The following is a 54947-nucleotide window of genomic DNA, read 5'->3' as shown; positions in this document are numbered from 1 at the left end:
TTTCGAGGCAGGCAGCAAAATAACGGAACGTGTTCGCGGCGCTCGCCACCAGCACGCGCGTTTCGCCAATCGGCTTGCCGTTATCGCGACGCTGCAATTGCGCGAGCGCTTCGTGGCGCGCCATGATCAGATCGGCGATGCGGTACAGAATCAGCGCCCGTTGATGCGGCTTCAAACCCGACCAGTCCGCGCGGCGCCATGCGATATCCGCGGCTTCCACGGCATCGCGGGCATCGTCGGCACTAGCCGTCGAGATTTCCATGTTGACCGACTGATCCGCCGGATACAGGCTTGTGTACGGGTTGCCACGCCCTTGCCGCCAATCGCCGCCGATGAAAATATCGCCGGTGGGCACGAGGCTGGTATCGAAGTGAGTCATGTCGGTCATTCCAGTTTGCTTCAGCTATTCAACTGATGGCTTAAATCACGCAGCGTGCCGCGCGATTGCGTAGCGCACGGATCGCGCTATACGCTGTCAGTGCGGACGTCTTGGGGTTATCCGGCAGCGGCTTGCCGCACATTTCCAGCGACATCTCGCCGAATGCGCCGCGCGCCACGATGCGATGCACGTTGCGCGTCACGTTCGGATCGGCGATCAGCCGAACCGTGGTGTGGTCCAGTCCGAGGCCGGCCAGCGCGATCGTCGCGGCCACGTTGGCGTTCTTCGGATAGAGCCGCGCCGCTTCGCGTGCGCTGCCTTCGAAGATCACCTTCTCTTCATTCAGCGTGTGCAGATCGCAGAGCTGTTCCGCCGGCGTGCCGAGCCAACCCGTGGGCGGCTTGCGCCCGGTGTACAGCACTTCGTCGAGACCGCCGAGTTTGGCCGCGGCCAGCGCATCCACGCCGCCAATCGCGCCGGAGAGCAGCGTCAGCGTGGCGTCGCCTTCATCGGCGGCGGCGGACAGTGCGTCCAGGAGCATCATGTCGGACAGTGCGCCGATCGAGGCGACCGCGCAGTCCGTGCCCGCTTTCAGCAACGGCACCACGTGATCGACCAGCGCGCTATGTCCCGCGCATTCCAGCGCGAAATGCGGCTGGCTGCTCAATGCGGACACGGAGGCCACGACATCCACCGAGTCGCCCACTACTTCACGCACCGAAGCCATATGACGCTCCGGCACGATCACGTGCGACACGCGCACCGTCGGATCGGCGGCGACCGAGCGATACACTGCCTGGCCAATCGCGCCGAAGCCGATCATCGCGACGTCGACGGGTGCGTGATGCCCCGCGTAGCCCGCGTCACGCATGTTCCGGCTCCTGTTCCTTGACCGGCGGGCCGGCGAACGCGGTGGCGAACGAGCCGACCGACAACATGTCCACTTCGACCAGCACGGGACCAGTCTTCGCCATGCCTTCGCGAATGATCGCGTCGGCCTGGTCGAGCGATTTGATGCGATAGTGCGTGAGCTTCAGGCTCTCGCAGAACTGCGCGAAATCAGGCTGGTGCAGATCGACGTAGCAACGGCGGCCGCCGTATTGCGCGTCCTGAATGTTGCGGATCACGCCGTAGCACTGGTCGTTCATCAACACGATCATCACGTTGGCGTTTTCCTGCACGGCCGTCGCGAGTTCGCCGACGTTGACCATCAAACCGCCGTCGCCGACGAGGCACACAGTCTTCGCCGCGCTACCCGCGAGCGCCGCGCCGATGCCCATCTGCATACCTTGGCCGATGCCGCCGCCGAGCGCGTGAACGCCAGCGCGCGGCGAGAAAATCTTCAGCATGCGGTTGCCCCACGTGCTGTTCGAGATCGTGACGTCGCGCACCCAATTGTAGTCGCGGCCCACTGCTGCTTGCAGGGCGTCGACGAGACGCTTGTACGGGCCGAGGCCCTTGCCCACATCGGCGACGGCGCTTTCGCGTGCGGCGGCGAGATCCTGCGCGAATGTCGGATCGACCTTGATGCGGCCTTCGAGCAGCGTCGCCAGTTCTTCGAGTACGGCCGATGCATCGCCATGAATGAACATCTCGTTGCGATAGCCGCGGTTGTCGGCGAGCGCGTCGGCGTCGACGCGATACAGCGGTTGCGGCAACGCGAGCTTGTACTTCAGCGTTTCATTGCCACGCAGACGCGACCCGACCACCACCAGCGCGTCGCACGTCTTGTAGAAGCTCTCGACCGCCGTATGCACGTTGAACGCGCCGAGCGTCGCCGGATGATCTTCCGGCAGCACGCCACGGCCTTGCACGCTGGTGACGACGCCGAAGCCCAGTGCCACCAGACGCTCGACCGCCTGGGTCGCGTGACGCGTGCCCCCACCCAGCCACAGCAGCGGACGCTTCGCCGTGGCCAGCGAATCGGCGAGTTGCGCGACACGCTGCTTGCAATGCGTGAGCGTCGTGATGTGCGGCGCGGCCAGATCGACGGGCCATGCGACTTCGGCGGCCTGAATGTCGATGGGAATCTCGACGCTCACCGGGCCGCTCGGCGCGGTTTGCGCGACGCGCACGGCTTCGCGGATCGTCGGCAGCGCGGTTTCGACGGAACGCACGCGAAACGCGGCCTTCGAAATCGACGACAGCATCGACAGTTGGTCCGGTGCTTCGTGGATATACGCGAGGTCCTGATCGAGGTATTCGGTTTCGATCTGACCGGTGACATGCAGCAGTGCGGTGCCGGCGGTCAATGCTTCGACCATCGCGCCCGCTGCGTTGCCCGCCGCGGTGCCCGTGCTGGTGAACGCGACGCCGAGGCCGCCGGAGACACGCGCGAGGCCATCGGCCATGTTCACCGCGCCGGCTTCGCCGCGCGCGCCGACGTAGCGGATCTTGCCGCGGTTGTGGATCGCGTCGAGGATCGGCATGTTGTGGATCGAGATCACGCCGAATGCGGTTTGAACGCCGCATTGCTCGAGAAAGGCGGCGATCAGTTCGCCAACGGTGGTTTTGTTAGACATGTCGTGCAACGCCTCCAGAAACATCGATATGACTGCCCGTCGTATAGGACGACAGCGTCGTAGCCAGATAAAAGAGCGCTTGAGCGGCTTCTTCGGGGCGACCGAAGCGGCCTAGCGGAATGTTTTTATTGCGCGCCAGCTCGGCCGTCCAGTCTTCCCAGCTCTGGCCCGGCTGCGCTTCTTTCGCGTAACGGCGGCGCCATTGACCCGATTCGACGATGCCGATCAGAATCGAATTGACGCGGATGCGCTGCGGCGCGAGTTCCACCGCGAGCGACTTAAGCAGGTTCTGCACCCCGGCGCGCGCTGATGAGGTCGCCACCATGTGCGGCTCAGGTTGCAGTGCCAGCAGCGAGTTGACGCAGACCACCGACGGGTTCGCAGCGTCGCGCAGCATCGGCAGAAACGCGCGAGTCGGGCGGATCACGCTGAAGTACTTCAGGTCGAGTTCTTCGCGCCAGGCGTCGTCGGTGGTGTCGGCGAAAGTCGACACGCGGCCCTGGCCTGCGTTGTTAATCAGCATGTCGGTGCGGCCGAAGCGAGTCTGCACGGCTTCCGCGAAAGCTTTTACGTCCTCGGCGTCGAGCACGTCGCACCGGCGCGCGAGCAATTGCGCTTGGGGGAACTGCGCCTTCAGCGCGGTTTCCGCTTGCGCGAGACGTTCGCTGTCGCGGCCGCAGATCGCGACCGAGGCGCCCGCCCGCAGAAACAGTTCGGCGGTCGCGAGGCCGATGCCGGACGAACCGCCCGTCACCACCGCTACCTGTCCGGTCAAGTCGATTTGGATCATCAGAGCCCCAGTGCCTTCATGTATTTGCTGCCCGCATTCGGCCCACTCTTCGGCCGATAGTTGAGCCGCTGCGAAAGTTCGTCGGCCGCGCGGCGGACCTTGTCGATCAGGCCGCTGTCGAGCAGCGACGCGTCGATCTCGTGGCGCGGAATCGTCGTCGTGATCACGGCGACGATGCGGCCCGTGTCGTTGCGCACCGGTGCGCTCACCACCGAAATGCCGCGCTCGAACGACGACTCGCTGACCGCGAAACCGCGCCGCGCGTCATCGCGAATCCGTTCGTACAGGTCGTCAACGGTGATTGGCGTCTGCTTCGTGTAGCGCTCGAGTTCCGGCTCGGGGTAGAGCTTCTTCAGCTCGTCGAGCGTCATGTCGCCCATCAGCACCTGGCCGTGCGTCGTGGCATATGCCGGCAGACGCGTGCCCACGTTGACCTTCACCGAGCTGAAAATCGGCACGTGGCTTTGTGCCTTGGCGACGAACACGACATCGCGTCCATCGCGAATCACGATGTGACTCGTGAGACCCGTTTCGGTCCGCAACGCTTCGATGATCGGCAAACCGAGGTCGGTCAGTTCGAGCGAGCTCAGATATTCGAAACCGAGCCGCAGCACCGCGACACCGAGGCGATAGTTGCGGTCCTTGTCGGCACGCTCGAGAAAGCCGAGCGATTCAAGCGTTTGCAACAGACGGAACACCGTCGTGCGAGGAATCTTCAGGCGCTTGGATAATTCCGGTGCGCCGAGAACCGGCTCGCGTGGCGAGAACTCCGTGAGAATCTTCAGACCGCGTTCGAGACCCGGCACCCGATAGGCGGTGTCGCCGGTGGTGTCGTTGCCGGGGTCATTGCGGACTTCGTCCGCGTCGCGCTCGGCGTTAATCGTGTCGGGCGTCATTCATTGGCTCCGTTGTCCGTCGCATGTGCGACAGAACGTGTCGATGATCGCGGTGTACGCGGCGGGTGCTTCGATATAGCCGGCGTGACCCGCGCGAGGCACGACCTGCAGCTTGGTGCCCGCGGCCAGCGCGAGTCGCTCGCAGGCTTCGGGCGTGGTGATGGTGTCGTCAGCGCCGACGGCCACGTTGATGCGGCCTTTATGGCACGCGAGGGCGCCGGCGAGATCAGCGTTGGCGAGCAGATGCGTGGCTTGCGCATAGCCGTGCGGAATCACACGCGACATGTTCCAGCGCACCCATGCGCGCGCTTCCTCGCTCGCGTGAACGGACAACATATTGGTGCTGCGTTTTTCCGCGAGGCCTTGCGGGCCGAGTTCGTTCAGCGTCGCCAGACGCTGATCGCGCTTCGTGTTGCGCACTTCAGCCGACGCCGCGCCGTAGCCACCGGCCGGCGACAACAGCAGCAAACCGGCCACGCGCTGCGAATACTCAAAGGCAAACGCGCCGGCGATAATCGCACCGAGCGAATGGCCGAGCAGCACGCAGCGTTCGATGCTGAGTGCGTCGAGCCACTCTTTGAGCACGGCCGCGTAATCACTTGCCTCAGGCGATTCGGCCGCGACCGGACTGGATGCGCCATAACCCGGCGCATCCCACGCCAGCACGCGGCGCGTCGCACCGAGCCCTTCGAACTGCTGCACCCACGACGCCGCGCCCGAACCGATACCGTGCAGCAACACGAGCGGCAGCGCGCTGCTGTCGGCGCTATCCACTTCGCGATAGCTCACCGCGCGTTGCGAGGCCAGCCAGATCTGCTGCGCCGGAAAGCGCGCAAGGCGGGCTTCGAGCGTGGCGTGATGATCGGCGCTATCGGTGATAGGGGACGGGACTGCGGACATGATTTCCTTCGCGGGTGTTTTGAAACTGAAACGGAGGCTTAGCGCTTGAGCTTGGCCAGCGGCGAATCCGGCGGATACGTCGGCGTGATCGGCTTCGGCGAACCGAGCATCACGCACATCAACGCGTCTTCTTCGCCGACGTTGATTTCCGTGCGATATACGCCCGGCGGCACCGAAATCAGATCGCGTTCGCCAAGCACCGCTTCCCACGTTTCGCCGTCTTTCTCGCAGATCACTTTCATCTTGCCGCGCAGCACGAAGAAAATTTCTTCGACATCCATATGAATATGGCTCGGACCGATGTTGCCGGCCGGGATCACCATCGTCGAGAACGTGAAGCCACCTGCGGGCACCGTGTTCATGTCTTTCGCGACGCCCGTGCCGCCGGTGCCGACATAGCGCATTTGCGCGCGGCGATACTTCGGGTCGTAGTCGGCCTGGAACTTCAGCGCGTCCCAGTCATAGCGACGCGTTTCCAGGCGCGCGACGCGCGTGTCCAACCATTGGGCAAAGCTCGCGTCCGCGGGTTGATCCCACGATTTGCGTTCGATATCGGCGTCCGCCATCTCTTTCTCCTTTCGATTCGACAAGATCAATTCATCACGAAGCCGCCGTTGACCGGCAGCAATTGGCCGGTCACGAAGCGAGCGGCATCGGATAACAGGAACAGCACCGGCCCGGTGACGTCGTCGGGCACTTGTGCGCGCGTGAGCGCGCGGCCTTGCAGGTAATACTCGTGACGCTCGGCGGGCACGTAGGCGGTCGCCTCGACTTCGGTCAGTCCAGGCGCGATCGCGTTGACCGTCACCTGATGCGCGCCGAATTCACGCGCCAGCGAGCGGGTCATCGAAATCACGGCGCCCTTGCTGGCGACATAAGCGAGCAGCTTCGGCGCGCCCCACATCGCCGTGTCCGACGCGATGTTGACGATGCTGCCGCGGCCCGAGTCGCGCAGATACGGCAGGGCGGCGGTGCTCATCAGCCAGGTGCCACGCACGTTGACGTTCATCACGGCGTCCCACGTATCGACGGACAACTCGTCGGCGAACTTGCCGCCGGAGTTGGTGATCGCCGCGTTGTTGATCAGGGCGTCGAGACCGCCGAGTTGCGCTGCGCCCTGTTCCGCGAATTGCTTGATGCTCGCGGGGTCGGCGAGATCGAGCGGCAAGTAAGTGGCCGCGTGACCTTGCTCGACGAGCGATGCTGCGAGCGCCTTGCCTTCTTCGTGCAGCACGTCGCCGAACACCACGCGCGCGCCAGCCTGCACCAGCGAGCGCACGAATGCCGCGCCGAGACCACGCGCGCCGCCCGTCACGAGGACGCGCCGGCCGTTGAGCGCTAAGGACGCGTCGTTATGCATGGCTGTGGCCTGCTTCCGCCGTTTGCGCTGAGCCTGTCTTCTCCGCCTCAGCACGATGCGCTTCCAGTGCGGCGAAGTCCTGCTGCGCGCGCTGGCGCAACATGCGGCGCACACGCGTCATGCCAACGTCGTGCTGATACAGGAACTCGTGATTGCGCGCGTTCGGTGCCATGCTTTCCAGCACGTAGCGGTCTTGCTCCAGCACGGCCCAATGCAGGCCTTCCAGGCGGTTGCGATACAGGAAGCGCCATGCGTCGCGCTGCCAGCCCGACACCTTGCGAGTGCGCCAGAAGTAAACCTGACAGTTGTCGCCGTCGACCGGCGTTGCGAAGCCGATGATTCCGAAGTTGCCGCCCGGGCCGAACTTCTTCTTGTACGGAATCGCGAGGCGCATCCACAGCGTTCCGGTTTCGCCGAGTTCCACCCAGTCGAAATTCACGTCGCGCTGGCCGACCTTTTCGAACATCAAACCGGTTTCGGTCTTGCGCACGCGCATGTCGGCCTGCTTGTCGCCTTCGGCCATCGAGTGCGAGGTCGCGTGCAGATAGGCGCCGTGCATCGGGTCCATCACGTTGTCGATCGCGTACTGGTAATTGCACTTCCAGTTCGACATGCACAGGAAGCTCGCGTATTCCTCGCCAACCAACTCTTCCGGCAACACGAGCGGCGTGGGTTCCTTATGCGCTTCGTCGCCGAACCACAGGAAGATCGCGCCAGCATGCTCTTCGACCGGATACGACTTCACGCACTTCTGGCCTTCCAGCGGGCAGTTCGACACGGCCGGCACTTTGGTGACTTCGCCGCTGCCATCGATTTCAATGCCGTGATACCAGCACGCGACGCTGCCGCCGAGATTCCAGCCGAGCGACAGCCGCGCGCCGCGGTGCGGACAGCGGTCTTCGAGCGCGCGGACTTGGCCTTCCTTGTCGCGCCACAGCACGATCTGGTCGCCGAGGCGCGTGATGCCGACGGGCGCGTCGCCGACTTGCCAGCTCGGTGCAACGGGATACCAGTAGTTGCGCAGGCCTTTGTCCAGATAGGACTGGATCGGGTCGGCCGCGCCTTGCGTTGTATTGGGGGACGTCATGAAGAGACTCCGGATACGGATGCGATGAACGTGTTCGGGAAAGCGCGCTTATTCGGCGAGCAGGCGGAATTCGGCGGCGAGGCGGTCGGCGTTCCACGTACTGCCTTCCGGCGTGCGGAAGCCGACGCGGTTCAATCCGTCGACCACTTCCTGCAACTCCACCGCGCCCGCTTCGAAGACTTTTTCGAGCGCATCGCCGAAGTCGTTTTCGTACTGGGTCGGCTCGGCCTTACGCGTTTGCCAGATGAAGTTCTCGGTCTCGCCCGGCTTTTCGATCACGCCCTTGCCGGCGACGTTGTTCGGCTGCGGCGCGAGCCACGGCTTCAGGAAGGGATTGAAGTTCACGATTTGCTCTCGCATGTCATTCCACCTTGATCTGGATTTCTTCGCCGGCGAGACGCACCGAGTACATCTTCAGGTCGCGGCCACCGGGCTCTTTCAAGCATTTGCCGGTCGGGATATGGAACACGGCTTCGTGCAGCGGGCACTCGACGGTGTCGCCGTCGATAAAGCCCTGCGTCAGCAACGCGTACGCATGGGGGCAGACGTTTTCCAGCGCGTACAGCGCATCGCCCACCTTGTAGATGCCGATTTCGGTGCCGTCGAGCTTGAACTCGAGCGGCGCGTCATCGGACAGGTCGCCGGCATGGCCGGCGCAGCGCCATTGTTCAGTCATTTCTCGCCTTCTCCTGAAGCTCTATGTTCCATATAAGGAACATCAGTTCGTGTATGGATAATTATAGGAGCGGCTTCGACCAGAGAAAATAAAAATCTGGACTGGTAGGGGAAAACACCGAGTGTGGCGCTCGCAACACAACGTTGCGTGAACCGGCGCGAACGCGCGCGGTGCTTGTTGAGCCTTGTCAGGCTTGGGTTTGAGCAATATTTCCCGACACACCCGGCGACCCTTATGCGGGTTTGTACGGGGTCCGAAAATTTATTTTGACCACTTTCAGACTCACTATACTTTTCCATAGGCGATACAGACGCCCATAGGTGGAACATAAAGCGTAGCAGTTTTGGCGCATAAACCCCAGAGCTGCATTCAACCCAAAGCAAGGATCAGGGACGACGAATCTGGCGAGAGCTACCCGTCGCGTGATCAGGAGAACCAACGGTGAAGCACATCATTGCGGCCGGCTTGACGGCAATCTGCGCAACGACAGGCGCATGGGCGCAGAGCAGTGTGACGCTATACGGCAGCCTGGATGCCGGTGTCGCGTATATCAGCAATGTAGGCGGCCATTCGAAGTGGATGGAAGAACAGGGCAACATGCAGCCTGACCGCTGGGGCCTGAAGGGCGTGGAAGATCTGGGCGGCGGCCTGAAGACAGTCTTCCAGTTGGAAAACGGCTTCTATACGAACACCGGCGCGTTCGCTAAACCCGGCGTGCTGTTCAATCGCCAAGCTTTTGTCGGATTGAGTTCAGACGCGATAGGAACGGTGACACTCGGTCATCAGACGCCGTTCAGCTTCGACGTGTTGGGTCCGCTGAGCACGGCTTATCTGGCCGCCAGTTGGTACGCGTTTCACCCGGGCAATATCGACGAACTCGCCGACACCGGTGTGGTGCCGTTCGACAATTCGGTGAAATTCCGCTCGGCGAGTTTCAGCGGCTTCCAGGTCGGCGCAATGATGGGTCTCGGCAACACGACCAATTTCTCGACCGGCAAGACACTGAGCTTTGCGCTTAGCTATGCGAACGGTCCGTTCAAGGCTGGCGCGACGTATGCGAACGAGCACAATCGCACGCCGTCGATCGTCACAACGGGCATCACCAACTTCCAGGGCGTGGCTGCGGCCAATTACACCGCGGACAAGGTCGAGAACATGGGCGCGGGCGCGTCATACCAGTTCGGCAAGCTGCTGGTGCACGGTCTGTACACGCGCGTGAAGCTGGAGTCGGGCGGACACTCGGACACGTATCAGAGCTACGACGTCGGAGCGAATTATCAGTTCACGCCATTCAACAGCGTGGCCGGCGGCGCTGCCACGACGACGCTGGCGGGACATCGCTGGACGCAGTTCGAGATCGGCGATATCTACGCGCTGTCGAAGTCGACGCAGTTGTACGTCAACGCGCTGTATGAGCGCGCCGGTTCAAACACGGATGCGGCGTTCTTTACGGCGGGTGTATCGAGTGGACGGAACCAGACGATCATTCTGACCGGCATCCATCACTCGTTCTGAGGTTCTGCTGGGAATGCTGGGACTGTGATCTGAAGCGGATAGTCCGGCTGTGAACGCAGCCGGACCATCGCTGAAGTGAATGCTGAAATAGAAGGAAGCGGAATCAGCCCGCCGCTACCTGCTTGCGGCGAGCCTGAATCGCAGTCGGATCGTCCGGACGCGGCCGGTAGCTGAGTCGCTCGGACAGTTCGAGCGCCGCCTGGCAAACCGCGATGATGAGCGGCTCGCGCTCTTCGGCTTCGCCGATATCCGAACGTGGAATCGTGACAGTCAACGCCGCCGCGATCTTGCCGCTCTGGTCACGCACCGGCGCGCTCACCACCGAAATACCCCGCTCGAACGACGCTTCGCTCAACGCATAACCGAGCGCCGCGCTTTCGCGCACTCTTCCATACAGTTCTTCGACGGTGGCCGGTGTGCGTTCGGTGAAACGTTCGAGTTGCGGCTCCGGATACAACTGACGCAATTCCTCGAAGCTCAGATCGCCCATCAACACCTGACCGTGGACCGTCGCATGCGCCGGCAAACGCGTGCCGACATGCACCTTCACCGAGCTGAACATCGGCGCATGGGTTTGCGCCTTGGCGACGAACACCACGTCGCGCTGATCGCGGATCAGCAGATGCGTGCTCAGACCGGTCGCATCGCGCAGGCGTTCGAGAATCGGCGTGCCGACATCGGTCAATTCGAGCGAGCTCAGATATTCGAAGCCGAGCCTCAACACCGCGACGCTCAGGCGGAAATAGCGGTCGCCGTTGACGCGCTCGAGAAAGCCGAGCGCTTCCAGTGTCTGCAATAAACGGAACGTGGTGGTGCGCGGAATGCCAATGCGCTTGGACAATTCGGGCGCGCCGAGCACCGGCTCACGCGCGCTGAATTCCGCCAGAATGCGCAGGCCGCGCTCGAGGCCCGGCACGAGATAAGTCGATCCGCCGGCGCTCTCTTCGTCGGTGGAATCCGGGGACTCGGCGTCGTTCGCCTGGGCCGGCGGCAACGCGTCGTCCTGCGAAATCGAGATTGCCGCACCGCGTGGCTTGGCGTGCTTGCGTCCCGCTCCTGTCTGCTCTTCTTTTGCCATCTTGGCTGCCGTTTCTGCTGTTCATCAAGGTCAGATCAGCATGATAGCGCGTGGCGCGCGCCGCCTTCATCGCCTTCGCGATTTCTTGCGCGACGCCGTGGCCGCAAGCGTGCGATCGTCGACCATCGCGAAGCGTATGCGGTGCGCGGAATCGTGGTTAACCATGTCAATTGCTGCACCGCCACCGTTTAACGCGGTGCTATGCTTTCAAGCGGTCCATTGCGCGAGGCCTCGCCGCCGCGCATTCGCTCCGCCCAAGCGTCCGGAGGCCACGCCCATGTCCGATTCCATTCAGATTCAGGTTGCCGACTCGCACCTCTATCCGGGCTGCGCGGTGCGCATCACGCACTTGCCCGAGCCGGCCCGGGGGGCAGCCGCCGTCGTCGAATTCGCGGATGGTTCCGGCGCCAATGCCACCTGCCACCGCCGAGCGCTCGACGAGCTCGAATTGATGGTCGACCGCTATGCCACGCAAAAGCGTCACCCCGTCGACACGCGGCACTGGCTTCTGCTTGCCGTCGACGCCACGCATCACAGTTGGCGCGTGAAGCGCCGGCTGCCCTAGTCTGCATCTTTCGCCGCTTCGAATCCGCAACCGGTGCCGCGCGCACGCCGCTCCGAGCGGCGCTCTAGCGTCCGTCACAGCCACTTCGGAACCTACCGATGACCGATCACGACTCCACCCTGCCGCCGAACGCCAACAACGCCGATAACGCCCCCGACGACCCAGAACGCCGCCGAGTCCTTACCGGCCTGGCAGCGGTCGGTATCGGACTGGCGCTAACGGGCTGCAAAACCGACCAAAGCATGTCGAGCACTGGCGCACCGCGCAGCGCCGCCGACCTGCGCCTCGACGCCGCGCTCCACGATCAGGTGAAGCACATCGTGGTGATCTACGCGGAGAACCGCAGCTTCGCGAACCTGTACGGCAATTTCCCCGGCGTCCAGCATCCGCTCGATGCCGTGAGCGCCGAGCGCTATCTGCAACTCGATCGCGACGGCAAGACGCCGCTGCCGCGCTTGCCGGCCATCTGGGGCGGCCTCGTGCCGCAAGCGCAGGAAGTGGACGGCAAGCGCTACATGATCGGCCAGAAGGATATCGTCAACCTGCACAACCGACCTTTCCATATCACCGACGCGCAGGGCGCGCCGCTGCCGACCGGCGTGATCACGCGCGATCTCGTGCATCGCTTCTATCAGAATCAGATGCAGATCAACGCCGGCCGCAATAACCAGTTCGCCGCATGGGGCGATTCCGGCGGCCTGGTGATGGGGCACTACCGTAATTCCGCCGACACACTGCGTCTGTGGAATCTCGCGCAGCAGTACACACTGTGTGACAACTTTTTCATGGCGGCCTTCGGCGGCTCGTGGCTGAACCACATCTTTCTGATCTCGGCGCAGGCACCGTTCTATCCCGACATCCAGAACAGCCCGGCGAAGAAGATGGTGTCGGTGGTCGACGGTGACGATCCGACCGGCACGCGGTTGAAGCAGTCGGAGGAGTCGCCCGCGTCCGCACTCGACGGCCCGCCGAAATTCGTCAACGACGGCGCGTTCACCGCCGACGGCTACGCCGTCAACACCATGGCGCCGCCGTATCAGCCGAGCAACGTGCGGCCGGCCGAAGGCGGCAATCCAGCCTTCGCGGACCTGTCGAATCCGCGCGTGCTACCGCCGCAGAATTACGCGACGATCGGCGACCGTTTGACGGACAAGGGTGTCGACTGGGCGTGGTACAGCGGCGCCTGGCAGTACGCGTTGGAGCATCAGGATACGGGCGCGGTACCCGACTTCCAGTATCACCACCAGCCGTTCAACTACTTCGCCAATTACGCGCCGGGCACGGCGACACGGCGCAAGTATCTGCGCGATGGCGGCCTCGGCAACGACGCGTCGACCAACCATCTGATCGCGGATATCGATGCAGGGCGCTTACCGACAGTCGCGTTCTACAAGCCGCAAGGCGATCTGAACATGCACGCGGGTTACGCGGACGTCGAATCGGGCGACCGTCACATTGCGACGGTGATCGAGCATATTCAACGCGGGCCGCAGTGGGCGAATACGGTCGTGATCGTCACCGTCGACGAGAACGGCGGCTGGTGGGACCACGTATCGCCGCCGAAGGGCGATCGCTGGGGTCCGGGCTCGCGGATTCCCGCGCTGGTGATATCGCCGCTGGCGAAGAAGGGCTACGTCGATCACACGGTGTACGACACCAATTCGATTCTTCGACTGATCAGCCGTGTGCATGGCCTCGCGCCGCTCGACGGCGTGGTGGCACGCGATCGGGCATTTGCGAGCAACGGGCTCGCGCCGCTGGGGGATTTGACAGCGCCGTTGGATCTGGCTTGAACGTTTGAGAATTCGAGAGTTCGTGAGAGTTGAAACGCCGGCAGCCGCCCCGCCGGCGTTTCGACGCGAACTACTGCGCCGCGCCATGCAGCTTGGCGATCACCGCATCTGAAATCTGCTGAGCCGTCTTCTTGATCGTCTTCTTCTCGTCGCCGCTCGCCATCACGAACTTGGCGGCGATCACGTAAGGATTCAGTTTGATGGCCGCGCCCGGCATGCCCTTGCTGTCGGCTTCGTCGACGGCCTGATACAGCGGCGGCAGATCAGGCGCCCCGAGGCTGTCGCACGACACCGCCACCTGGATGTCGTTCTGGCCCGCGCCGAATCCCACCATGGCGCGCCTGAGGCGATTGCCGTCGTCGACGCTCAGAAACACGCCGCGCACTTGCCAACCGACAGTCGGCAACGGCTGACCCGGCGCACTGCGGCGCGCATCGACGCCAGCCTTTTTCAGATCGTCCGTCAGCGCGTCCGCCATTTCGTCCACGATGTGTTTGGCGTGGTCCTGCGGATTCTTGTCCTGTCCCATTGGTCCCGGTCCGCTCGGGAGCAAACCGCGCAGGCGGCGCACGCGTTGGCCGGGTCCGCTGTCCGGCGTCACGTTCGCGACGTCCAGATCGAAGTCGGTTACATAGACGATCGGCACCGGCGCGGTGAACGGTGCGCTGTCCGCCGCGGCGCTGACGGCGGCCACCGTGCTCAGGCATCCTGCCATCACCGCGCATTGCACAAATCGATGCAGCATGGCGTGCCTCCGCGAACGTCAACAGGACGCGGCTATCGTACAACCGTATGCATCGGGCGTCCGTTTTTTCGTGCCGATCGTCATACGTTTTGCCTTGCATAACACGCTTTGCGGCGTAGACTGGTAAAGCCAACTTCGCACTTTGTACGGAACCCGCCATGCGACTGACCATCCTCATCAACGGTTCCGATCCCACCGTCAGCCATGACTACGCTGTGCTATGGCTCGACACCGACGAACACCGGTGGTCGAGAGAAGCACATCAAGGGATCGATCTGCCCCCCTGGGGCGAGTTACACGACGATAACGGCGTGACGACGCTCTGTGCGCCCAGCACGGACGCGCCGCTGTGCACGCTGCGCGGATTGCACGTGGACCGCAAGCAGCGCGTGAGCGCCGCACAAGGCGCCGCGGCATGGACCGCCCTGCCGACGCGCGCGACGACCAGCGGTTTCTGGCGTCTGCAAGCAGTGGACCGCCAACAGGTCCGCGCCGAACACAGCGTGTTCGACAATTAGGTTTCAGCACTGATTTTTATCGGTCGAAATTTCCGTGCGCGAGCGGCGCTTCGCTCGCGCGTGGGTAAATTCGTACGTGCGTGCGTGCGCCCTTTCTTCGCTTGCCACTTTCGTCTCTTGCGCATTTAAGGCCGCCTTAAGTTTGCGTGCGTAAAGTTGGAAATCCACGCATTAGGGTCGCTGCAAGGCGGCCCGTTTTTTTGGTGCGGCGAGAGGTGGACGTCTCCGTGCGCGCCACGCGCCGGCATCGTTTTCATGACAGCGCTCAACGCGCGCATCCGTTTTCTCTCCGGTGTTTTCCCTGCATTTCACGTCGCGCGAGATGGGCTCGCAACGCTATACTTGCGCCCCCATCCCTCGACTGACTGACACATGAAGAAGTGGTTTGCCTGTCTGTTGTTCGCCGTTGCCGCTCACGCCAGCGCAGCGCCTTCCTGCACCCAATTCACACCGAACGCGCAATGGCCGGTTCTGAGCAATCAGAAGATGGCCCCGAAAACGCGCATGCTTTGCTATAGCGATTTCGCGGTTTTGCATTCGGGCATCACGCACGGCCCGCTGTGGTCCGCCGAGCATCTGACGCGCGACCATATCGAAGCCGCTAAAGACATGGTGCGCACCAACAAGTTCTTCGAAGACGCGCGCTTGCCGGACGGCGAAGGCGCCACACTCGCGGACTATAAGCGCAGCGGATTCGATCGCGGCCATATGAGTCCGGCGGGCAATCGCTGGAATCAGGAGGCGATGGCACAGTCGTTCTCGCTGGCCAACGTCGTGCCGCAGAACCGCGAGAACAACCAGCGTCTGTGGGCACGCATCGAGACGTCGGTGCGCAAGATCGCTGTGTCGTACGACGATACCTATGTGGTCACCGGCCCGATCTTCAACGGCCAGCAGTTGCAGACCATCGGACCGACGCGCGTGTTCGTGCCGACGCAGTTGTTCAAGGTGGTCTATGTGCCTTCGCGGAAGATGGCGTTCGCCGTTGTGGTGGACAATGTCTCGACCAACCGTTACGACATCAAGACGATTCACGAACTCGAAGCAGCATCGGGCATTCGTTTTCCGGGCATTCCGGAGAACCTCAAAGATCAGCGACCGGGAGGACTGAAAGGTGTTTAAACCCTATTCGAACGACGACGACGTGCTCAACATTCAGGGCGATGCGTTGACCGTGAGTAACGGCACCACGCGCATCGTGCTGAATGGCACGCTGGAACTGACGCAGGATCAGCGCGGATTGAAGGCGGCGCTGGCACTCAAGGAAGCGGTGGATGCGATCGTGGCCAGCTTGCAGGCGCAGAGCAATTTGCCCGCGAAGGTGAAGGATGAACCGGATGCGAAGCCGGGCGTCGTCCAGAACCCGTTTCAATGACGCGCTAACGTAGCGCAGTCATGCGGAGGCGCGAAAAACTTTTCGCCGCCTTCGCCTTTCGCACGCGGTCTCACGTTTCGCAATCACCGCTGCTCGCGCATTCGTCGTATCCGGCACCGTTCACGTGGCCGTGGGCCGCGTAGCTGAAACTGCTTCGGGATCCCCAATATGTTTCAGCGGTTACGTTTTGTCACCACAACGTCGTCAACTCCTGTCTTCCCGCCAACGTTAAACCGGCAGCGCTGAAACATTTCAGCCGCGACACAAGAATCAACCGGTTAAACCAGGAGTTAAACCATGAAGACGCTTTTCGCCGCTCTCGCTTCCGCTCTGCTCGTGTCGACCGCTTTCGCTCAAACGGCCGCACCGTCCACCACGCAATCCGCGCAGCCCACGCAAACGCAGCCCGCCGGCCAGGCGAACCTGAAGGCGAGCACCGCCGTGCAAACGGGCGCCACGGACGAAGGCACCGCGGCAACGAAAGCGCCGGCCAAAGCCGCGACCAAAGCGCAAGTGAAGAAGACTTCCGCTCATCACACGGCAAAAGCCCATAAGACCACCAAGAAGGCCGCGGCTGAAACGAGCGCCGCCAAGACCAAGACGGAGAGCGCGAAAGAGGCCAGCAATGCCCCGGTAAAAGCCGACGGCGCAAAGACCGACACGACGAAAACGCAATAACACGTGATCGGTTTCGGCACGCAGCGGCCAGGCATGTGTAGGTAATCGAAGCCGAACTGTGCCGTTCAGGGAGGGCGAGTCATATGACTCGCCTTTTTTCATGCGCGTTCCGGATCGCGTCGAGCACTTGCACGTTAAGGGAGCCGTATGATTTTTCCAACGAACACCCCAATTTTTGCACCGCGTTTACCCGCAGACGTCTAATCTGAAGCTGTCTTGATCAACCATGGCGTCGACGAACGCCGCATCACATGGCTCTCACACAATCAATCGACAGTTTCGCCACTCAGCCGCTCAACGAGCCGCACGTTCAACGCAACAACGTCATTCCCTTTCCCGCGACGCGCGTCCGCTTGCAGGTAACCCTGCCGCACCGATCGCACGAACTTCCCGGCACCCAGCTTCGCGTCCTGCTTCATTCTCCTCTCGGTGTTTATGTCGTCGCCACGGAAGCGGTCCGCCAGGAAATCCGCGTGCAACTCGACATTGCCCCCGACGACCTCGACTTCACGCTGCACACGCTGATCACGACACTTCCCGCCGCGATGATCGGGCCATTGAAGCGCCGCAGCGCGGCCGCAAAGGCGCGCTAATCATGTTCTCAGGCATCTGGTTGCCCATCGTTACGCCGCTGCGTAACGGCGAAGTCGATATCGACTCATTGCAGCGCCTCGCGGAATACTACTTGCGCACGGAGATCAGCGGCATTGTCGCGTTGAGCACGACGGGCGAAGCCGCCTTGTTACAGGAAGCCGAGCGCCTCACCGTATTGCAGGCGCTGACCGAAGTGACCGGCTCCCGTCTGCCGATGCTGATCGGCGTCGGCGGATCGAATACACGCGACGTGCTGCGCGATATTCAGCGCTATGAGCGTTGGGAGTGCGCGGGCTATCTGGTCTCCGCGCCGTCATACGTGTGTCCGGATCAGGCCGGCGTGCAGTGGCACTTCGAGCAGGCCGCGCTCGCGACCGAGCGTCCCATCGTCCTGTATGACGTGCCGCACCGAACCGGCGTGACGATCGCCCCGGATACGGTCGCGCGACTCATCGAGTGCGGCAACATCGTCGCGATCAAGGAGTGCGTGAAGGAGCACTTCGACAAGTTGAGCGCCCTGCCGATCAACGTCCTGTGCGGCACGGACGAAGCCCTGGACGATTGTCTGCATCACGGCGGAACAGGCGGCATTCTGGCCAGCGCGCACGTCTGCGCGGATCTGCTGGTCGCGTACCAGGACTTGCTCGGGGCTGAACGCGAAGTGGATGCGCGCAATCTGTTCGCCAGCTTGCTGCCAGTCTTGCGGCTCCTGTTCGCCGCGCCGAATCCGTCCGCTATCAAAGCGATGCTGGCCTTCGATCATTCGCTCAGCGACGAAACACGTATGCCGATCTCGCGTGCTTCGGCGCAACTCGTCGAGCGTCTGAGCACCGCGCGCGACAGGTTGCAGGATTTGCGTGCCGAGTTTGCCGGCGTGATGAACTAGCGAATCCTGTTCAATCTCTCCTCACTGCGCCGCGAATGAGTACTTCATTCGCGGCGCAAGCTTGCGTCGAAACGCTGCATATTCAGCGCGACACGGTGCGCATAGCCGTGCCCGCCGCCGCTGTAGCGAAGCAAAGCGGCATCGAGATCGCCGCCGCTCTCGTCGAGATAGCGGCGCAGAATGGTCGAGCCGATTCGCACATTGATTGCCGGATCGGACAGATCGGTTGCGCCCACGATCAATTGCGGATGCGCGGCGGGCAGGATTTGCATGAGCCCTCGCGCGCCCACGACGCTAACCGCGTGGCGATCGAAGCTCGATTCGACCGCCATCACCGCAAGCAGCAAGACCGGCGAGATGGCGTGGCGATCGGATTCGATCAGCACGGCGCGCGCGATCTTCAGCGATTCCATCGGCGCCACGCGAAATTGCGCGCGCAGCACGGCGGTGATATCGCTGAGAGCCGGCAAGCTGGTTTCTGAAGTCGTCTCGCTCGCGACGATGGGTGCTTGTGCGACCGGCTGAGCGTCATCGGCATGCGCGGCGGTGGCGCATGAGACGAAGATCGCTGCAAGCATGATCGTCAAGCCGGATGCCGGATAGCGGCCGGCTTTTCGTTGTACTGGAACACCATCCAGAACGCTATTTCCATGCATATTTTCGCTTCCTGACCGGGGTGTCTCGACCTTACCGGGCTGGATGTAGCGAATCGCAAAAGAAACAGGGGCGCGCCGTAAAATGCTTATAAAAATTTCAGCGCCGTGTAGTGGATTGGCGCGGCCGTATACATCTCTTTTGCGCCGGGCGATGCGTTATTGAGCTGTTCGATATGGCAGGAATGTCAGACTTCGATGATCGATCATCGGAAAGTCACCATGTCCAGTCTGAACACCCACCAGCACGCCGCCGTATCGCTAGATGACACCAGCGACACGCCCCAGCGCGCATCGCTTGCCGGGCGGAAAACGGCTCGTCAGCGCACGCTTGCGTTGACCGTCGCGAGCAGCGCCGTCGCGGCCATCGCCATTGCGTTGGGCTTGCCGTCGATGGGCATTGCGGTCTATCTGGCCGCCACGCTGCCGTTTGCATTCTTCTCGTGAGCAAGGCAAAGGGTAAAAAGCAAAAGCACAGCAATCAACCCGCAGCGGGAGTCAACTCCGCCAACGCGCCAAGTTTCCGCACATCGGTGATTTCGATTTCCGCATAGCCGAGCTTCAGCGCGCCTTGTGTTTCGAACTGCTTCAGCACCTGATTGATCGTTTGCCGGGATAGCGCCAGCATCATCGCGAGATCTTCTTGCGGGACTTTCAGCACGCGCCGCAATGCGCCGGGCTCGCCGTAGCCGCCTGCCATCAATAACAGGCGGCGCGCCACGCGCTGCGCGGCGGGCAGCAACGCGGCTTCTTCGATCGCGTCGAAAGCAAGACGCAGCTTTTGCGTCAACAGCAAACCGAACAGATGCCAATAAGCGGGCGTGCGTTCGAGCAGCGCGGCGAGTGCGGCGCGCGGCACATGAAACAGCTTGGAATCGCGTTCGGCATACGCGTCGTGGGTTCGCGGCCGGTTGTCGAACAGCGCGATCTCGCCGAACCAGTTCACCGGCTCGATGACGGCAAGCAACGCCTCCTTGCCTGCCGAACTGGCCGCGCCGATTCTCACCAGGCCGTCAAGCACGCAATAGAGGCCGTCGTCGGAATCGCCGCGCGTGAAGAGCCGCTGACCGGCGGCGAGACGTTCGACGCGCCCCGCTTCGGTCAACTGCGCCTGCATGGCAGCAGGCGCCGAGCGAAACCACGCACTGCGCCCAAGCAACGCGGCAAGCTCATTCGATGGAAAACTCGCAGTCATAGAACCGCACTCCCGCCCGATTGTCGGCTACCCGATGGTTTCAAATTCCGCTGCCCGCGATTATGCTGACTTTGAAGGAGGAGCGGCATCCATGAGAACGCTGACGCAACAGCTTACGCAATACGCGGCCTACCATCGGGACCGGCGCAATATCGCCACGCACTTCATCGGCATTCCGATGATCGTGCTGGCGTTGGCGGTGTTGTTGAGCCGGCCGGCTTTCGCTGTCGGCGCGTGGCCGCTGACGCTATCGCCGGCGTGGGTGTTATTCGTCGCGGCAACGCTGTATTACCTCGTGCTCGACGTGCCGCTTGGCGTGATGATGGCGTTCGTGTCCGCACTCTGCGTCGCGTTCGGCCACTGGACAGCCACGCAATCCACGTTGATGTGGCTCGTGATCGGCGTCGGGCTCTTTCTGGTCGGCTGGGTGTTTCAGTTCATCGGACACGTTGCCTACGAACATCGCAAGCCCGCTTTTGTCGACGATGTGATCGGCCTGCTGATCGGACCGCTATTCGTGCTAGCCGAAGCGTTGTTCGGCTTCGGCTGGCGTCCCGCGCTGCGCGAAGCCATCGAAGCGCAAGTCGGTCCCACGCGGATCAATGCGGACAGTACAGCGGCACATCGCTGAAGCGCGCCGCCGGATTCATCGGCTGCATGCTCGATGCGGATCAACCCAAGTCAGTTCGGCGCGAAACGAACGAGGCGCACGCTATGCAATGTCGTCAATGCGACCGCGATCCAGATGGGGACGTAGGTCGCCAACTGCGCGGCGCTCAGCGTTTCGCCGAGCAGCGTGATCGAGATCAGCACCAGCAGCACCGGCTCGACATAGCCGAGAATGCCGAACAACGCGACCGGCAACAACCGGCTCGCCTTGAGATAGGAAGCCAGCGCAATGGTGCTCAGTGCGCCGAGGCCTGGCAGCAATAGACACCACATGTCCAGACGGCCGGAGATCATCGCCAGCGAGCCGCCGCCGATCACGAACACGATTGCCGGCGGCAGCAGCAGCCCCATCTCCACGGTAAACATAGCGAGCGAGTCGTGATTGATTTTGCGGCGCAACACGAAATATGGCGGATAACCAAGCACGACCAGCAAGGTCGGCCACGAAAACGCGCCCGTGATCCACAGTTCGTGTGCGACGCCCGTGGCCGCGCACGCAACGGCCAACCACTGCAAACCGTCGAGACGCTCGTGGTAGTAGAAGCGCCCGACGAGCACCATCGCCAGCGGCAGCAGGAAATAGCCGAGGGAAACGTCGAGCATCCGGCCATGCAGCGGCGCCCACAGAAACACCCACAGTTGCGCGCCGAGCAAGGCCGCGCTCACGATCATCGCCGCGCCGAGCTTCGGCTCGGTCACCATGCGGTAAAGAAGTTGCCGGAGAATCGGCAGGCGCTTTCGCAACGCCACTAGCAGCAGCGCGCCCGGCACAGTCCAGACGATGCGCCACGCGAAGATATCGAGGCCGCTCAGCGGCGCGAGCAGCGTGGCGTAAGCGGACAGTAAAGCAAACATCGCCGATGCGCAGACCGACAACGCGATCCCGCGCTTTGGGTCATACTGGTTCATCGAGCGCCCCGTTGGGCAGCCGCTGCGACGTGCAAGACAGGCACGTGTGCGGGCCGATATGTTTGTAGCGCAGCATTCAATCGCGCGGCGTTCGTTGTTGTCATTGGAAGTGAGGTCTCACAAGCGGGCAGTGCGTATCCGGCACTGCGTTTTTTTGTCTTCGATGCGTGACGCAAAGGCGGCATTCTAGACGGGTTATCCGTTCGCGGATTCGCGTAAGTTTCGCGCGGTTTCGTCGGCAACCTGAAATTATTCCGTGCGCATCGCGCGTCGATGGACTAGAACATAACTTCACGTGCGGCCAACAACGCCGGGCTTTTCGTCGGCAACGTCGCACATCATCTCGCGCCGAGCGGCTCAAGCGCGAATCTTGCTACTTAGTCTTGCGACGCTGTTTGCATCACCGTTCGCAACGCCCTGCAGGAAGTCCCCTTCGGGGACAGCATGTGCAGCATCCATGAGCCGGGCCGGCGATGGCAGTCCTACGGACCGAGCCCGCCCTTCTTCTCCGCGGCACGCATCAACTGCATTTCATCACGCGCGCCGCCGCCCGGCAGCAATCCCGCTCATCGAATGTGACTACTGGAGCCAGCATGACCCAGCCAGCCCTATCGCACGACGCATCGCCCGACCTACGCTCCGCCTTTGCCGCCGACGTTCGCGCAGGCCTCACCCATACGCCGCAGAAAGAGCTGCCGTCGAAGTATCTGTATGACGAAGTGGGCTCCGCGCTGTTCGAAGTGATCACCGTGTTGCCGGAATACGGCGTGACGCGCGCCGAGGAACGCCTGCTTACCAGGCACGCCGCGGATATCGTCGCGCATCTGCCGCACGACGTGACCGTCGCCGAACTCGGCAGCGGCAGCGGCCGTAAAACACGGCGCATTCTGGAAGCGCTGTGTAAAAAGCGCCCCACTTCTTACTGCCCAATTGAAATTTCGCGCAGTGCGTTGCAGTTGTGCAGGCGCGAACTCGGCGACATCGAGCGCATTTCGATCGTTGGTTATGAACGCGATTACCTGGCTGGTCTCGCTGAAGTGAGCAAGCAGCGCGCGGCAGACGAGCGGTTACTCGTACTGTTCCTTGGCAGTACGATCGGTAATTTCGGCAGACTCGCGGCGACACGTTTCCTGCGCGATATCCGCAACATGCTCGCTCCCGGCGACGCATTGCTGCTCGGCACGGACCTGATCAAGCCGACGCCGGTGTTGGTGGCCGCTTACGACGACTCGATCGGCGTGACCGCGTCGTTCAATCTGAACCTGCTCGCGCGCATCAATCGCGAACTCGACGGCGACTTTCCGCTCGAGGCGTTCGAACACGTCGCGCGCTTCAATCCGGACGCGCGCAGCATCGAAATGCATCTGCGGGCGAAGCGCGATATCACCGCGCGCGTGGGCGCGGCGCAATTGACGGTGTCGCTGAAGGCGGGCGAAACGATCTGGACCGAGAGCAGCCACAAATATCGCGCGGAAGAAATGCCCGCGATCGCGGACGACGCCGGCTTCGTGTGCAGCCATCAATGGATCGAAGACGAATGGGGCTTTGCGGAGAGTCTGCTGGTGGCACGATGAGCGCGCTCGGCCGCTGACTGAAGCACGGCCACGCAAACACGGCAAGGCGGCGCGTCATCGCGCAAGATGGCGCGCCGCCTTTTGTTTTTGCCTGTTTTGCGTGCAGCCGCTCAGTGCTGTTCGAAACGTTCGTAGCGCTTTTCGGTGGCGCGCTCTTCGCCGGTCACCTCGGTCACGCGCGCCGCTGGCGGCCCGTGACGCAGCCACGACAGCATGCGGTCGACCTGGTTGGCCGAGCCTTGCAACATGGCTTCGACGGAACCGTCGTCGAGATTCGCCACCCATCCCTTGATACCGAGCGCGTGCGCCTGCCGCACGGTCGCGTGGCGAAAGCCGACGCCCTGCACGGTGCCGCGCACGCGCACGTAATACGTTTCGATCCGCTGATCCAGATCCGGGGCCATGCCGTCATCTCCTTGTCGATCAGAGTTAGCGCTTTAGCGCTTACTCTGGTCCCATGCAACGCAAAATCTTTCAAGCCGGCATTCTAGTCGCGTCGCGGCGAGCTTGCTCGGCAAAGCGTGCGTTCAACCGCGTCTCCTGGAAACCACCCACACGACACACGGCGCGCGCGCCACGTACAATCCGTCGACTGTCATGCGGGGAATGGAAACAGAATGACCGAACAGAATCGCGATCTCGTGCTCGTGACCGGTGCCTCCGGCTTCGTCGGCTCGTCGGTGGCGCGCATCGCGCAACAGAAGGGTTTCAAGGTGCGCGTGCTGGTGCGCGCCACCAGTCCGCGTCAGAACGTCGAGTCGCTGGACGCGGAAATTGTGATCGGCGATATGCGCGACGAAGCGTCGATGCGCAACGCACTGCGCGGTGTGCGCTATCTGCTGCACGTGGCCGCCGACTATCGGCTGTGGGCGCCGGACCCGAGCGAGATCGAGCGCTCGAACCTCGAAGGCACCGAGGCGACCATGCGCGCGGCGCTGAAGGAAGGCGTGGAGCGCATCGTCTACACGAGCAGCGTGGCCACGCTGAAAGTGACCAGTTCCGGCCAGTCCGCCGACGAAACCTCGCCGCTCAAAGCCGACCAGGCGATCGGCGTGTACAAGCGCAGCAAGGTGCTGGCCGAGCGCGCGGTGGAGCGGATGATCGCCGAAGACGGCCTGCCTGCGGTGATCGTCAATCCGTCCACGCCTATCGGTCCGCGCGACGTCAAGCCGACGCCGACCGGACGCATCATCGTGGAAGCGGCGCTCGGCAAGATTCCGGCATTCGTCGACACGGGCCTGAATCTCGTGCACGTTGACGACGTCGCGGCCGGCCATTTCCTCGCGCTCGAACGCGGCAAGATCGGCGAGCGCTATATTCTCGGCGGCGAAAATCTGCCGCTTCAACAGATGCTCGCGGATATCGCGGCACTGACCGGCCGCAAGGCGCCGACGCTGAGCTTGCCGCGCTGGCCGCTCTATCCGCTGGCCATGGGCGCTGAAGCAGTTGCCAAGATCACGAAACGCGAACCGTTCGTCACCGTCGACGGCTTGAAAATGTCGAAGAACAAGATGTATTTCACGTCGGCGAAAGCGGAGCGCGAACTCGGCTATCGCGCGCGGCCCTATCGCGAGGGCTTGAGCGACGCGCTCGACTGGTTCCGGCAAGCGAGCTATTTGAAGCCCTGAAGCAACGCTAGTCACGCGGCCCGTGCCAAGCAGTCTGGTGCGGCCGCAAGCATTTTGTTACAACGTCACTGTGTTAGCGAAAGGTAAAAGCCTACGCGCAGCAGGTAAAATCGTGGGTCTTACCAGAGAAACCTCGCATGAATCTTCACGAACAGCTCGGCGCACTGGAAATGGGCGTCGATCAGCTCATTCAGGCTGTCGTGGCCCCGCAGGCCGAAAACATCCCCGAGACACCCGCAGAGAACGCCGCGCCGCAAGCGTCGGCGGATCAGGTCGCGGCCGAATCCAATGCGGCTGAGACCGAGGCGGCCGTCGTCGAAGACGAGGCGGCGGCTCCGAAGCTTCAGCCTACGCTCGAAATCAATCGTCCCGCGCAGAACGAGATCACCATGACGATCGGCGGCCAGACCGTCGCGCTGCGCGCGGAGCAGATCGGCCAATTGATCGAAGAGCTGTCGAACGCCCGCGCGTCGATGACGCCGGAACCGCCGCCGGGCATTCCACCGGGCTGGCGCTTCGTGTCCACGAAGAATCCGGTCATGGCCGTACAGAAACAGTCGAATGGCGACCGTTTGCTGGTCATGCGCCACACGGGCCATGGCTGGGTACCGTTCACGTTCTCGCCCGACATGGTGATCCAGCTCTACATGATGCTCACCAAATAAAAAAGCGGCGCCCAAGAGCGCCGCTTTTCTATTTCACTGCGATTACTGGCCGCTGCTTCAGCGTTCCTGCACCGGCGCCTGAACCCGCGCCTTCCACTGTCCGCCCTTGCCGCGCCAATAGCGCACCGCCGACGCAAACGTCGCGCCAACATAGAACAACGCGACCAGCGGCAGAAACGGCGCCCACAACGGCGAGCGGCGGTAATAGCTGAGCATCGGCGCATAAGCGCAGCACATGGCCGCCCACGCAAGCCACGCCGGCCAGCCCGTCGGACCGAGCACCAGAGCGGCCACCGGCGGCATCAGGTAAATGATCGCCATGCCGGCCAGCGTGCCCGCCAGCAGCAGCGGCGAGTAGTGCAACTGCGTGAATGCCGTGCGCGCGATCATGTTCCAGATCTCACGCCAGCTATCGTACGGACGCAGCGACACGCTGCGCGCCGCCACATCCAGCCGGATCGGATGACGCCCCGTGCCGCGATGCTTGATGCGCGCGGCGAGGCTGCAGTCGTCGATCAGCTCGGCGCGGATCGACTCGATACCGCCCGCTTCTTCCAACGCGCTACGACGCACCAGCATGCAACCGCCAGCGGCCGCCGCCGTGCGATTGCGCGGGTTGTTGACCCACGAGAACGGGTACAGCTTGGCAAAGAAGAACACGAAGGCCGGAATCAGCGCCTTTTCCCAGAACGAATCGCAGCGCAGACGCACCATCAGCGAGACGAGATCGCGCTGTTCCGCCTCCGCACGCGCGACGAGTTGCGCGACCGCGTCGGTGGGATGGCCGATGTCGGCGTCGGTCAGCAGAAGGAAGTCCGTGGACAAGCCGAGCGTGCGCACGGCCTCGATACCTTGCGACTGCGCCCACACCTTGCCGGACCAGCCGGGCGGCAGCGGCTTCGCACTCAGCACGGTCAGACGGTCCGGACATTGCAACTGCAACGCGGCGGCGCGAGCGGCGGCGGCGGTGCCGTCGGTGCTGTGGTCGTCGACGACGATCACGTGGAATTCGCCCTCGTAGTCCTGCTGAAGCAGCGTGGTGACCGCCTCGGCGATCACATCGACTTCATTGCGGGCCGGCACCACGGCGGCCACCGCCGGCCACGTTGCGCGCGGCTCGATGGTCAGCGGCGCGACAGGACGCGCGCGCCAGAAACCGCCGCGCGCGAACAGCAACACGCACCAGATCAGCAAGGAGAGACACGAAAGAAGAAACAGAACCACCGCCATTAAGCATTACCCTCGATTGAACGCGCTTGCACGCCGACGCGCCGCGACAGCCACATCACCACGGTGCGGGCCGCGACGACGCACCAGTCAAACGTATTGAGCACCGGCCGCTCGTGAAACACGTCATAGCCCGCCTTCTCGATCCGTTCGAGGAAGCGCAGGCCGCCGTGAACGGCGCCGCACAACTCGATGCCGAGCCGCCCTGGAATACGCAACGCGAGCGGCGCGCCACGCACCAGTGTCTCGCGGACGAACGCCACCTCGTGCGCCATGAGCGCCCGCCAGTCTTCATCGGCGACACCGTGGGCGATGTGCGCCTCGGTCACGTTGAAGCGCCGCATATCGGCGAGCGGCAGGTACACGCGGTCCTTTTTCCAATCGGCGGAGACGTCCAGCCAGAAGCTGATCAACTGGGACGCCGTGCAGATCGCGTCGGCGTCGGCGAGATTCTCCGGCGTGGCCGCGCCGATCAGATGCAACATCAGATGCCCGAGCGGGTTGGCCGAGTGGCGGCAATAGTCGAGCAGCGCGGCGCGGTCGGCGTAACGACTCGTGTCGATGTCCTGGCCGCACGCGTGGAGCAGATCGTAGAACGGCGCGAGCGGCAGTTTATACTGTGCGACCACGCCGGCGAGCTTGCCGAACAGGAGCGGATGGACCGGCGCCGCGCGGCGCTCCGCTACCGCGTCGAGGCCGGCACGGAAGTCGGCGAGACGGGCGTGCCGCTCGGTTGCGCTCCAATCGCCTTCGTCGGCAATGTCGCCCGCCGTGCGGACAACCTGATAGATAATGCCGATAGGCGCACGCAGCGCCTTTGGCAGCAACATGCTCGCGACCGGAAAATTTTCGTATTGATCGACGTCCATCCAGCGAGCCTCGAAACCCTTTTGTAATGCGGGCGCCACCGCGCCGCGGGACTACGTAGTTTAAGGGTTCCGTCAAACCGCTGCAGCGTGTAATGATTGCCACATCACGTTGCCGCGATCGCCTGCTTGCGGCGCCGGGCATCGATCCGCTGCTGCGGCGTCTGCCCAACACCCGCCGGGCGCCGCCAAAGCAAAGCCGGCCTGATAGCGTTAGAATGCGCGTTTGGTTTTGCTGTACCGGCACGTCGCCGGGGCTCAAGACGTCAACTAAATTAGATGATCGCGGCGATAAAGTCATATTTACCGACTTCTTCGAAACCCGCGTCAGTCGGAGTTCGCCAACTTATGCGAGTCATCCTTGCTCAACCCCGCGGCTTTTGTGCGGGTGTTGTTCGTGCAATCGAGATCGTCGATCGCGCGTTACAGCAACACGGCGCACCCGTGTATGTCCGCCACGAGATTGTTCACAATCGCCACGTGGTCGACAACCTGCGCCAGAAAGGCGCGCGCTTCGTCGAGGAACTCGATGAAGTGCCGCAAGGCGCCGTAGCGATTTTCAGCGCGCATGGTGTCGCTCAGACCGTCGAGCGCGACGCGCAAGCGCGGGGTCTCGACGTGCTCGACGCGACCTGCCCGCTGGTCACCAAAGTGCACGTGCAGGGCCGCCAGTACGTCGGCGCCGGCCGCACGCTGATTCTGATCGGCCACGCGGGGCATCCGGAAGTGGAAGGCACGATCGGCCAGATTCCAGGCAAGGTGCTGCTGGTGCAGAGCGAGGCCGAGGTCGCGCATCTGGACCTGCCGCTCGACACGCCGCTCGCTTATGTCACGCAGACCACGCTGTCGGTGGACGACACGCGTGGCATTATCGACGCGCTGATGCGCCGCTTCACCGACATCGTCGGTCCGGATACGCGCGACATCTGCTATGCCACGCAAAACCGCCAGGCGGCGGTGCGCGAGTTGAGCAAACAGGTCGACGTGCTGCTGGTGGTGGGCGCAACCAATAGTTCGAACTCGAACCGGCTGCGCGAGATCGGCAGCGAAAGCGGCGTGGCGAGTTATCTCGTCGCCGACGGTTCGGAAGTGAAGCCGGAATGGTTTGCGAACGTGCAAACGGTCGGCATCACAGCCGGCGCTTCGGCGCCGGAAGAGATGGTCAAGAACGTAATCGATGCGCTGAGCGCATTGGGGCCTGTCGATGTCACGACGATGGCGGGCCGTGAAGAAAAGGTCGAATTCAAGTTGCCATCGAAGCTGATGCAACCACTCGCTGCACGCGAAGTTTAAGGAGGACGTCTTGTCTATTCCGCTGCTACAGAAAGTCCGGGTCGGCGCATACATCATGCGTCAGCATATGTCCGGGAACAAACGCTACCCGCTCGCCTTGATGCTGGAGCCGCTGTTCCGCTGCAATCTCGCCTGCAATGGCTGCGGCAAGATCGACTATCCGGATCCCATCCTGAATCAGCGTCTGTCGCTGGAAGAATGCCTCGGCGCCGTGGACGAATGCGGCGCGCCGGTGGTGTCGATCGCAGGCGGCGAGCCGTTGCTGCACAAGGAAATGCCGCAGATCGTGAAGGGCATCATCGCGCGCAAGAAGTTCGTGTACCTGTGCACGAACGCGCTGCTGATGGAAAAGAAGATGGACGACTACGAGCCGAATCCTTACTTCGTCTGGTCGGTTCACCTGGACGGCGATCAGCAGGCGCACGATCACTCGGTGTCGCAGGAAGGCGTGTACGACAAGGCTGTCGCCGCCATCAAGGAAGCGAAGCGCCGCGGTTTCCGCGTGAACATCAACTGCACGCTGTTCAACGACGCCGTGCCGGAACGCGTCGCCGCGTTCTTCGACACGCTGGGCCCGATGGGCGTGGACGGCATCACCGTCTCGCCGGGTTATGCGTACGAGCGCGCGCCGGATCAGCAGCACTTCCTGAACCGCGACAAGACCAAGCAACTGTTCCGCGAGATTTTCAAGCGCGGCAACAATGGCAAGAACTGGTCGTTCAGCCAGTCGGGCATGTTCCTCGACTTCCTGGCCGGCAATCAGACGTACGAATGCACGCCGTGGGGCAACCCGGCGCGTACCGTGTTCGGCTGGCAAAAGCCGTGCTATCTGGTCGGCGAAGGTTACGTGAAGACCTTCAAGGAACTGATGGAAACCACGCAGTGGGAAAAATACGGCACGGGTAACTACGAGAAGTGCGCCGACTGCATGGTGCACTGCGGCTTCGAAGCGACCGCCGTGATGGATACGGTGGCGCATCCGCTGAAGGCCCTGAAGGTCAGCTTGCGTGGTCCGAAGACGTCGGGCGCGTTCACCAAGGATATCCCCTTGGACAAGCAACGTCCCGCCGAATACGTCTTCTCCCGCCACGTCGAGATCAAGCTGGAAGAGATCAAGGTGTCGGGCAAGGGCAAGAAAGTGCAGACGGCGACGGCAGCACACTAAGCGGTATAGGGGCGGTTTCGCACCGCCCCTTGTGGTGAATACAAAAAAGCGCGGTGGCCATCGAGCCACCGCGCTTTTTTTATGTCTCAGGTGTCATGCCTCACGAGACGAGGCCATCAACCGTTACCCCGCGCCGCGCGCATTGTGAGCGGTCAAAAACTTGATCAACCCGTCGATGCCGCCTTTGGAAATCTGATCGGCGAATTGCGTCTGATACACCTGGATCAGCCAGGCGCCCATCATGTTGATGTCGTAAACCTTCCAGCCGGCGGCACCTTTGGTCATGCGATAGTCGATCGCATCATCGCCGCCATTGCTCAGCACGTGCGACTGCACGACAACGTCTTTGGCGCCGGCCGGAACGTTGACCGGCAAGAACTTGAACTTCACGTCCTGGTCACGCAGTTGCGACAGCGAGGCCGCATAAGTGCGCGTGAGCAGCAGCGTAAACTGCTCGTACAGTTGCTTTTGCTGGTCGGGTGTCGCGGTAGCCCAGGCCTTGCCGACCGCGATCCGCGTGGTGCGCTGAAAGTCGGTGGCCGGCAGGAAGCGCGACTCCACAAGTTGGGTGATCTTCGCCATGTCGCCGCCGCGCGCCTGCGGGTCAGCCTTCATCGCGGCCACCGTGCCCTCGACAGCACTTTTTACCACCGCGTCGGGCGCGCTTTGCGCATATGCCGCGGTGGACACCACGGCCGCAGCCAGAAAAGCAGACAGATAACGTTTCATACGCTCGACAGAACCTGAAAGAAGTAAGCGCCGCCGGGCTTGCAAGCACGCGGCGACAGCAGGATAGACCAGTATACCGAGATTGCGTTCCCGCCCCGAAGAGCGTCGGCGGGAGCCGCACTTGCTACCGAACCGGAGACTGAGCGCTCCGGCTCTGTATACTTGTGCACTTTCGTCAAAAACAACAACCGTGATAAGGCCACGTTCGCCTACATGCTGAAGTCATCTATTGTCCGTCTCGTCGCCTATTCAGTGCGTCATCCGATGAGGATCGTCGCGCTGTCGCTCGTGCTCGCCGTCTTGAGCGGTTTCTACGTTGCCTATAACTTCAAGATCAACACGGACATCAGCCGTCTCGTCGAGACCGACAAGCAATGGTCGTCGCTCGAAAATGCCATGGACCAGGCTTTTCCGGATCGCGGTCAAACCGTGCTGGTGGTCGTCGAAGCGCGCGCGCCGGAATTCGCCGACGCCGCCGCGCAAGCCCTGACCACGGCACTCAAGGCCGATCCGAAGGAGTTCGTAGCGGTTTCGCAGCCGGCCGGCGGTCCGTTCTTCGAACACAACGGCCTGCTGTTCCCGTCGGCCGACGAAGTCATGTCGACCACCTCGCAGCTCGTCCAGTCGCGGCCGCTCGTCAACGCCCTCGCGCACGATCCGAGCTTGACCGGTCTTGCCGGCACGCTGACCACGAGTCTGTTGCTGCCACTTCAACTCGGCCAGGTGAAGCTCGGCGACATGAGCCATCTGCTGTCGCAAAGCGCGACCACGCTCGACCGCGTGCTGGCCGGCCAGCCGGCGGCGTTCTCGTGGCGTGCGTTGGTCGACAAGAGCGCGGCCGCCGAGCCGGCGCGCGCCTTCGTCATCGTGCAGCCGGTCGTGAACTACGACGCGCTGGAGCCGGGCGCGACGGCCTCGAAGTCGATCCGCGACACCGCCGCCGCGCTGCACCTCGACTCGCGCTACGGCGCCACCGTCCGTCTGACAGGCGAACAGCCACTCGCGGACGAAGAGTTCGCGTCGGTCAAGGACGGCGCGGTGCTCAACGGCATCGGCACCTTCATCGTCGTGCTGATCATTTTGTGGCTGGCCCTGCGCTCGGGCCGCATGATCGCCGCCGTGTTCATCACGCTGTTCGTCGGGCTCGCGATCACCGCGGCGCTCGGCCTGATGCTGGTGGGTGCGCTCAACATGATTTCGGTCGCCTTCATGGTGCTGTTCGTCGGGCTCGGGGTCGATTTCGGCGTGCAGTTCGGCGTCAAGTATCGTGAGGAGCGCAATCGCGACAACCGTCTTTCCGCGGCCCTCATGCATACGTCGCACAGCATCGGCGTGCCGCTCACGCTCGCCGCGGTCGCGGTCGCGCTGAGCTTCTTCTCGTTCCTGCCGACGGCTTACCGCGGCGTGTCCGAGTTGGGCGAGATCGCGGGCGTCGGCATGTTCGTCGCGTACCTCACCAACATGACGCTGCTGCCGGCCCTGCTGAAGATCTTCAGGCCGCCCGGCGAAGCCGGTTCGCCTGGCTTCAAGCAACTCGCACCCGTCGACGATTTCCTCGATCATCATCGCAAGCCGGTGCTGATCTGCACGCTCATCGTCGTGATCGGCGCCACGCCGTTGCTCACACATTTGCGCTTCGACTTCAACCCGCTTCATCTGAAGGATCCGCACACGGAGTCGATGGCGACGCTGTTGTCGCTGAAGGATTCGCCGGAAGCGGCGGTCAACAACGTGCACGTGCTGGCACCGTCGCTCGCCGACGCCGACCGCATGGCCGCGCGTCTGCGCGCGTTGCCGGAAGTAGGCCGCGTCAACACGCTCGACACCTTCGTTCCCGCCGACCAGCAGCAAAAGCTGATGCTGATCGCGAGCGCCGCGCAGCAGCTACTGCCCGCGTTGCAGCAACAGCCCGCGCAACAGGCGACGGATGCGGTGCGCGTCGCCGCGCTCAAGCGCGCGTCGAACCAGCTCTCGCTCGCCGCCGACGATCACCCGGGCCCGGGCGCCGCCGAAGCCAAGCATCTGTCCGCCACATTGCAGAAGTTAGCCGCCGCCGATGCCGCCACGCGCGATCGCGCCGAAACCGCGATGTCGGACACGCTGCGCATTGCGCTGAAGCAGTTGGCCAACCTCTTGCAACCCACCGAGATCACCCGCGAGAATCTGCCCAAGGAAATCTCCAAGGGCTGGGTCTCGAAAGACGGCCGCGCCCTCGTCGACATTTCGCCGAAGGTGAAACCCGGCACCGATCCGAACGACGACGTCATGCTCGCGCACTTCGCGCACGCGGTGAAGAAGGCGGAGCCGGGCGCGATCGGCGGGCCGATTTCGATCCTGCATTCGGCCGACACCATCATCAAGGCGTTCCTGCAGGCCGCCGGCTACGCGCTCGTGTCGATTGCGATCCTGCTGTGGATCGCGCTGCGGCGCATCGGCGACATGCTGCGCACGCTGGTTCCGCTGCTAGTGTCGGCGCTCGTGACGCTCGAGTTGTGCGTGGTATTCGGCATGCCGCTGAACTTTGCGAATATCATCGCTTTGCCGCTGATGCTCGGCGTCGGCGTAGCGTTCAAGATCTACTTCGTGATGGCGTGGCGCCACGGTCAGACTGGCCTCCTGCAGTCGAGCCTGACGCACGCTGTGCTGTTCAGCGCGGCGACCACGGCGACGGCGTTCGGCAGCCTCTGGCTGTCGCACCATCCGGGGACGTCCAGCATGGGGCGCTTGCTGGCGCTCTCGCTGTTCTGCACACTGATCGGCGCAGTGGTGTTTCAACCCGTGTTGATGGGCAAGCCGCGCTCACGTCGCGCGAAGCAAAAAGGAATATAAGCATGAAGCTGCGTAACAGCGCGCTGGCACTCGTCGCCGTCGGTTTGATTTCCGGCTGCGCCACCGGCCCCGACCGCAAACCCGGCGACCCGTTCGAACCGGTGAACCGGGCCGTGTTCAATTTCAACGACGGGTTGGACCGCTACGTCGCCGTTCCGGTGGCGAAGGGTTACCAGAAGGTGACGCCGCAACCGTTGCGCACCGCCGTGAGCAACTTCTTCTCGAATCTGGGCGATCTGACCAACGCCGCGAATGCGCTGCTGCAGTTGAAGATCACCGACGCAACCGAGGACTTCGTCCGTTTCGCGTTCAATTCGACCTTCGGTCTGGGCGGCCTGCTCGATTGGGCGACGCCGGCCGGGCTGCCCAAGCACCATCAGGATTTCGGCCTGACGCTGGGTCACTGGGGCATTCCGTCGGGCCCGTACCTCGTCCTGCCGCTGTTCGGCCCGAGCACGGTGCGTGACAGCATGGGTCTTATCGTCGACGTGAAGTTCAACCCGCTGAACTACATGGAGCCGGCGGTGCGCAATCCGCTGTACGTGCTGCAGTTCGTGAGCGTGCGCTCCGACCTGCTTGGCGCGTCGGATCTGCTGCAACAGGCCGCGCTGGACAAGTACTCGTTCGTGCGCGACGCCTATACGCAGCAACGCCGTGCGCGTCTGCGCGGCACCGGCGACAACGCCGCGCCGCTGCCGAACTATGACGATCAGGGTGATTCCGGCGCCTCGTCGGCGCCCGCAGCGGGCGCGCCGGCGGCAGGCGCTCTGCCGAACTACGCGGACCCGGGCGACGCCGCGGAAGCGCCGAATGCGGCCTCGGGCGCCCCCACTGGCGCGCCAGCAGGCGTGCCCAACTACACCGATCCGGGGGAAACGCCCGCGAGCGGCGCAGCGGGCTCGACGCCGGCCGCGCCGGCTACGGCACCCGACGGCGCTTCAGGCACTGCCACACCGGCGCCGCCCGCACCGACGCCTTCCGCAGCGCCAGCCGACAGCACACAGCCGGCCTCAGCACCGGTGACGCAATAAGTATTGAGATTCAGACAGGGCGCCCAGAACGGGCGCCCGGTAAAGCCGAGCTAGACGCTGGCCAAGACAGGACGAACTGCAACTTCGGCGTGCAACGCGCCGCAGCCTGGGTTAGAGCCAATCAACCGGCTCAATGCAGGCTATCCACCTCAGCGCGCGACGCACCCCGCTCTTCTTCAACCGCAACCGCGCCTTGCGGCACCGGCCGCGCATCGTCGCGATAGCGGGCAAACGCCTCATCCGCGTAACGAATCCGCGTGCGCCCGTGAGGCGCCGGCTCGCCGTGCTCGTCGAGATTGACGAACACCATCTTATCGACGGTCAGGATGCTTTTACGCGTGATCTTGTTACGCACTTCACAGCGCAGCGTGATCGAGGTGCGGCCGAAATGCGTCGCGGTCATGCCAAGTTCGATGATGTCGCCCTGCCGTGCCGAGCTGACGAAATTGATCTCGGACATGAACTTGGTCACGACCCGCTGATTGTCCATCTGGCAGATGGCATAGATCGCGGCTTCTTCATCGATCCAGCGCAGAAGGCTGCCGCCGAACAGCGTGCCGTTGGGGTTCAGATCTTCGGGCTTGACCCACTTTCTGGTGTGAAAATTCATTTGGTACTCCGTGTTCGAGGCGCCTGGGCCGTGCGCCTGGTGGCACGACCTAGGGTTAACACTGGCATTGTACCAAATATAAGGGTTTTCCCTAGTATTTCAATAACTGCTGAATAAAAGGGAAAGATCGCTGTTGCGCGCGCTTCAGGCGAAGGCCATACGCAATGCCCCGGCCTCGCCCATCGCGCGCCGTGCTTGGACCAGTGAGAGGCGCGCGGCCCGGGCGTCGACGGCAACCTGGATCAGCGCGCCGAGTTGCGACGGCTGCCGTATCAATTCCCGCAGAATCGGCCCAAGCGCCGTGCTACCGTCGTCGCGCAGGCCGGCGGTCGCCGCGGAAGGCAGCGTGCGCCACGCCGGATCGACGATCGCGCGGCACACGGCAAACGGAACCCCATGCGCGGCGGCCTTCGCGCCGGCAATGTGCGATTCCATATCCACCGCCAAAGCGCCGTTCGAGCGATGCAGCACGTCCTTGTCGCCCGCCGTCACCAGAGGCGCGGTGACTGCCGCCATGAGACCGCGCCGCAAACGCGCGGAGAGCGGCCCGGCCGCCAGCGCGGCCGCGAGCCTGTCGGACCATGGCCGATCGGTCTGGAGGCGCCCAAATGGCCCCTCGACGGCGTCCGCGACGATTAGCGAGCCCGGCTCCAGGTCCGGCGCCAAACCGCCCGCCGTGCCGAAACTGATGATGCCCGAACAGCCACGCGCGACCGCCGCGCTCAACGCGCGCTCCAGCAGGTCGGCGCGCGCCGCGTAGACGACCTCGACGCCTTCGCCACGGGCGATGCGCGCCTCGAACGCCATGCCCGTCACCACGATCACCGGCAAGGGACTGCGGCCGTCACCGGCGGACGGCGTGGGGGAAAGCGGCATCCGTTATATCCCGACCGCGACGCGCGTGAGGCCGTTGCGCTTCAGATGACGGAAGCGCGCCAGCGCCCACAGCGGGAAGAACTTGCGATAGCCGTGATAACGCAGATAGAACACGCGCGGGAAGCCGGTTGCGGTGAAACGCGTTTCGTCCCACAGGCCGTGCTCGCGCTGTTCACGCTGCAGATACGCGACGCCGCGCGCGACCGCTTCGTGATTGACCTCGCCGGCCGCCATCAGGCCCATCAGAGCCCACGCGGTTTGCGAAGCCGTGCTCGGCGCGCGCTCGTAGCCGTGGTAGTCGAGCTTGTAGCTCTCGCCGCCCTCGCCCCAGCCGCCGTCTTCGTTCTGGATCGACAGGAGCCACTGCGCGGCGCGCTTCATACGCGGGTCGTCGTGCGGCATGCCGGCTGCGTTCAGCGAACACAGCGCGGTCCACGTGCCGTAGATGTAGTTCAGGCCCCAGCGGCCGTACCAGCTGCCGTCCGATTCCTGCTCCTTCAGCATGTACGCGAACGCGCGTTGCGCCGGCTCGCTGTTCTGCGGCAGTTCGCCGAGTTGCGCGAGCATTGACAGACAGCGGCCCGAGACGTCGGCGGTCGGCGGATCGAGCAAGGCGCCGTGATCGGAGAACGGAATGTTGTTCAGGTAGTACTGCGTGTTTTCCGGCTCGAACGCGCCCCAGCCGCCATCGCTGCTCTGCATGCCGACCACCCACTCGCGCGCTCGCGCAATCGCTTCGCGATCGACGTCGGATTGCGTCACCGCCGCCGAGCGCTGCATTGCCATGACGACCACCGCCGTATCGTCGACGTCCGGGTAGTGCGCGTTGTTGTACTGGAACGCCCAACCGCCCGGCCGCACATTCGGACGGCGCGAAATCCAGTCGCCGCGCACGTCCAGAATCTGCAGCGGACGCAGCCACGCGAGCCCGCGTTCGGCGGCCTGTTCGGCATGCGCCTCGCCGGTTTCGAGCAGCGCGTGCGCCGCGAGCGAGGTGTCCCAAACCGGCGACAGACACGGCTGGCAATACGCTTCGTCATCCTTGATAACGAGCAGCTTGTCGATCGACTGACGAGCAATCGCGCGATTCGGATGATCGGCCGGATAGCCGAGCACGTCGTACATCATCACCGAGTTCGCCATCGCTGGGAAAATCGCGCCGAGGCCGTCTTCGCCATTGAGCCGTTCATCGACGAAAGCCACCGCCTCGCGCACCGCGCGCTCGCGCGTGGCCTTCGGGAACAGGCCGTCGACGGCGCGCAGCAGCACGTCCACGCCACTGAAAAACCGGAACCAGCCGGCATGCTGGTGCGGCGCCCGATCGCGCGGGCCGGTGTTGACCGGCGCGCCGCGGAACAGCTCGTCGATCCGCACGCGGCGCGGGTTGCGCGCCACCGGCCGCTTCGCATTGAGCACGAGCAGCGGCACGATCACGGTACGCGCCCAGTACGACACTTTCGACAGATGGAACGGGAACCACATCGGCAACAGCATGATCTCGACGGGCATCATCGGCACCGCGCGCCACGAGACCACGCCGAACAGCGCAAGCAGAATCCGCGTGAAGACGTTCACGGTTTCGGCACCGCCGTTGGCGAGAATCGCCTCGCGCGCGCGGACCATGTGCTCGGCGTCGGCCGGGTCGCCGATCATCTTCAGTGCGAAATACGCCTTCACGCTGGCGCTGATGTCGAGCGCGCCGTCGGTGAACAGCGGCCAGCCGCCGTCGGGCAACTGGATGCGGCGCAGATAGCGCGCGATCTTCTGTTCCAGCTCCACGTTCGGCGTTTCGCCGAGATAGTGGACCAGCAGCACGTATTCGGCGGGAATCGTCGCGTCGGCTTCGAGTTCGTACACCCAGTGGCCGTCCGCCTTCTGAGCGGCGAGAATTGCATCGGTCGCGCGCGTGATCGCGGCGTCGAGCGACGCTGCGGGCGCCTCGGCCACGACAGCGGGCGCGGGCGCATTCGGCGCTGCGTCGGCGAAATCGGGCAGGACGGCGTCCAGCGGCTGGGCTTGAGATAAATCGTTCATCGGCGTTCCATCGGTTCATTCAGCAACGTATCCGCGGCCTTCTGGCCGGAGCGGATCGCGCCTTCAATCGTCGCGGGCAGGCCGGTAGCCGTCCAGTCGCCCGCGAGCATCAAGTTATTCCAGCGAGTGCGCGTGCCGGGCCGCCGCGTTTCCTGATCCGGCAGCGCGGCGAAGGTCGCGCGTTTTTCCACGACGACTTGCCAGGCCGGCATCGGCGCGACCGGCAAACTGGCCGCCTGAGCCACTTCGGCCCAGACGGTGGCCGCAAGTGCTTCATGCGGCGTGTCGAGCAACCGCTCGGCGCCGTTCACGGTCACCGACAAGCGGCCTTCGAAGGCGAACAGCCACTCGGCCGTGCCGTTGAGCAGCCCGGTAACCTGGGGCAAGCCAAACGGCGGCTCAACCGCGAAATGCACGTTGACGGTCGCCGCGAAGCGCGTCGGTGCGCGCAAACCTTGCACGAGCGTTTGCGCGATTTCCGGCGGCACCGCGAGGATCACGGCCTGGTTCGCGTCGAGCGTGACGCTTTCGTCGGAGAAATGCAGCGCTTGCACGCGGCGGTTGTCGGCGGCGAAGACGATTCCGTCCAGGCGCGAGCCTAGCCGGATCGCCGCGCCGCCATGTTGCAGCAGCCGCAGCGCCGGATCGACGAACGCGCTGCCGAGGCCGTTGCGCGCCACCAGTGGCCGGCACGCAAGCCCGCCGGCGAGCAGGGCCTCGCGCACCATGGCGCCCGTCAGTTCCGCCGATGCTTCGCGTGGATCGACGTTCAGCATCGCGTGAAACAGCGGCCGCAGCAGGCGGTCCCACAACGGTCCGTTGCAGCGCATGGTCTGTGCGACGCTGCGCCCGGGTTTGGCGAACAGCAGCGGCGCGAGCGCCAGGTAGTCTCCCGGCCCGGTGTTCGGCACGCGCGCGTTCGGGTCGAAGACCCACCACGGCAAGTGCCCCGGCGACAGGCGCACGGTCCAGCGCGCCCGCGTGGCCAGATCCACGAATGGATACTCGGGTTGGGCCGGGCCGACCAATTCGTCGGCGGCGCCGATCGCTCGCGTGTAATTCAGCGTCGCGGCATTGCCCGACACCACCATGTGATTGCCGGTGTCGAGCGTCGCGCCCAGCTTGGCGTCGTAGTACGAACGGCAACGCCCGCCCGCCTGGGCAGCCGCTTCATGCAGCACGACGTGCGCGCCGCGCCGCTGCAACTGCACCGCGGCGGCCAGGCCGGCAAGGCCTGCGCCGACCACGTGTACGAGCTTTTGCATCAGCTCAGAAGAGCGCGTAACGCGCGACGATCCACAGCATACGGAGCTTCGGCTTGCTGACCTTCGTCCGCGGAATGTCGAAGCCGCGCTCGAGCGTCCGTTCGAGCAGCACGCGATACACGCCCGACATGATGCGCGGCGCGCGCACGTGGTTGCGGGGCTCGCGGTCCATGATCGCGTCGGAGGCGGCGAAGTGTTCCTTGGCCCGCTCGGCGAGCGTGGCGCACACGCGCGGCAGCGACGGGTCGTCGGCGATCTGCGTGGGACTCGTCACCGCGATGCCTTCGCGCGCCAGCAATTCGTGCGGCAGGTAGCAGCGGTTGATGCCGGCGTCTTCGTCGATATCGCGCAGGATGTTGGTGAGTTGCAGCGCGCGGCCCAGATGATGCGCGAGCAAACGGCCGGATTCTTCCTGCATCCCGAATATCCTCACCGATAGACGGCCCGCCGCACTGGCGACGCGGTCGCAATAGAGGTCGAGCGTGTCTTCATCGGGTGCGCAGATGTCCTCGGCGGCGTCCATCGCCATGCCGTCGATCATCGCGTGAAAATCTTCGCGTTGCAGATGAAACGTGTGAATGTGCCGCGTCAGCGCGCGCAGCGAAGCGCGCGGCGCACCGGCGTAGCACGCGTCGATATCGGCACGCCAGCGCTCGAGCGCGGCGGCGCGTTCGGCGCGCGGCATGTCGCTGTCGGCGATATCGTCGACAGCGCGGCAGAAAGCGTAGACCTGATACATCGCGTCGCGCTGCGCGGCCGGCAGGATGCGCATTGCGAGATAGAACGAGCTGCCGGATGTGGCGGCAGCGGCGTCGATTTCTGTATCGTCCACGACAAGATTGGAAACAGCCAAGACGATCTCCGCTGGAGGCGCCCGCTGAAAGGCGTTCAAGAAGTTTTATGCCTGCCCGCAGGGCCGGCGGCACGCGCGCGGGGACACGCGCGAAACACCCGGCTGGGAGGCCGGAAACGGCGAAAAGTATATCAACGTTTGTGAGATGCCGCAGTTTCGTCGGCGAATAAGGGGCCGGAAGGAAGCCCGAAGACGGTAGGGCGGTGCGTCAGGCGGCTTGCTGTATGGCTTGCATGGCGCTTCGTGCCAGGCGAAACGCCGCTGCCGCGCGGCAGCGTCAGACGAACGCGACCGAGCGGTTGCGTCCTTGCCGCTTCGCGCTATAGAGCGCGGCGTCGGCTTCGTTGATGAGCACGTCATACGAAGGCACGCCGACCCGCGCCGACGCGCCGCCGACGCTCGCCGTCACCGGCACGCTCGTGCCCTGCACTTCGACGGGCGTGTCGGCGATCGTGCAGCGGATCTTTTCCGCGACGCGCATCGCGTCGTCGAGCGGCGTGCAAGGCAGCAGCAACGCGAATTCCTCGCCGCCGAAGCGCCCGAAGGTATCCTGCGCCCGCACCACCTCGGCGACGCGTTGCGCCATCACGCGCAACACCGTGTCGCCGACACCGTGGCCGAACTGGTCGTTGATCTTCTTGAAGTGATCGAGATCGAACAGCAGCACCGACATATCGCCGCCGTAGCGCTGCCAGCGCGTGTATTCATCGCGCAGGCGCGCTTCGAAGAAGCGGCGGTTGGCAATGCCCGTCAGGCCGTCGCGGTCGGCATATTCCTGCAGCTTCGCGACGGCCTCTTCGCGTTCGCGCTGCACGATGCTCACGTGCGTGACGTCGGAAATGGTCACACACACGGCCACCACTTCGCGCTCACGCATGAGCGGCATGAAGGTGCAGTCCTGCTGCATGAAATCGACGCCGCCGGTAATCGGCCGGTCGTGATCGAACTTGAAGAGATAGGGGCGCTGTTCCCACGAACTGAACGCAAAGCTGCCGAGCTGAAACACGCTTTCGATCTTGCGCGACAGCCATACGCGCGGCAGTTCGGGAAAATGCGTGAAAAGCGACTTGCCGACCACCTGGTCCGGCGTCAGTCCGCTGTGATCCTGCATGAAGCGGTTCCACATGAGCACGTTCATGTCGCGGTCCAGCACGAAAATGCCGAAACCGACACGTTCGACCACCAGATCGCTCAACGAGTCCACGGGCACATTCATAGGCTCGACAGCAGCGCGTCGAGCGCGCCGTTCATGTGGCGAATCGATTCTTCGGCCATTAGCATCACGAGGTGTGCGCGGAAGCTCTGGTCCTCGAGCGCGAAATTCACTTCGACCAGCAACGCGACTTCCCATTGCAGCACGCCGGGCTGGAAGACCTCGTCGAGCGTCATGGCTTCGCCCAGCAAACCCGGCGCGGAGAAGATCGGCGTGCGGCCGAGCTGATCGAGAATGCACGACACACAGGCGCCGGTCAGCACGTTGGCCACATCGAACACCAGCTCTGTCTGGCTCACCGCCTCATAGGTCGAGCGCGAGTACGGGTCGCTGACGAGCGCACACAGTTGTTCGATGCTGTCGCTGCGGCAGATCACCAGCGCCTCGCCCTTGATATCGGAGCGGAAGCCCTGGCGCACCGCGCTCACGGTGTCCTCGATCCCGGTCATCTCCCGCAGCGCCTGCGCCGCCTCGCTGACCGCCACCACCTTCACGCGCGGCACCGACAATTCGATGAACGCATCGAGCAGCCGCGCCAGACGCGTCGCGGCTTGGCCCATCGCCAGATTGGCGACCTCTTGCAGCGCGTCGCGCTGATCTTCGTTGAGGACTGGCTCAGACATACAACCCGTACTCCTTGAGGATGGGTAGTACCGCCTCGGGCGTCACGGGCTTCGCGATGAACGCCACGGCGCCGAGCGCGCGCACGCGCGACTGGGCCATTGGCTGAACATCGGCGGAGACGACGATGACGAAGGTGTTCAGATCCTCGTGCTGCAGCGCTTCCAGCACCTGATAGCCGGTCATGTCCGGCATGGTCAGGTCGAGGAACATCACCGACGCTTTGCCTTCACGATACAGAGCGAGCGCTTCGCGCCCGTTCGATGCGTAAGACACGTCGACCTCCCAGTCCGGCGGCAATGCCTTGGTGAGCACTTTGCGGGCAAGCAACGAATCATCGGCGATCACAATAGGCAAAGGCATGGGCGGGTCAGAAAGCGGAATTAGTTCATTCGCGTTAACGGCGGATCGAGGTGGATTCTTTAGCGCGAAGTCTGTCGACCCGCGGCAAAGTCGGCTGAAGCTTGCTGAAATGCGGATTGCAGGCGAGCGGGGAGCGCGCGCGGCGAGGCGCGATGGACGGAACCGGTGGGCACGCAAGAAAGCGTACGCGCACGGTGGACGACGGCTATGACCGGCATGTTCGAAGCCTACCCCGTAGATGAATCTGCGCGGCCTCGTGGATCGGGCTGGTCCCTTGCCGCGCGTGTGATTCCGCGAACGCCTTCCGCCACGCGTGGTACGCATGGTTTGGCTGGGTGCCCTCGCGGCAGATGCGTCCGAACATGGCGGACGCATTTTTATCATGGCGCTGATTCTCGAAGTAAAACGGCGGAAAGGCAACTCGCCAATTTCACTTTCGTTAAAGAGATTTTCCCATTAAATACTATTTTTGAAAATATCTTGGTAGATTCAGAAGGAATTCTTTTGCTTCTATCCTTTTGTGTACGTTTGCGCTTCTCGATTCGTCGCTGTTTTAAAAAGCAGACGATTGAGTCGTCAGTCGATGGCGGTCCGACCGCCGCCCGAGGCGGTCCGTTTGCCGCGGGTAACTTCTACCGCCGCTCCGTGTCTATGCTTCTCGTATGATGCTGACTCCCGGCCTCTGTCCCGAACGACCTTCGCATTACCGACAATGACACCAGACCGGTTCGAACCGCCGCCCGCGAGCCGCCTTGCCACTCACCGGCAGGACGAGGCATTGTTCCCCGCCGTGCCGGAACAGAATTTCCATGTGCGACGCATCACTTTGATCGCGCTGCTGATCGCGGCGATCGTCCTACCCTGCGTGTATGTCGCGGCCATGGCGCTCAGCGATCTGCGCACACGCGAGGCCGACGCCACCGACATGACGCTGCGCACGGTGCGGATCGCGGAAGAGCACGCGCTGAAAGTGTTCGACATGAACGAGACGCTCGACGCGCGCATCGTCGATCTGACCGAGGGTCTGGACGACGACGGCATTCGCGCCCGCGAAGCCGCCATTCACGAGAAGCTGCGCGTCATGGGCGGCGGCTATCCGCAAGTGGCCGCCGTATCGATCTTCGGGCGCGACGGCGCCTTGCTCGCCAGCAGCCGCTACCTGCCGTCGCCGGTCATTTCAGTCGGCGAGCGCGAGGATTTCACTGGCATTCGCGACGGCAAGGATCTCGAGCATGTGTCGAAGGTCATGACGGGGCACGTGGCCGGCGAACAGGTGTTCAACATGGGCGTCAAGCGGCCCGGCGCCGACGGCTCGTTCGCCGGCGTGGTCTCCGTCGCACTGCGGCCAAGCTATTTCGACGCGTTCTACCGCGAACTGCTCGGCGGCAACAACAGCGGCACGCCGATGACCATGAGCCTCGTGCGCACGGACGGCTCGATCCTCGCGCACTATCCACGCACGCCGCGCGAGCCCACCGCGATGGCGCCACAAACGCCGTTCGCCGAAGCGCTCGCGCAGGGACGTCGGGCCGGCGTGGTGCGCATGCATTCGAATGTCGACGGCGAAGATCTGATCCTCGCGTTCCGCCACGTCGGTTCGTATCCCGTGTACGTGGTGTGCGGCTACCGTGCCTCGGCGATCTGGGCCGCGTGGTACCGGCACCTCGGCGTGCTGATCCTGTCGATGTTCACGCCGTCCATCGCGCTGTGGTGCGTGATCTGGTTGTCGCTGCGCCGCCTCGGCGCCGAACAGGAGGCGTGGCAGCGTTGGCAGGCCGAAGCGTCCATGCGCCGCTCGATCGAATCGGCGTATCGCCAGTCGCGCAAGATGGAGGCGCTGGGCACGCTGGTCGGCAGCGTCGCGCACGATTTCAACAACCTGCTGATGATCCTCTCGGCGAACGTTCAGATCGCGCGGCGGCGCGGCGTAACGGGTCTGGACCGCGAATTGTCGGCGATGGAGCGGGCGCTCAAGAGCGGCCAGTCGCTCACGCGGCAATTGCTCGGCGTGGCGCGCAAGCAGCCGCTGCGCAACGAGACGCTGTCGCTCGAACGCTGGCTGCCGACGTGCCGCGAATTGCTGCGCGCCTCACTCGGCGCGAAGGTGTCGCTGGTGATCGATGTCGGCGTCGAGATCTGGCCGATGCGCGTCGACGTCGCGGAACTGGAGCTGGCGCTCATCAACGTCGCGGTGAACGCGCGCGACGCCATGCCGAACGGCGGGCGCTTTACGGTGCGCGCCACCAATATTCAATTCCGGCACGAAGACGGCTTTCCGCTGACGGGCGATTTCGTGCAACTGTCGCTCGAAGATACCGGCGTGGGCATGGCGCCCGACGTGCTGGCGCGCGCCTTCGAACCGCTGTTCACGACCAAGCCGAAAGGCATGGGCACGGGCCTCGGCTTGCCGCAGGTTTTCGCGTTCTGCGAGCGTTCCGGCGGCCTCGCCGCGATCGACAGCGCGGTCGGCGCGGGCACTTCCGTGCGGCTCTATCTGCCACGCGCCACGGCTGAGCCGGAGGCCGACGGACCACCCGCAACCGGCGCCGAGGAGAACGGCGCGCCGCCGGGCCTGCGCATTCTGCTGGTCGAAGATAACGAGGAAGTGGCCGCCGGCACCGAAGCCCTGCTGCAGATGATGGGCCACCAAGTCACGTGCGTCTTCAACGCCGACACCGCGCTGCGCCTGTTCGACGACGCCCACGCGCGGCAAGCGCGCACCGGCGAAACGCTGCCGTTCGATCTGGTGCTGTCCGACATCCATATGCCCGGCACCATGAACGGCATCGATCTGGCCGAGGCGGTGCTCGCATTCGAGACCAAACTGCCGGTCATTCTCGTCACCGGCTACGCGGAAGAACTCGACCGGGCCCGCCACGTGGATGTGCGGGTGCTGTCCAAGCCTTTCGATATCGGTTTGCTGGAAGAACTCCTGCAAGCGATCCAGCACGATTTGACGCAGACGGGCGCCGACCCGGCGGCGCATCCGGCGGAGTAAGGCCCGCGCTGGTGGGCGTGGGCCCAAGCCTGACATTTACCGGTGGTTGTAAAAGCGCGGCGGCGGTCTGCCGCGCTTTTTTTGCGTCGCCGCCGCGCGCGGGTAGGCGCCAGCAGGCGCGCGGGCCCGTCGCACGGGCCCGGCACGATCGTTGCGGCGTAATTAAGGCAAGGAGGGTGGCGCGTTGGCGCGTCGTCCGTTCTGCCTAAATACGTCGGGAGACAGCCATGCGACACACCGTGATTGGTTTATTCGACACCTATGCTCAAGCGGAAGCCGCGCGCGACACGCTCGTCCAGACCGGTTTTGGACGCGAGACGATCGAATTGCAGGCGAATCCGGAACCGTCGGTCGGTTCCGCGACCGACGAAGTCGCCAGTTCGGGCGTGCTGGCGAATATCGAACGCTTCCTCTCGAGCCTGTTTGCAAGCGGTCCACGTGCGCCGGAAACAGCGCGCTACGCCGAGGCCGTACGCCGCGGCGCGGTGCTGGTGTGCGTCAACGCGGCGAGCGAAGCCCATGCGGACCTCGCTCGCAGTACCTTGACGAGACTGGGCGCGACCGACATCGGCGAACGCTCGCCCGACTGGGACACGCCAGTGGACGAATCCGGGCGCGAGCATTCTGTCCTCGATGAGCTCGGCATTGGGGCCGTGATGCCAGGCACGCCGCGTACATCGAACGTATCGACGCCAAGCGCGTCCGCGACTATGCGGCCTGCCACGATGGCTGATCCGCAGTACACCGTGCCACCGGGCAGCACCGACGCCGAGCCGTTCGTGCCGCCGCCCATCAGCGAGCGGCCACTGACGGATCCGGTCAACGAACCGATCACGGATCCGCTGGTTGGCGACGTAGGCCGTAGCGCGATCGCCGCGGGCTCGGTGCCTGGTTCAGGCGCGGTCATGCAGCCGTCCGAGGTAGTCTCCGAAGCGGGTCAGCCGACGGCCGCTTTAGGCGGCCAGATGCCGAACGAATATCTCGAGTACGAAGAAGACTTCCGCGCGCACTACGACGAGCAGTACGCCTCCGAAAACGCACGTTACGAAGACTATGTGCCGGCCTACCGCTACGGTGCGGAGATCGGCAAGGACATGCGCTATCGCGACCAGCCCTGGGACGACGTCGAACCGGAAGCACGACGTCATTGGGAAACCACCTCGCCGGACAGCACGTGGGAGCGCTTCAAGCTGGCCGTGCGTCACGGCTGGGAGCGGGTGACGGGGCATCACCACGTCTGAGCATGAGAAAACTCGTGGCGGCGGGCCGTGAGGCTACGGCATTGCCGCCACGTTCAGTCGTCTGATCTTCCCGCTCCCGGTAGCGGGCCTACCGCGTCAAGCCGCGGTCTGGTGCTTGACCCACGCGACGTAGCGGTCGACGAAAGTCTGCAGGAATTTACGGGTGCCGTCGTTCAGGATCTCGCCTTTTTCGTTGATCGCCGCCGCATCGTGCTTGATGAACACCTCGGGTTGACCGAGCGTCGCGACGTCGAGATACGCCAGCACATTGCGCAGATGCTGTTGCGCCAACGCCGTGCCGGTCGCGCCAAGCGACGTGCCGATCACGGCGCCGGGTTTGCCGCCCCATGAATTAGTGCCCCACGGGCGCGAACCCCAGTCGAGCGCGTTTTTCAGCACACCGGGCATGGACCGGTTGTATTCGGGGGTAACGAATAGCAGGCCGTCGGCGGCTTCAACGCGCTGCTTCAAGTGTTTGCCGGCTTCCGGATAGTCGGCGTCGTAATCCTGGCTGTAGAGCGGCAACGAGCCGATGTCGATGAATTCGAAGGTGAAGTCGGATGGCGCCAGTGAAATCACGGCTTGCGCCAACTGCCGGTTGAACGACTCGCGGCGCAAGCTGCCGACGACGACTGCAATGTGATGGGCCATGATTCGCTTCCTTGTTGTGAGGCGCTCGAGGCGCAAAAGGGTACGAACTGTCCATCATAGGCAAAAGCTGGGTAGGCAGCGGCAACGGGCGCCAAAAAACCGGACCGCGACTATTGGGGCACGTACGCCAGGGTGGCGCGCAGTGGATAACTTTGCATCCCACAAAGTTATCCACAGATTCGCTGAATAACCTTGTGGATAACTGGTACTTTTGCCTTGTCAATCAAGCATGCTTTCGGTCTAGGACGTTTTGAGGCAAACAGGTGTTTGTTGCCTGTCCTGCTCCGGCAGAAGTTCGACGCGACGGGCATAAATGACCGATCACGCACACCGAGTGAGCAAGTCTAACTTTATGGAGAATCGAGCCATGAGCCCGAATTACGCAGGCAAATCCCACGACGAAGCGGTCGCTGCTCGCAAGAAGGAAAAGCAGCGGGCGCAGGAACAGCCGGGCGGCGAGATGGCCGTCGACGGTACAGAAGCGGACGCCGCGCATAGCAGCGGCGAGTTGTCCGAACGCGGCAAGGAAGTGTGGCGCCGCGGTAGCGGCATGGATGGCGGCGGGAAGATTTAGGCGCCGGTAGCGCGGCGTGCCTGTTGTCTTGGGCCGTCGCGCTGTGCTTGGCCTTTGGCGCTTCGCGGTGGCGACTTGCCAAGCCCTGAAGGCGAGGCGTTGTGCCTTGTTGCCTTACTTCACGAGTTAGTCTCGCGCGGCATTCACCGCGTTACTCCGGCACTGCAATGTCACCGTCCACCAGTTGCCAGCCGTAGGTCTCGGCAAACGACTGGGCCGCGTCGGCGTCGTCGAAAAAGGGCATGTCGGCGTGCCCCTGGAACGGGTAGATTACCCGCTCGTCGCTCAAGCGGATCACTTTCAGCGTCGGCACCGTGCCGCTCGAGGTACGGCGCGAGGACGCCATCACCTGATAGTTCGCGCGGCCTGTGAGAGCCGGAAGATTCGCGCCCTGAGAGCGCCTGGAAGCTTGACTTGCCATTGGCGAGCGCATCAGAGCCCAGCGATCGACTGGCCGGCAACCATGCCGTCGATGACCTGCTCCGCGTAAGTGGCTGAAGCAATGCGCGCGTCGCCGGCCGCGCCGAACGGTGAACGGCTCGGCACCCGAAACACGCGGCTGCTGGTCATCGTATCGTCGGTGCCGCGCCGGCAGATTCGCACGGCGGCATCGAAGCCCGAATCGTAGTGGCGGACGCCATCGAGACCGCTCGGCTGGTGCGGATACACCAACGGATAGATCTCTAGACCCCGGTAGCTTCTGATCGTATTGCCCATGATGCTCGTCTCCGGTGAAGGCTTTCGTGGAACGCGGCGTCGTCGTCGGGCGCAATGCCGGCCGGATCGCGGCGTACCAGCGAAACGTGGTTGATCGACGATGTGCGTACAGAGCGGCCGCTTCAATCAGGCCGGGTCGACGACATCGCAGAGTTGCGTAGGAGGAAGGGACCCCGTTCGGTTCAGGGCGCTGTGATGCGAGGCGTTTGCGTCAGAGACTGCGCGCGATGCGCAGGAGAACTGCAAGCTGTTGACCCACTGTAACACGTTAGTAGGGTGAACATTGAACGCATTTGTGTGCCGGGCGCGAGTGTTGCTTCGCAGTGCCGGGTATTGTTTTCCACTGCTGCGATGCGCCGCGTCTTCTGGACCGTGTTTTTCTGGATTTTTATTGGCCGAGGGCGTTCGCCGCTTTTGATTTGGGCGTAGCGGGGTTGCCCGGAAGACCTCACGCCAGCATCACGCAGCCGGTCTAATTCTCTGGTTCAAAAGCAAAAGGGCGCCACTATCGGCGCCCTTCTTTTTTGACTTCGAGAAACTTTCTCATCGACGGGTCCGCGCCCGTCAGCCGATCAGTTGCCGAAGAACACGTTGCAGTACGACGCCGGGCCATTGCACTGCGACGGAGCGGCAGCGTGGGCTGCGCCGGAAGCGGCTGCAAACAGGGCGACGGAAGCGATCAGGGCGGAAAGAATGCGTTTCATGGTGCTAATCCTCAGCGTTTGGTTCGCGATCTGGTGCGATCGATGGACTGAAGAATATCGACTGAGTGGCCGCCGACAAACAGCGAAGTCAATAAGACTTTTTTTCAAATATTGAAATAATCCGGTCCGCCGACCGGTGCGAGTTCGGGCGCCCATTAGCGGTGGGTATTGCTTGTCCGGCGATACACCGCCAGCATCGCTCCACAGCGATTTCACTTTTCGCAATAATCTATTGTCGTTGTCATAACTGCCCGCATGGCGCGACTAAGCTCATCGGGTCATCGCTCATGGTCGGGCCTATGTTCAATACCGATTCGATTGCGCAGGCGCTCGCGGGAGAATGGCGCACGCGCTCAGCCACAGCGCGAGGAAAACCACCCGCTTATGAACCACTACGATCGAAGAAAAAACGCGCGGCAGGCAGGATCGCGCCAACGGGGCAGTCCATGGCGCAAGTAGGCGGCCCGGCGCTCGACGATCCCGTTTATCTGACGCAGTTGCGGCGCGACCTGGTGCGCTTCGCCCGTTTGCAATTGCGCGATGCCGCCGCCGCGGAAGACGCCGTCCAGGAAGCGCTCGCTGCGGCATGGACGCAAGCCGATCGATTCGCCGCGCAGTCGGAACACAAGACCTGGGTGTTCGGCATCCTGCGGCACAAACTTGTCGACACCCTGCGAGCCCGGCGACGCACGATCAACCTGTCGGCGCTCGAATCCGAACTCGACGGTGAAGCGTTGCTCGATCGCGAGCTGTTCAAGGACAACGGCCATTGGTCGCGCGAAACCAAGCCCCGCCCCTGGCCGACGCCGGAAACCGCGCTGCGTCAGCAGCAGTTCTGGGCCTTGTTCGAGATGTGCCTCGAACACTTGCCGGAGCACATCGGACGCGTGTTCATGATGCGCGAATTCCTCGATCTCGATACCGAGGCGATTTGCGCCGAATTGCAGATGACCGCCAATCATTGCAGCGTACTCATCTATCGCGCGCGGTTGCGCTTGCGCACTTGCCTGAGCGAAAAGGGTCTATCCAGCGAGGACGCAAATGGGGAAATGTAAGCACATCACGCGCTTGCTGTCGGACGCGCTCGACCGTTCGTTGACGACCGGCGAGTGGGTCGCGATCCGGCTGCATCTGCCGACCTGCAGCGGCTGCCGCAACTATCGCAAACAGATCCGTCTGCTGCGCGTGGCGGCGCATACGGTCAGCGGAATCGCGACGCCGGGTGCGGTGAACAGCGACGATTGAAGCGCGCTGCTTTAGCGCTCGTCGGGCGGCGTGTTCTGGTAGCGCTCGAAAAAACGCGCGTGCGACGCTTCGTCGATCGAAACGGGATGCGGCGTGGTACCGGCCGGATGTTTCTCGAGCTGCGCGCGCGTGCGAATCGGCCGATGCTGGAAATTGCCGCCGCAATTCGGACACACGTTGCGCAGCGTAGTGAGCGCACACACTTCGCAGAAGGTGCACTCGTACGTGCAAATCATGGCGTCGGATGCGTTCGGCGGCAGTGACTTGCCGCATCCTTCGCAGGACGGTCTCAGTTCAAGCATGGTGACTCCGCGTTTTCAGGGAAGCGAGGTGCGGGACCGCAACTCGCCTGCCAGGCAGTGTAGGCGGCGTCGGCCGCCCGGAATGGACAGCCGCGCATCAATTCCTGCCAACGCCGCGAGAGCCTGGTGCGCCGTCACGTCAGCACGGCCCACAACACGAGCGTAAGCGCAAGGCCGACGACGGACACAATCGTCTGCAACACCGACCAGACCAGCACCGTCTGTTTCAATTGCAGGCCGAAGTACTCGCGGACCATCCAGAAGCCCGCATCGTTCACGTGGCAGAAGAACACCGAGCCCGCGCCGATGGCGAGCGCCATCAGCGAATTGTGCGTCGTGCTCAGACCGGCGACGACTGGCGCGACGATTCCGGCCGTCGTCGTGGTGGCAACCGTCGCCGAGCCCGTCGCCTGGCGCAGCGCGACGGCGATCAGCCACGCCAGCAGAATCAGTGGCATGTGCGCGCCGACCGCGATCTTGCCGATCGTCGAACTGATGCCCGCCACCACGAGCGCCTGCTTGAGACCGCCGCCGGCGCCGATGGTCAGCAGCAGCGCGGCGATCGGCGGCAAGCTCTTGCGCAGAATGCCGCCGACGCGCTCGCGCGCCATGCCCCGTGACCAACCCAGCGCCACCACGGCGAACAGCACGGTGAGGCCGAGCGCGACCAACGGCTCACCCAGAAAATTCAACGTGTTGAACAGGAACGTTTCGGGCTGAAGCAGCAACTTGGCGACGGTGCGCCCTAACATCAACACGACGGGCAACAGGATCGTGATGAGCGAGATCGCGAAACTCGGCGGCTCGCCGGTGTCTTGCTTGGCGCTGAAGAGCTTGCCCATTTCCTCCGGTTCGACCACGTGCATCCGCTTGGACAACCAGATGCCATACAGCGGACCCGCGAGAATCACCGCGGGAATCGCGACGATCAGGCCAAGCCCGAGCGTCAGACCGAGATCGGCATGCAGTGCGCTCACCGCGATCAGCGGACCCGGATGCGGTGGCAGGAGTGCGTGCAGCGTGGTCATGCCGGCCAGCGCCGGAATCGCGATGCGCAGGATCGGCTGCTGCGAACGGCGCGCCATCACGAAGATGATCGGCACCATCATCACGAGGCCGACTTCGAAGAAGAGCGGCAAACCGATGATCAGCGCGACGACCGCCATCATCCACGGCAGCGTGCGCGGCGTGGAGTGTTTGAGAATGGTCGAGACGAGCCGGTCGGCGGCGCCGGATTCGGCCATGAGCGCACCGAGCATGGCGCCGAGCGCGATGATGATGCCGACGTCGCCGAGCAGCGCGCCGGCGCCTTTACTGAATGCGCTGGCGACGGCCTCGAGCGGCAGGCCGGCTGAAAAACCCGCGGCGAACGTGCCGACCAGAATTGACAGGAACGGCGCGAGCTTGAGCACGCTAATGAAAACGATGATCAGTGCGAGCCCGAGCACGCACGACAAAATGAGTTGGGTGTCGTGGGATGACCACGGTGCGAGTGTTGTCGTCAGATGCACGGTGTTCCTTTTTTGTCGAATGACGCAGCCGCGGCCGGGCGCGGATGACGAATTGTAGCGGCCGCTTCAGATTCGACACGGTTACGCGGGCAGATTCGAAGGCCGTAGTGCTTCGTTTCGTCAGCGTGATTTGCTTATGCGAATTTATCGGTTCGTCCAGGCTTGCAGACGAATTATCGTCAGAGCCAATCGGTCCTTTTTGCGTCCGTCTTTTTTGCGAGCCCTCTTATGTCACGTCATCCGTTGCTCACGCGCCGCGCGTTCATTGCCGGCGTGGGCGCTTCGCTGGCTGCCGCCACGCTGCCCGTCATCTCCACGTCCGCTTTTGCCGCCGAGGCGCACGCCAAGGAATTCCGCATCGGCTATCAGAAAGCCGCCAATACGCTGGTGTTGCTGAAAGCGCACGGCACGCTCGAAAAACGGCTCGCGCCGCTCGGCATCACCGTCAAATGGACCGAGTTTCCTGCGGGGCCGCAGTTACTGGAAGGACTGAATGTCGGCGCCATCGACTTCGGCTATGTTGGCGAGGCGCCGCCCGTGTTCGCGCAGGCCGCCGGCGCGAACTTCGTCTACGTTGCCTATGAGATCCCGACGCCGCACGCCGAAGGCATCCTCGTGCATCAGGATGCTCCGATCAAAACGCTGGCCGATCTGAAGGGCAAGAAAATCGCCTTCAACAAAGGCTCGGACGTTCACTGGTTTCTGGTCGCCGCGCTGCAGAAGAGCGGCGTGAAGTACAGCGAGATTCAGCCGGTATTTCTGGCGCCAGCCGATGCGCGCGCGGCCTTCGAACGTGGTGCGATCGATGCGTGGGCGATCTGGGATCCGTTCCTCGAAGCGGCGAAGCGGCAGTCGAACGCGCGCTTGCTCGCGGATGCCGACGGCATCGTCAGCCATCACCAGTTCTTCCTGAGCGCGCGGTCGTTCGCGCAACAGAACGCCGATGTGCTCGCGATCACGATGGACGAAGTGGGCAAGGAAGGCGCGTGGGTTCGGGAGCATTACAGCGAGGCCGCCGCGCAGCTTGCGCCGATTCAGGGGCTCGACGCGGGCGTGATCGAGGCGGGCTTGCGACACTATGCGCACGTGTACAAACCCGTCGATGCGAATGTGCTTGCGGAACAGCAGCGTATCGCTGACACCTTCAGCGAGTTGCGCATCATCCCGACGAAGATCGTTACCAAGGATGCGGCGTTGCCCGGTAGCAAGGTCTAGTCGGCAGGGTTTGGCTTTATATGCTCAGCTTCGACTTGAGCGCCTTGCTACGTCGTTCAGGCGAATAGTGCGGCGACGTTTTCCGGCGGGCGGCCGATTACCGCTCGCCCGTTTCGCACGACGATCGGCCGTTGCAGAAGGATCGGATGTTTCGCCAATGCTTCGTATAACTGAGAGTCAGTCAAGCTCGTGTCGGCGAGTTGCAGTTCCTTGTATTCGGCTTCGTTGTCGCGAATCATCTCGCTGACTGTGCAGCCTAGTTGCGCGTTCAGTTGCTTGAGTTGTTCGACCGTGAGCGGATGCTTCAGGTATTCGATGATTTCTGTTGCTTCGTTTGCGCTGTTGTAGGTGGTGGTGATTAGCTCGCATGCGGCGCGCGATTTTGAGCAACGGGGGTTGTGGTAGATCGTGATCATGGGTCTTGGAATGGTGTGGGTGGTTCCGGGATGCGTGTGCGCGACGATAGTTGGATGGGATTTTAGCGGGTGGGGAGATGGCTGGGCGACGCGTTGCTGCAGAGATTTTGTATTGCGGGGTGGCGCGATAGGCAGTGGGTGCGGGTGCGGAGAGGAGGGGCGAGACGCTTCCGTAATCGCGTGACGCACATGATGGTCACGTTCGGCTAGGCTTTCGCGTTGATGAGGTATTTTTCTGTTCGCTTCACTCTCGAATTCATTGCGGGTCTGCGGAATGAATTCGGGCGCGGGCAGGAGACACTAGGTGTTTAGGGATCCACCTGTCTTGCGCTGCGTGAATGCGATCTGGCGAGTTCCCCAAAGATGAAGCGCCATGCGATCCATGAACTCCCGGCGACCGCAATTGGTAGGCCGATGGCCTAGCTAATCGGCGGCTATGTGATGAACGGTGCCCCTGTTGGTAATGGTTCGATTTCGCAGTTTATGCGCATAAACCGTGCGACCGAATTTCCGCGATCGCCAGATTACTCGAGCGCCGCGGCCTCCAATCTACCCACGTAGTGAACAAGCGTCCCCGGTGCTCGTAGGTGTAACCGGTGCCCTGGCTTCCTGGCTTCCTGGCTTCCTGGCTTCCTGGCTTCCTGGCTTCCTGGCTTCCTGGCTTCCTGGCTTCCTGGCTTCCTGGCTTCCTGGCTCTCGGCTCTCGGCTCTCGGCTCTCGGCTCTCGGCTCTCGGCTCTCGGCTCTCG

General features: G+C 63.3%; 59 protein-coding genes (1 of these 59 running past the window's edge). 24 read left to right on the top strand and 35 right to left on the bottom strand.

All coding sequences use genetic code 11. From position 1 onward, the window contains the following. The 11 genes in view from PQR42_RS40735 to PQR42_RS40685 are tightly spaced (at most 48 nt apart) and all read right to left on the bottom strand, a layout consistent with a single transcriptional unit that may run on beyond the window. Positions 1-379: the start of an aldehyde dehydrogenase gene (locus PQR42_RS40735; RefSeq protein WP_408389289.1), read on the bottom strand. 1112 nt of this gene lie to the left of the window's left edge; only the first 379 of its 1491 coding nucleotides appear in the window; its start codon is at positions 377-379; the stop codon falls past the left edge of the window. A gap of 40 nt (positions 380-419) precedes the next feature. Continuing rightward, a complete protein-coding gene (locus PQR42_RS40730) occupies positions 420-1250 on the bottom strand; it encodes an aspartate dehydrogenase (protein ID WP_408389151.1) in 831 nt (276 codons plus the stop codon). Continuing rightward, positions 1243-2901 carry a thiamine pyrophosphate-binding protein gene (locus PQR42_RS40725; protein WP_408389153.1) on the bottom strand — a complete coding sequence of 553 codons (1659 nt, stop codon included), beginning with the start codon at positions 2899-2901 and terminating at the stop codon, positions 1243-1245. Before PQR42_RS40725 ends, PQR42_RS40730 begins: the two co-directional genes overlap by 8 nt. Next, on the bottom strand, positions 2894-3691 hold the full coding sequence (locus PQR42_RS40720; protein ID WP_408389155.1) for an SDR family oxidoreductase: 798 nt from the start codon (positions 3689-3691) through the stop codon (positions 2894-2896). Before PQR42_RS40720 ends, PQR42_RS40725 begins: the two co-directional genes overlap by 8 nt. Continuing rightward, the gene (locus PQR42_RS40715; RefSeq protein WP_408389157.1) at positions 3691-4587 is read right to left on the bottom strand and encodes an IclR family transcriptional regulator; all 897 of its coding nucleotides are present in this window, start codon (positions 4585-4587) and stop codon (positions 3691-3693) included. The genes PQR42_RS40720 and PQR42_RS40715 overlap by 1 nt, the downstream gene beginning before the upstream one ends. Then, positions 4588-5487: an alpha/beta fold hydrolase gene (locus tag PQR42_RS40710; RefSeq protein ID WP_408389159.1), complete on the bottom strand. Its 900-nt coding sequence runs from the start codon at positions 5485-5487 to the stop codon at positions 4588-4590. Positions 5488-5525: 38 nt separating this feature from the next. Next, complete coding sequence (locus tag PQR42_RS40705) at positions 5526-6053, bottom strand: cupin domain-containing protein (RefSeq protein ID WP_408177558.1); 528 nt, start codon at positions 6051-6053, stop codon at positions 5526-5528. A gap of 26 nt (positions 6054-6079) precedes the next feature. Further along, positions 6080-6847, bottom strand: a complete 768-nt coding sequence (locus PQR42_RS40700) for an SDR family oxidoreductase (RefSeq protein WP_408389161.1) — start codon at positions 6845-6847, stop codon at positions 6080-6082. Beyond that, complete coding sequence (locus PQR42_RS40695) at positions 6840-7934, bottom strand: aromatic ring-hydroxylating dioxygenase subunit alpha (protein WP_408213729.1); 1095 nt, start codon at positions 7932-7934, stop codon at positions 6840-6842. Before PQR42_RS40695 ends, PQR42_RS40700 begins: the two co-directional genes overlap by 8 nt. Before the next feature lie 48 nt (positions 7935-7982). Continuing rightward, complete coding sequence (locus PQR42_RS40690) at positions 7983-8294, bottom strand: recombinase-like helix-turn-helix domain-containing protein (RefSeq protein ID WP_408177561.1); 312 nt, start codon at positions 8292-8294, stop codon at positions 7983-7985. A 1-nt stretch (position 8295) separates the two neighbouring features. Beyond that, positions 8296-8610 carry a non-heme iron oxygenase ferredoxin subunit gene (locus PQR42_RS40685; protein ID WP_091805463.1) on the bottom strand — a complete coding sequence of 105 codons (315 nt, stop codon included), beginning with the start codon at positions 8608-8610 and terminating at the stop codon, positions 8296-8298. Between the two features lie 441 nt (positions 8611-9051). Between PQR42_RS40685 and PQR42_RS40680 the strand changes: the two genes are divergently transcribed. After that, on the top strand, positions 9052-10125 hold the full coding sequence (locus PQR42_RS40680) for a porin (RefSeq protein ID WP_408213725.1): 1074 nt from the start codon (positions 9052-9054) through the stop codon (positions 10123-10125). A gap of 103 nt (positions 10126-10228) precedes the next feature. Here PQR42_RS40680 and PQR42_RS40675 read toward each other — a convergent pair whose 3' ends face one another. Next, on the bottom strand, positions 10229-11203 hold the full coding sequence (locus PQR42_RS40675) for an IclR family transcriptional regulator (protein ID WP_408389163.1): 975 nt from the start codon (positions 11201-11203) through the stop codon (positions 10229-10231). 277 nt (positions 11204-11480) lie between these two features. Here PQR42_RS40675 and PQR42_RS40670 point away from each other — a divergent pair, with 277 nt between their 5' ends. Next, positions 11481-11768, top strand: a complete 288-nt coding sequence (locus PQR42_RS40670) for a hypothetical protein (protein ID WP_408213719.1) — start codon at positions 11481-11483, stop codon at positions 11766-11768. 98 nt (positions 11769-11866) lie between these two features. Continuing rightward, entirely contained in the window at positions 11867-13561 is a 1695-nt protein-coding gene (locus PQR42_RS40665; RefSeq protein ID WP_408389165.1) for an acid phosphatase, read from the top strand. 70 nt (positions 13562-13631) lie between these two features. Here the strand turns inward: PQR42_RS40665 and PQR42_RS40660 are convergent, their stop codons facing one another. Beyond that, a complete protein-coding gene (locus tag PQR42_RS40660) occupies positions 13632-14306 on the bottom strand; it encodes a DUF4410 domain-containing protein (protein WP_408389167.1) in 675 nt (224 codons plus the stop codon). Between the two features lie 158 nt (positions 14307-14464). Between PQR42_RS40660 and PQR42_RS40655 the strand changes: the two genes are divergently transcribed. The 6 genes from PQR42_RS40655 (at position 14465) to PQR42_RS40630 (ending at position 18357) form a co-directional block, all read left to right on the top strand. Next, positions 14465-14824 carry a DUF3564 domain-containing protein gene (locus PQR42_RS40655; RefSeq protein WP_408213711.1) on the top strand — a complete coding sequence of 120 codons (360 nt, stop codon included), beginning with the start codon at positions 14465-14467 and terminating at the stop codon, positions 14822-14824. Between the two features lie 372 nt (positions 14825-15196). Further along, a complete protein-coding gene (locus tag PQR42_RS40650; RefSeq protein ID WP_408213708.1) occupies positions 15197-15946 on the top strand; it encodes a DNA/RNA non-specific endonuclease in 750 nt (249 codons plus the stop codon). Further along, positions 15939-16199 carry a hypothetical protein gene (locus PQR42_RS40645; RefSeq protein WP_408246399.1) on the top strand — a complete coding sequence of 87 codons (261 nt, stop codon included), beginning with the start codon at positions 15939-15941 and terminating at the stop codon, positions 16197-16199. The genes PQR42_RS40650 and PQR42_RS40645 overlap by 8 nt, the downstream gene beginning before the upstream one ends. Positions 16200-16496: 297 nt before the next feature. After that, entirely contained in the window at positions 16497-16877 is a 381-nt protein-coding gene (locus tag PQR42_RS40640) for a hypothetical protein (protein ID WP_408389169.1), read from the top strand. A gap of 251 nt (positions 16878-17128) precedes the next feature. Continuing rightward, the gene (locus tag PQR42_RS40635; RefSeq protein ID WP_408213701.1) at positions 17129-17470 is read left to right on the top strand and encodes a hypothetical protein; all 342 of its coding nucleotides are present in this window, start codon (positions 17129-17131) and stop codon (positions 17468-17470) included. Between the two features lie 2 nt (positions 17471-17472). Next, complete coding sequence (locus tag PQR42_RS40630; protein WP_408213699.1) at positions 17473-18357, top strand: 4-hydroxy-tetrahydrodipicolinate synthase family protein; 885 nt, start codon at positions 17473-17475, stop codon at positions 18355-18357. Between the two features lie 44 nt (positions 18358-18401). On the opposite strand, the gene PQR42_RS40625 is transcribed toward PQR42_RS40630, so the two are convergent. Then, complete coding sequence (locus PQR42_RS40625) at positions 18402-19013, bottom strand: lytic transglycosylase domain-containing protein (protein WP_408495389.1); 612 nt, start codon at positions 19011-19013, stop codon at positions 18402-18404. 219 nt (positions 19014-19232) lie between these two features. Between PQR42_RS40625 and PQR42_RS40620 the strand changes: the two genes are divergently transcribed. Continuing rightward, entirely contained in the window at positions 19233-19457 is a 225-nt protein-coding gene (locus PQR42_RS40620; RefSeq protein WP_408213694.1) for a hypothetical protein, read from the top strand. A gap of 34 nt (positions 19458-19491) precedes the next feature. Here PQR42_RS40620 and PQR42_RS40615 read toward each other — a convergent pair whose 3' ends face one another. After that, entirely contained in the window at positions 19492-20205 is a 714-nt protein-coding gene (locus PQR42_RS40615; RefSeq protein ID WP_408389173.1) for a Crp/Fnr family transcriptional regulator, read from the bottom strand. A 91-nt stretch (positions 20206-20296) separates the two neighbouring features. Here PQR42_RS40615 and PQR42_RS40610 point away from each other — a divergent pair, with 91 nt between their 5' ends. Then, positions 20297-20836 carry an Mpo1 family 2-hydroxy fatty acid dioxygenase gene (locus PQR42_RS40610; protein WP_408389175.1) on the top strand — a complete coding sequence of 180 codons (540 nt, stop codon included), beginning with the start codon at positions 20297-20299 and terminating at the stop codon, positions 20834-20836. Between the two features lie 50 nt (positions 20837-20886). Here PQR42_RS40610 and rarD read toward each other — a convergent pair whose 3' ends face one another. After that, positions 20887-21783 (bottom strand): EamA family transporter RarD, encoded by an 897-nt coding sequence (gene rarD, locus PQR42_RS40605; RefSeq protein WP_408389177.1) that lies wholly within the window; start codon positions 21781-21783, stop codon positions 20887-20889. Between the two features lie 593 nt (positions 21784-22376). On the opposite strand from rarD, the gene egtD reads away from it, so the two are divergent. After that, the gene (egtD, locus tag PQR42_RS40600) at positions 22377-23357 is read left to right on the top strand and encodes an L-histidine N(alpha)-methyltransferase (protein ID WP_132383341.1); all 981 of its coding nucleotides are present in this window, start codon (positions 22377-22379) and stop codon (positions 23355-23357) included. A 110-nt stretch (positions 23358-23467) separates the two neighbouring features. On the opposite strand, the gene PQR42_RS40595 is transcribed toward egtD, so the two are convergent. After that, on the bottom strand, positions 23468-23761 hold the full coding sequence (locus tag PQR42_RS40595) for an acylphosphatase (RefSeq protein WP_063500556.1): 294 nt from the start codon (positions 23759-23761) through the stop codon (positions 23468-23470). Between the two features lie 213 nt (positions 23762-23974). Between PQR42_RS40595 and hpnA the strand changes: the two genes are divergently transcribed. Continuing rightward, positions 23975-24985 (top strand): hopanoid-associated sugar epimerase, encoded by a 1011-nt coding sequence (gene hpnA, locus PQR42_RS40590; RefSeq protein ID WP_408389179.1) that lies wholly within the window; start codon positions 23975-23977, stop codon positions 24983-24985. Positions 24986-25122: 137 nt separating this feature from the next. After that, complete coding sequence (locus PQR42_RS40585; protein ID WP_408389181.1) at positions 25123-25650, top strand: hypothetical protein; 528 nt, start codon at positions 25123-25125, stop codon at positions 25648-25650. A 57-nt stretch (positions 25651-25707) separates the two neighbouring features. Here PQR42_RS40585 and PQR42_RS40580 read toward each other — a convergent pair whose 3' ends face one another. Both PQR42_RS40580 and hpnC read right to left on the bottom strand, forming a co-directional pair. Next, the gene (locus tag PQR42_RS40580; protein WP_408389183.1) at positions 25708-26880 is read right to left on the bottom strand and encodes a glycosyltransferase; all 1173 of its coding nucleotides are present in this window, start codon (positions 26878-26880) and stop codon (positions 25708-25710) included. Continuing rightward, positions 26880-27746 (bottom strand): squalene synthase HpnC, encoded by an 867-nt coding sequence (hpnC, locus tag PQR42_RS40575; RefSeq protein WP_408213673.1) that lies wholly within the window; start codon positions 27744-27746, stop codon positions 26880-26882. The genes PQR42_RS40580 and hpnC overlap by 1 nt, the downstream gene beginning before the upstream one ends. 345 nt (positions 27747-28091) lie before the next feature. Here hpnC and ispH point away from each other — a divergent pair, with 345 nt between their 5' ends. After that, complete coding sequence (gene ispH / locus PQR42_RS40570) at positions 28092-29036, top strand: 4-hydroxy-3-methylbut-2-enyl diphosphate reductase (protein WP_408389185.1); 945 nt, start codon at positions 28092-28094, stop codon at positions 29034-29036. Between the two features lie 10 nt (positions 29037-29046). Then, a complete protein-coding gene (gene hpnH / locus PQR42_RS40565; protein WP_408213667.1) occupies positions 29047-30201 on the top strand; it encodes an adenosyl-hopene transferase HpnH in 1155 nt (384 codons plus the stop codon). A 123-nt stretch (positions 30202-30324) separates the two neighbouring features. On the opposite strand, the gene PQR42_RS40560 is transcribed toward hpnH, so the two are convergent. Continuing rightward, complete coding sequence (locus tag PQR42_RS40560) at positions 30325-30930, bottom strand: MlaC/ttg2D family ABC transporter substrate-binding protein (RefSeq protein ID WP_408213664.1); 606 nt, start codon at positions 30928-30930, stop codon at positions 30325-30327. Positions 30931-31143: 213 nt separating this feature from the next. Here PQR42_RS40560 and hpnN point away from each other — a divergent pair, with 213 nt between their 5' ends. Both hpnN and PQR42_RS40550 read left to right on the top strand, forming a co-directional pair. Further along, positions 31144-33759: a hopanoid transporter HpnN gene (gene hpnN, locus PQR42_RS40555; protein ID WP_408389187.1), complete on the top strand. Its 2616-nt coding sequence runs from the start codon at positions 31144-31146 to the stop codon at positions 33757-33759. Between the two features lie 2 nt (positions 33760-33761). Then, complete coding sequence (locus PQR42_RS40550) at positions 33762-34790, top strand: MlaA family lipoprotein (RefSeq protein ID WP_408389189.1); 1029 nt, start codon at positions 33762-33764, stop codon at positions 34788-34790. A gap of 130 nt (positions 34791-34920) precedes the next feature. Here PQR42_RS40550 and PQR42_RS40545 read toward each other — a convergent pair whose 3' ends face one another. From PQR42_RS40545 to PQR42_RS40510, 8 genes are all read right to left on the bottom strand, one after another. Beyond that, complete coding sequence (locus PQR42_RS40545) at positions 34921-35400, bottom strand: acyl-CoA thioesterase (RefSeq protein ID WP_408389191.1); 480 nt, start codon at positions 35398-35400, stop codon at positions 34921-34923. A 144-nt stretch (positions 35401-35544) separates the two neighbouring features. Then, complete coding sequence (locus tag PQR42_RS40540; protein ID WP_408389193.1) at positions 35545-36276, bottom strand: phosphorylase; 732 nt, start codon at positions 36274-36276, stop codon at positions 35545-35547. 3 nt (positions 36277-36279) lie between these two features. After that, on the bottom strand, positions 36280-38310 hold the full coding sequence (gene shc, locus PQR42_RS40535; protein ID WP_408389195.1) for a squalene--hopene cyclase: 2031 nt from the start codon (positions 38308-38310) through the stop codon (positions 36280-36282). Then, on the bottom strand, positions 38307-39575 hold the full coding sequence (gene hpnE / locus PQR42_RS40530; protein WP_408389197.1) for a hydroxysqualene dehydroxylase HpnE: 1269 nt from the start codon (positions 39573-39575) through the stop codon (positions 38307-38309). Before hpnE ends, shc begins: the two co-directional genes overlap by 4 nt. Positions 39576-39579: 4 nt before the next feature. Then, positions 39580-40428: a presqualene diphosphate synthase HpnD gene (gene hpnD, locus PQR42_RS40525; protein ID WP_408213644.1), complete on the bottom strand. Its 849-nt coding sequence runs from the start codon at positions 40426-40428 to the stop codon at positions 39580-39582. Between the two features lie 277 nt (positions 40429-40705). Continuing rightward, positions 40706-41644, bottom strand: a complete 939-nt coding sequence (locus PQR42_RS40520) for a sensor domain-containing diguanylate cyclase (RefSeq protein ID WP_408213641.1) — start codon at positions 41642-41644, stop codon at positions 40706-40708. Then, positions 41641-42264: a chemotaxis protein CheC gene (locus PQR42_RS40515; RefSeq protein ID WP_168789145.1), complete on the bottom strand. Its 624-nt coding sequence runs from the start codon at positions 42262-42264 to the stop codon at positions 41641-41643. Before PQR42_RS40515 ends, PQR42_RS40520 begins: the two co-directional genes overlap by 4 nt. Then, entirely contained in the window at positions 42257-42625 is a 369-nt protein-coding gene (locus PQR42_RS40510; protein WP_132383375.1) for a response regulator, read from the bottom strand. Before PQR42_RS40510 ends, PQR42_RS40515 begins: the two co-directional genes overlap by 8 nt. 712 nt (positions 42626-43337) lie before the next feature. On the opposite strand from PQR42_RS40510, the gene PQR42_RS40505 reads away from it, so the two are divergent. Continuing rightward, the gene (locus tag PQR42_RS40505; protein WP_408389200.1) at positions 43338-45623 is read left to right on the top strand and encodes a hybrid sensor histidine kinase/response regulator family protein; all 2286 of its coding nucleotides are present in this window, start codon (positions 43338-43340) and stop codon (positions 45621-45623) included. 227 nt (positions 45624-45850) lie between these two features. Continuing rightward, a complete protein-coding gene (locus PQR42_RS40500; RefSeq protein WP_408389202.1) occupies positions 45851-46864 on the top strand; it encodes a hypothetical protein in 1014 nt (337 codons plus the stop codon). Between the two features lie 96 nt (positions 46865-46960). On the opposite strand, the gene PQR42_RS40495 is transcribed toward PQR42_RS40500, so the two are convergent. Beyond that, on the bottom strand, positions 46961-47515 hold the full coding sequence (locus PQR42_RS40495; protein ID WP_408389204.1) for an NADPH-dependent FMN reductase: 555 nt from the start codon (positions 47513-47515) through the stop codon (positions 46961-46963). Positions 47516-47882: 367 nt separating this feature from the next. Here PQR42_RS40495 and PQR42_RS40490 point away from each other — a divergent pair, with 367 nt between their 5' ends. Further along, positions 47883-48089, top strand: coding sequence for a hypothetical protein (locus PQR42_RS40490; RefSeq protein ID WP_408213628.1), 207 nt, complete (start codon positions 47883-47885; stop codon positions 48087-48089). Positions 48090-48240: 151 nt separating this feature from the next. Here the strand turns inward: PQR42_RS40490 and PQR42_RS40485 are convergent, their stop codons facing one another. The 3 genes from PQR42_RS40485 to PQR42_RS40475 form a co-directional block, all read right to left on the bottom strand. Then, positions 48241-48510 carry a DUF6723 family protein gene (locus PQR42_RS40485; protein WP_408213626.1) on the bottom strand — a complete coding sequence of 90 codons (270 nt, stop codon included), beginning with the start codon at positions 48508-48510 and terminating at the stop codon, positions 48241-48243. An 11-nt stretch (positions 48511-48521) separates the two neighbouring features. Continuing rightward, positions 48522-48806: a hypothetical protein gene (locus PQR42_RS40480; protein ID WP_132383386.1), complete on the bottom strand. Its 285-nt coding sequence runs from the start codon at positions 48804-48806 to the stop codon at positions 48522-48524. A gap of 572 nt (positions 48807-49378) precedes the next feature. Next, positions 49379-49510, bottom strand: a complete 132-nt coding sequence (locus tag PQR42_RS40475) for a hypothetical protein (protein WP_013341997.1) — start codon at positions 49508-49510, stop codon at positions 49379-49381. A 446-nt stretch (positions 49511-49956) separates the two neighbouring features. Between PQR42_RS40475 and PQR42_RS40470 the strand changes: the two genes are divergently transcribed. Both PQR42_RS40470 and PQR42_RS40465 read left to right on the top strand, forming a co-directional pair. Next, on the top strand, positions 49957-50565 hold the full coding sequence (locus PQR42_RS40470; RefSeq protein WP_408284730.1) for an RNA polymerase factor sigma-70: 609 nt from the start codon (positions 49957-49959) through the stop codon (positions 50563-50565). Continuing rightward, a complete protein-coding gene (locus PQR42_RS40465) occupies positions 50552-50755 on the top strand; it encodes a zf-HC2 domain-containing protein (protein WP_168789136.1) in 204 nt (67 codons plus the stop codon). Before PQR42_RS40470 ends, PQR42_RS40465 begins: the two co-directional genes overlap by 14 nt. 11 nt (positions 50756-50766) lie before the next feature. On the opposite strand, the gene PQR42_RS40460 is transcribed toward PQR42_RS40465, so the two are convergent. Together PQR42_RS40460 and PQR42_RS40455 are read right to left on the bottom strand one after the other, a co-directional pair. Further along, positions 50767-51057, bottom strand: a complete 291-nt coding sequence (locus PQR42_RS40460) for a DUF1272 domain-containing protein (protein WP_408389206.1) — start codon at positions 51055-51057, stop codon at positions 50767-50769. 134 nt (positions 51058-51191) lie between these two features. Beyond that, positions 51192-52568, bottom strand: coding sequence for a GntT/GntP/DsdX family permease (locus tag PQR42_RS40455; RefSeq protein ID WP_408389208.1), 1377 nt, complete (start codon positions 52566-52568; stop codon positions 51192-51194). Positions 52569-52796: 228 nt separating this feature from the next. On the opposite strand from PQR42_RS40455, the gene PQR42_RS40450 reads away from it, so the two are divergent. Beyond that, complete coding sequence (locus PQR42_RS40450) at positions 52797-53783, top strand: sulfonate ABC transporter substrate-binding protein (protein ID WP_408213612.1); 987 nt, start codon at positions 52797-52799, stop codon at positions 53781-53783. 56 nt (positions 53784-53839) lie between these two features. Here PQR42_RS40450 and arsC read toward each other — a convergent pair whose 3' ends face one another. Further along, on the bottom strand, positions 53840-54199 hold the full coding sequence (gene arsC, locus PQR42_RS40445; RefSeq protein WP_408389210.1) for an arsenate reductase (glutaredoxin): 360 nt from the start codon (positions 54197-54199) through the stop codon (positions 53840-53842). Between the last annotated feature and the right edge of the window lie 748 nt (positions 54200-54947).

This window comes from Paraburkholderia sediminicola (assembly GCF_046027355.1).
GTDB lineage: Bacteria > Pseudomonadota > Gammaproteobacteria > Burkholderiales > Burkholderiaceae > Paraburkholderia > Paraburkholderia sediminicola_B.
Note: the sequence above shows the minus strand (reverse complement) of the source record. Positions and strands in the feature narration are given on the sequence as shown.

Excerpts from the sequence above, each read along its gene's own strand:
- PQR42_RS40620 (WP_408213694.1), top strand. The coding sequence starts at position 19,233 with ATGTCCAGTCTGAACACCCACCAGCACGCCGCCGTATCGCTAGATGAC.
- PQR42_RS40635 (WP_408213701.1), top strand. The coding sequence starts at position 17,129 with ATGGCTCTCACACAATCAATCGACAGTTTCGCCACTCAGCCGCTCAAC.
- PQR42_RS40660 (WP_408389167.1), bottom strand. The coding sequence starts at position 14,306 with ATGCTGCATCGATTTGTGCAATGCGCGGTGATGGCAGGATGCCTGAGC.
- hpnA (WP_408389179.1), top strand. The coding sequence starts at position 23,975 with ATGACCGAACAGAATCGCGATCTCGTGCTCGTGACCGGTGCCTCCGGC.
- PQR42_RS40545 (WP_408389191.1), bottom strand. The coding sequence starts at position 35,400 with ATGAATTTTCACACCAGAAAGTGGGTCAAGCCCGAAGATCTGAACCCC.
- PQR42_RS40715 (WP_408389157.1), bottom strand. The coding sequence starts at position 4,587 with ATGACGCCCGACACGATTAACGCCGAGCGCGACGCGGACGAAGTCCGC.
- PQR42_RS40465 (WP_168789136.1), top strand. The coding sequence starts at position 50,552 with ATGGGGAAATGTAAGCACATCACGCGCTTGCTGTCGGACGCGCTCGAC.
- hpnE (WP_408389197.1), bottom strand. The coding sequence starts at position 39,575 with ATGCAAAAGCTCGTACACGTGGTCGGCGCAGGCCTTGCCGGCCTGGCC.
- PQR42_RS40500 (WP_408389202.1), top strand. The coding sequence starts at position 45,851 with ATGCGACACACCGTGATTGGTTTATTCGACACCTATGCTCAAGCGGAA.
- PQR42_RS40510 (WP_132383375.1), bottom strand. The coding sequence starts at position 42,625 with ATGCCTTTGCCTATTGTGATCGCCGATGATTCGTTGCTTGCCCGCAAA.
- PQR42_RS40725 (WP_408389153.1), bottom strand. The coding sequence starts at position 2,901 with ATGTCTAACAAAACCACCGTTGGCGAACTGATCGCCGCCTTTCTCGAG.
- PQR42_RS40495 (WP_408389204.1), bottom strand. The coding sequence starts at position 47,515 with ATGGCCCATCACATTGCAGTCGTCGTCGGCAGCTTGCGCCGCGAGTCG.
- PQR42_RS40695 (WP_408213729.1), bottom strand. The coding sequence starts at position 7,934 with ATGACGTCCCCCAATACAACGCAAGGCGCGGCCGACCCGATCCAGTCC.
- arsC (WP_408389210.1), bottom strand. The coding sequence starts at position 54,199 with ATGATCACGATCTACCACAACCCCCGTTGCTCAAAATCGCGCGCCGCA.
- PQR42_RS40595 (WP_063500556.1), bottom strand. The coding sequence starts at position 23,761 with ATGGCCCCGGATCTGGATCAGCGGATCGAAACGTATTACGTGCGCGTG.
- PQR42_RS40610 (WP_408389175.1), top strand. The coding sequence starts at position 20,297 with ATGAGAACGCTGACGCAACAGCTTACGCAATACGCGGCCTACCATCGG.
- PQR42_RS40540 (WP_408389193.1), bottom strand. The coding sequence starts at position 36,276 with ATGCCGCTTTCCCCCACGCCGTCCGCCGGTGACGGCCGCAGTCCCTTG.
- PQR42_RS40675 (WP_408389163.1), bottom strand. The coding sequence starts at position 11,203 with ATGGCAAAAGAAGAGCAGACAGGAGCGGGACGCAAGCACGCCAAGCCA.
- PQR42_RS40485 (WP_408213626.1), bottom strand. The coding sequence starts at position 48,510 with ATGGCAAGTCAAGCTTCCAGGCGCTCTCAGGGCGCGAATCTTCCGGCT.
- PQR42_RS40470 (WP_408284730.1), top strand. The coding sequence starts at position 49,957 with ATGGCGCAAGTAGGCGGCCCGGCGCTCGACGATCCCGTTTATCTGACG.
- ispH (WP_408389185.1), top strand. The coding sequence starts at position 28,092 with ATGCGAGTCATCCTTGCTCAACCCCGCGGCTTTTGTGCGGGTGTTGTT.
- PQR42_RS40520 (WP_408213641.1), bottom strand. The coding sequence starts at position 41,644 with ATGAATGTGCCCGTGGACTCGTTGAGCGATCTGGTGGTCGAACGTGTC.
- PQR42_RS40475 (WP_013341997.1), bottom strand. The coding sequence starts at position 49,510 with ATGAAACGCATTCTTTCCGCCCTGATCGCTTCCGTCGCCCTGTTTGCA.
- PQR42_RS40580 (WP_408389183.1), bottom strand. The coding sequence starts at position 26,880 with ATGGCGGTGGTTCTGTTTCTTCTTTCGTGTCTCTCCTTGCTGATCTGG.
- PQR42_RS40730 (WP_408389151.1), bottom strand. The coding sequence starts at position 1,250 with ATGCGTGACGCGGGCTACGCGGGGCATCACGCACCCGTCGACGTCGCG.
- PQR42_RS40515 (WP_168789145.1), bottom strand. The coding sequence starts at position 42,264 with ATGTCTGAGCCAGTCCTCAACGAAGATCAGCGCGACGCGCTGCAAGAG.
- PQR42_RS40490 (WP_408213628.1), top strand. The coding sequence starts at position 47,883 with ATGAGCCCGAATTACGCAGGCAAATCCCACGACGAAGCGGTCGCTGCT.
- PQR42_RS40710 (WP_408389159.1), bottom strand. The coding sequence starts at position 5,487 with ATGTCCGCAGTCCCGTCCCCTATCACCGATAGCGCCGATCATCACGCC.
- PQR42_RS40480 (WP_132383386.1), bottom strand. The coding sequence starts at position 48,806 with ATGGGCAATACGATCAGAAGCTACCGGGGTCTAGAGATCTATCCGTTG.
- PQR42_RS40505 (WP_408389200.1), top strand. The coding sequence starts at position 43,338 with ATGACACCAGACCGGTTCGAACCGCCGCCCGCGAGCCGCCTTGCCACT.
- PQR42_RS40450 (WP_408213612.1), top strand. The coding sequence starts at position 52,797 with ATGTCACGTCATCCGTTGCTCACGCGCCGCGCGTTCATTGCCGGCGTG.
- shc (WP_408389195.1), bottom strand. The coding sequence starts at position 38,310 with ATGAACGATTTATCTCAAGCCCAGCCGCTGGACGCCGTCCTGCCCGAT.
- PQR42_RS40550 (WP_408389189.1), top strand. The coding sequence starts at position 33,762 with ATGAAGCTGCGTAACAGCGCGCTGGCACTCGTCGCCGTCGGTTTGATT.
- PQR42_RS40690 (WP_408177561.1), bottom strand. The coding sequence starts at position 8,294 with ATGCGAGAGCAAATCGTGAACTTCAATCCCTTCCTGAAGCCGTGGCTC.
- PQR42_RS40705 (WP_408177558.1), bottom strand. The coding sequence starts at position 6,053 with ATGGCGGACGCCGATATCGAACGCAAATCGTGGGATCAACCCGCGGAC.
- PQR42_RS40700 (WP_408389161.1), bottom strand. The coding sequence starts at position 6,847 with ATGCATAACGACGCGTCCTTAGCGCTCAACGGCCGGCGCGTCCTCGTG.
- rarD (WP_408389177.1), bottom strand. The coding sequence starts at position 21,783 with ATGAACCAGTATGACCCAAAGCGCGGGATCGCGTTGTCGGTCTGCGCA.
- PQR42_RS40625 (WP_408495389.1), bottom strand. The coding sequence starts at position 19,013 with ATGCATGGAAATAGCGTTCTGGATGGTGTTCCAGTACAACGAAAAGCC.
- egtD (WP_132383341.1), top strand. The coding sequence starts at position 22,377 with ATGACCCAGCCAGCCCTATCGCACGACGCATCGCCCGACCTACGCTCC.
- PQR42_RS40720 (WP_408389155.1), bottom strand. The coding sequence starts at position 3,691 with ATGATCCAAATCGACTTGACCGGACAGGTAGCGGTGGTGACGGGCGGT.
- PQR42_RS40560 (WP_408213664.1), bottom strand. The coding sequence starts at position 30,930 with ATGAAACGTTATCTGTCTGCTTTTCTGGCTGCGGCCGTGGTGTCCACC.
- PQR42_RS40460 (WP_408389206.1), bottom strand. The coding sequence starts at position 51,057 with ATGCTTGAACTGAGACCGTCCTGCGAAGGATGCGGCAAGTCACTGCCG.
- PQR42_RS40655 (WP_408213711.1), top strand. The coding sequence starts at position 14,465 with ATGCGACTGACCATCCTCATCAACGGTTCCGATCCCACCGTCAGCCAT.
- PQR42_RS40630 (WP_408213699.1), top strand. The coding sequence starts at position 17,473 with ATGTTCTCAGGCATCTGGTTGCCCATCGTTACGCCGCTGCGTAACGGC.
- PQR42_RS40640 (WP_408389169.1), top strand. The coding sequence starts at position 16,497 with ATGAAGACGCTTTTCGCCGCTCTCGCTTCCGCTCTGCTCGTGTCGACC.
- PQR42_RS40665 (WP_408389165.1), top strand. The coding sequence starts at position 11,867 with ATGACCGATCACGACTCCACCCTGCCGCCGAACGCCAACAACGCCGAT.
- PQR42_RS40685 (WP_091805463.1), bottom strand. The coding sequence starts at position 8,610 with ATGACTGAACAATGGCGCTGCGCCGGCCATGCCGGCGACCTGTCCGAT.
- hpnC (WP_408213673.1), bottom strand. The coding sequence starts at position 27,746 with ATGGACGTCGATCAATACGAAAATTTTCCGGTCGCGAGCATGTTGCTG.
- hpnN (WP_408389187.1), top strand. The coding sequence starts at position 31,144 with ATGCTGAAGTCATCTATTGTCCGTCTCGTCGCCTATTCAGTGCGTCAT.
- PQR42_RS40650 (WP_408213708.1), top strand. The coding sequence starts at position 15,197 with ATGAAGAAGTGGTTTGCCTGTCTGTTGTTCGCCGTTGCCGCTCACGCC.
- PQR42_RS40670 (WP_408213719.1), top strand. The coding sequence starts at position 11,481 with ATGTCCGATTCCATTCAGATTCAGGTTGCCGACTCGCACCTCTATCCG.
- PQR42_RS40585 (WP_408389181.1), top strand. The coding sequence starts at position 25,123 with ATGAATCTTCACGAACAGCTCGGCGCACTGGAAATGGGCGTCGATCAG.
- PQR42_RS40615 (WP_408389173.1), bottom strand. The coding sequence starts at position 20,205 with ATGACTGCGAGTTTTCCATCGAATGAGCTTGCCGCGTTGCTTGGGCGC.